Origin of the sequence: Pseudomonas poae (assembly GCF_001439785.1) — a bacterium.
Taxonomy (GTDB): domain Bacteria; phylum Pseudomonadota; class Gammaproteobacteria; order Pseudomonadales; family Pseudomonadaceae; genus Aquipseudomonas; species Aquipseudomonas poae.
In genome coordinates, this window is the sequence record NZ_JYLI01000031.1 from 1 (window position 1) to 49,137 (window position 49,137).

Annotated in this window: 49 protein-coding genes; 28 read left to right on the plus strand and 21 right to left on the minus strand. The window is 61.6% G+C overall.

Annotated features, from left to right (window positions below; all coding sequences use genetic code 11):
* Positions 1-127 precede the first annotated feature (127 nt).
* The 3 genes from TU75_RS27165 to TU75_RS28385 are packed head-to-tail and all read right to left on the minus strand — an operon-like array spanning position 128 to position 1,674.
* Positions 128-421 carry a BPSL0761 family protein gene (locus TU75_RS27165; RefSeq protein WP_082630570.1) on the minus strand — a complete coding sequence of 98 codons (294 nt, stop codon included), beginning with the start codon at positions 419-421 and terminating at the stop codon, positions 128-130.
* Positions 418-1,188, minus strand: a complete 771-nt coding sequence (locus TU75_RS25125) for an SIR2 family NAD-dependent protein deacylase (RefSeq protein ID WP_060550473.1) — start codon at positions 1,186-1,188, stop codon at positions 418-420. The genes TU75_RS27165 and TU75_RS25125 overlap by 4 nt, the downstream gene beginning before the upstream one ends.
* A gap of 51 nt (positions 1,189-1,239) precedes the next feature.
* Positions 1,240-1,674 (minus strand): hypothetical protein, encoded by a 435-nt coding sequence (locus tag TU75_RS28385; protein ID WP_082630572.1) that lies wholly within the window; start codon positions 1,672-1,674, stop codon positions 1,240-1,242.
* Between the two features lie 295 nt (positions 1,675-1,969).
* Between TU75_RS28385 and TU75_RS25130 the strand changes: the two genes are divergently transcribed.
* Positions 1,970-2,425: a helix-turn-helix domain-containing protein gene (locus TU75_RS25130; protein WP_060550474.1), complete on the plus strand. Its 456-nt coding sequence runs from the start codon at positions 1,970-1,972 to the stop codon at positions 2,423-2,425.
* Between the two features lie 65 nt (positions 2,426-2,490).
* Here TU75_RS25130 and TU75_RS25135 read toward each other — a convergent pair whose 3' ends face one another.
* Positions 2,491-2,757, minus strand: coding sequence for a YebG family protein (locus tag TU75_RS25135; protein WP_060550475.1), 267 nt, complete (start codon positions 2,755-2,757; stop codon positions 2,491-2,493).
* A 956-nt stretch (positions 2,758-3,713) separates the two neighbouring features.
* Here TU75_RS25135 and TU75_RS25140 point away from each other — a divergent pair.
* Positions 3,714-4,202, plus strand: a complete 489-nt coding sequence (locus tag TU75_RS25140; protein WP_060550476.1) for a phosphate-starvation-inducible protein PsiE — start codon at positions 3,714-3,716, stop codon at positions 4,200-4,202.
* On the opposite strand, the gene TU75_RS25145 is transcribed toward TU75_RS25140, so the two are convergent.
* Positions 4,199-4,516, minus strand: coding sequence for a DUF3509 domain-containing protein (locus TU75_RS25145; protein ID WP_015371291.1), 318 nt, complete (start codon positions 4,514-4,516; stop codon positions 4,199-4,201). The two genes, TU75_RS25140 and TU75_RS25145, sit on opposite strands and share 4 nt — an antisense overlap.
* A 337-nt stretch (positions 4,517-4,853) precedes the next feature.
* On the minus strand, positions 4,854-6,230 hold the full coding sequence (locus tag TU75_RS25150; RefSeq protein WP_060550477.1) for an L-serine ammonia-lyase: 1,377 nt from the start codon (positions 6,228-6,230) through the stop codon (positions 4,854-4,856).
* Between the two features lie 137 nt (positions 6,231-6,367).
* On the opposite strand from TU75_RS25150, the gene TU75_RS25155 reads away from it, so the two are divergent.
* Together TU75_RS25155 and TU75_RS25160 are read left to right on the plus strand one after the other, a co-directional pair.
* On the plus strand, positions 6,368-7,315 hold the full coding sequence (locus tag TU75_RS25155; protein ID WP_003234157.1) for a LysR substrate-binding domain-containing protein: 948 nt from the start codon (positions 6,368-6,370) through the stop codon (positions 7,313-7,315).
* Positions 7,316-7,528: 213 nt separating this feature from the next.
* On the plus strand, positions 7,529-7,939 hold the full coding sequence (locus TU75_RS25160; protein WP_003234155.1) for an HPF/RaiA family ribosome-associated protein: 411 nt from the start codon (positions 7,529-7,531) through the stop codon (positions 7,937-7,939).
* A gap of 67 nt (positions 7,940-8,006) precedes the next feature.
* Here TU75_RS25160 and fecA read toward each other — a convergent pair whose 3' ends face one another.
* From fecA to TU75_RS25175, 3 genes are all read right to left on the minus strand, one after another.
* Positions 8,007-10,346 carry a TonB-dependent Fe(3+) dicitrate receptor FecA gene (gene fecA / locus TU75_RS25165; RefSeq protein WP_060550478.1) on the minus strand — a complete coding sequence of 780 codons (2,340 nt, stop codon included), beginning with the start codon at positions 10,344-10,346 and terminating at the stop codon, positions 8,007-8,009.
* Between the two features lie 91 nt (positions 10,347-10,437).
* A complete protein-coding gene (locus TU75_RS25170; protein ID WP_060550479.1) occupies positions 10,438-11,379 on the minus strand; it encodes a FecR domain-containing protein in 942 nt (313 codons plus the stop codon).
* Positions 11,376-11,864 carry a sigma-70 family RNA polymerase sigma factor gene (locus TU75_RS25175; protein ID WP_003234150.1) on the minus strand — a complete coding sequence of 163 codons (489 nt, stop codon included), beginning with the start codon at positions 11,862-11,864 and terminating at the stop codon, positions 11,376-11,378. The genes TU75_RS25170 and TU75_RS25175 overlap by 4 nt, the downstream gene beginning before the upstream one ends.
* Positions 11,865-12,034: 170 nt before the next feature.
* Between TU75_RS25175 and TU75_RS25180 the strand changes: the two genes are divergently transcribed.
* The 5 genes from TU75_RS25180 to TU75_RS25200 are packed head-to-tail and all read left to right on the plus strand — an operon-like array spanning position 12,035 to position 15,795.
* On the plus strand, positions 12,035-12,337 hold the full coding sequence (locus tag TU75_RS25180; protein WP_003234148.1) for a DUF3649 domain-containing protein: 303 nt from the start codon (positions 12,035-12,037) through the stop codon (positions 12,335-12,337).
* Positions 12,334-13,908 carry a PepSY-associated TM helix domain-containing protein gene (locus TU75_RS25185; protein ID WP_060550480.1) on the plus strand — a complete coding sequence of 525 codons (1,575 nt, stop codon included), beginning with the start codon at positions 12,334-12,336 and terminating at the stop codon, positions 13,906-13,908. The genes TU75_RS25180 and TU75_RS25185 overlap by 4 nt, the downstream gene beginning before the upstream one ends.
* Before the next feature lies 1 nt (position 13,909).
* Positions 13,910-14,236: a DUF3325 domain-containing protein gene (locus TU75_RS25190; RefSeq protein WP_003234142.1), complete on the plus strand. Its 327-nt coding sequence runs from the start codon at positions 13,910-13,912 to the stop codon at positions 14,234-14,236.
* A 6-nt stretch (positions 14,237-14,242) separates the two neighbouring features.
* Positions 14,243-14,821, plus strand: a complete 579-nt coding sequence (locus TU75_RS25195; RefSeq protein ID WP_060550481.1) for an RNA polymerase sigma factor — start codon at positions 14,243-14,245, stop codon at positions 14,819-14,821.
* Positions 14,818-15,795, plus strand: coding sequence for a FecR family protein (locus TU75_RS25200; RefSeq protein ID WP_060550482.1), 978 nt, complete (start codon positions 14,818-14,820; stop codon positions 15,793-15,795). The genes TU75_RS25195 and TU75_RS25200 overlap by 4 nt, the downstream gene beginning before the upstream one ends.
* Here TU75_RS25200 and TU75_RS25205 read toward each other — a convergent pair whose 3' ends face one another.
* Positions 15,796-16,146: a glutaredoxin family protein gene (locus tag TU75_RS25205; RefSeq protein WP_060550483.1), complete on the minus strand. Its 351-nt coding sequence runs from the start codon at positions 16,144-16,146 to the stop codon at positions 15,796-15,798.
* A complete protein-coding gene (gene yejK / locus TU75_RS25210; RefSeq protein WP_060550484.1) occupies positions 16,146-17,150 on the minus strand; it encodes a nucleoid-associated protein YejK in 1,005 nt (334 codons plus the stop codon). Before yejK ends, TU75_RS25205 begins: the two co-directional genes overlap by 1 nt.
* A gap of 397 nt (positions 17,151-17,547) precedes the next feature.
* Here yejK and TU75_RS25215 point away from each other — a divergent pair, with 397 nt between their 5' ends.
* Positions 17,548-17,829, plus strand: a complete 282-nt coding sequence (locus TU75_RS25215) for an HU family DNA-binding protein (protein WP_003188840.1) — start codon at positions 17,548-17,550, stop codon at positions 17,827-17,829.
* 67 nt (positions 17,830-17,896) lie between these two features.
* On the opposite strand, the gene rlmF is transcribed toward TU75_RS25215, so the two are convergent.
* The 5 genes from rlmF to TU75_RS25240 all read right to left on the minus strand — a co-directional run bounded on the left by rlmF (position 17,897) and on the right by TU75_RS25240 (position 24,330).
* Positions 17,897-18,913, minus strand: coding sequence for a 23S rRNA (adenine(1618)-N(6))-methyltransferase RlmF (rlmF, locus tag TU75_RS25220; RefSeq protein WP_032870637.1), 1,017 nt, complete (start codon positions 18,911-18,913; stop codon positions 17,897-17,899).
* Between the two features lie 128 nt (positions 18,914-19,041).
* Positions 19,042-21,888: a valine--tRNA ligase gene (locus TU75_RS25225; protein ID WP_060550485.1), complete on the minus strand. Its 2,847-nt coding sequence runs from the start codon at positions 21,886-21,888 to the stop codon at positions 19,042-19,044.
* A gap of 113 nt (positions 21,889-22,001) precedes the next feature.
* Complete coding sequence (locus tag TU75_RS25230) at positions 22,002-22,349, minus strand: hypothetical protein (RefSeq protein ID WP_015371303.1); 348 nt, start codon at positions 22,347-22,349, stop codon at positions 22,002-22,004.
* Positions 22,350-22,356: 7 nt separating this feature from the next.
* The gene (locus tag TU75_RS25235; RefSeq protein ID WP_003234125.1) at positions 22,357-22,785 is read right to left on the minus strand and encodes a DNA polymerase III subunit chi; all 429 of its coding nucleotides are present in this window, start codon (positions 22,783-22,785) and stop codon (positions 22,357-22,359) included.
* 54 nt (positions 22,786-22,839) lie between these two features.
* A complete protein-coding gene (locus TU75_RS25240; protein WP_003234123.1) occupies positions 22,840-24,330 on the minus strand; it encodes a leucyl aminopeptidase in 1,491 nt (496 codons plus the stop codon).
* A 283-nt stretch (positions 24,331-24,613) separates the two neighbouring features.
* Here TU75_RS25240 and lptF point away from each other — a divergent pair, with 283 nt between their 5' ends.
* The 10 genes from lptF (at position 24,614) to tadA (ending at position 35,106) form a co-directional block, all read left to right on the plus strand.
* Positions 24,614-25,732: an LPS export ABC transporter permease LptF gene (lptF, locus tag TU75_RS25245; RefSeq protein WP_003234122.1), complete on the plus strand. Its 1,119-nt coding sequence runs from the start codon at positions 24,614-24,616 to the stop codon at positions 25,730-25,732.
* On the plus strand, positions 25,725-26,804 hold the full coding sequence (lptG, locus tag TU75_RS25250) for an LPS export ABC transporter permease LptG (RefSeq protein ID WP_003234120.1): 1,080 nt from the start codon (positions 25,725-25,727) through the stop codon (positions 26,802-26,804). Before lptF ends, lptG begins: the two co-directional genes overlap by 8 nt.
* A 148-nt stretch (positions 26,805-26,952) precedes the next feature.
* The gene (gene lepA / locus TU75_RS25255; protein WP_060550486.1) at positions 26,953-28,752 is read left to right on the plus strand and encodes a translation elongation factor 4; all 1,800 of its coding nucleotides are present in this window, start codon (positions 26,953-26,955) and stop codon (positions 28,750-28,752) included.
* 5 nt (positions 28,753-28,757) lie between these two features.
* Positions 28,758-29,612 carry a signal peptidase I gene (gene lepB, locus TU75_RS25260; RefSeq protein ID WP_003234116.1) on the plus strand — a complete coding sequence of 285 codons (855 nt, stop codon included), beginning with the start codon at positions 28,758-28,760 and terminating at the stop codon, positions 29,610-29,612.
* A 147-nt stretch (positions 29,613-29,759) separates the two neighbouring features.
* Complete coding sequence (gene rnc, locus TU75_RS25265) at positions 29,760-30,449, plus strand: ribonuclease III (RefSeq protein ID WP_003188856.1); 690 nt, start codon at positions 29,760-29,762, stop codon at positions 30,447-30,449.
* On the plus strand, positions 30,442-31,344 hold the full coding sequence (gene era, locus TU75_RS25270) for a GTPase Era (RefSeq protein WP_003234112.1): 903 nt from the start codon (positions 30,442-30,444) through the stop codon (positions 31,342-31,344). The genes rnc and era overlap by 8 nt, the downstream gene beginning before the upstream one ends.
* Positions 31,345-31,574: 230 nt before the next feature.
* A complete protein-coding gene (recO, locus tag TU75_RS25275; protein ID WP_003234110.1) occupies positions 31,575-32,264 on the plus strand; it encodes a DNA repair protein RecO in 690 nt (229 codons plus the stop codon).
* Positions 32,265-32,315: 51 nt separating this feature from the next.
* The gene (gene pdxJ, locus TU75_RS25280; RefSeq protein ID WP_003234108.1) at positions 32,316-33,059 is read left to right on the plus strand and encodes a pyridoxine 5'-phosphate synthase; all 744 of its coding nucleotides are present in this window, start codon (positions 32,316-32,318) and stop codon (positions 33,057-33,059) included.
* Between the two features lie 170 nt (positions 33,060-33,229).
* Positions 33,230-34,606, plus strand: a complete 1,377-nt coding sequence (locus TU75_RS25285) for a multicopper oxidase family protein (RefSeq protein ID WP_060550493.1) — start codon at positions 33,230-33,232, stop codon at positions 34,604-34,606.
* The gene (gene tadA, locus TU75_RS25290) at positions 34,606-35,106 is read left to right on the plus strand and encodes a tRNA adenosine(34) deaminase TadA (protein WP_015371306.1); all 501 of its coding nucleotides are present in this window, start codon (positions 34,606-34,608) and stop codon (positions 35,104-35,106) included. The genes TU75_RS25285 and tadA overlap by 1 nt, the downstream gene beginning before the upstream one ends.
* Before the next feature lie 74 nt (positions 35,107-35,180).
* On the opposite strand, the gene cmoB is transcribed toward tadA, so the two are convergent.
* From cmoB to TU75_RS25315, 5 genes are all read right to left on the minus strand, one after another.
* Positions 35,181-36,137 carry a tRNA 5-methoxyuridine(34)/uridine 5-oxyacetic acid(34) synthase CmoB gene (gene cmoB, locus TU75_RS25295; RefSeq protein ID WP_060550487.1) on the minus strand — a complete coding sequence of 319 codons (957 nt, stop codon included), beginning with the start codon at positions 36,135-36,137 and terminating at the stop codon, positions 35,181-35,183.
* The gene (gene cmoA / locus TU75_RS25300) at positions 36,134-36,877 is read right to left on the minus strand and encodes a carboxy-S-adenosyl-L-methionine synthase CmoA (RefSeq protein WP_060550488.1); all 744 of its coding nucleotides are present in this window, start codon (positions 36,875-36,877) and stop codon (positions 36,134-36,136) included. The genes cmoB and cmoA overlap by 4 nt, the downstream gene beginning before the upstream one ends.
* Positions 36,878-36,958: 81 nt before the next feature.
* Entirely contained in the window at positions 36,959-37,348 is a 390-nt protein-coding gene (locus TU75_RS25305) for a protease inhibitor I42 family protein (protein ID WP_015371308.1), read from the minus strand.
* Positions 37,349-37,531: 183 nt separating this feature from the next.
* On the minus strand, positions 37,532-39,952 hold the full coding sequence (lon, locus tag TU75_RS25310; protein ID WP_003234090.1) for an endopeptidase La: 2,421 nt from the start codon (positions 39,950-39,952) through the stop codon (positions 37,532-37,534).
* Between the two features lie 109 nt (positions 39,953-40,061).
* The gene (locus TU75_RS25315) at positions 40,062-41,051 is read right to left on the minus strand and encodes a GntR family transcriptional regulator (protein WP_015371309.1); all 990 of its coding nucleotides are present in this window, start codon (positions 41,049-41,051) and stop codon (positions 40,062-40,064) included.
* A 313-nt stretch (positions 41,052-41,364) separates the two neighbouring features.
* Between TU75_RS25315 and TU75_RS25320 the strand changes: the two genes are divergently transcribed.
* The 8 genes from TU75_RS25320 to TU75_RS25355 all read left to right on the plus strand — a co-directional run bounded on the left by TU75_RS25320 (position 41,365) and on the right by TU75_RS25355 (position 48,996).
* Entirely contained in the window at positions 41,365-42,687 is a 1,323-nt protein-coding gene (locus tag TU75_RS25320; protein ID WP_060550489.1) for an amidase, read from the plus strand.
* 11 nt (positions 42,688-42,698) lie between these two features.
* Complete coding sequence (locus tag TU75_RS25325) at positions 42,699-43,577, plus strand: polysaccharide deacetylase family protein (protein WP_003234086.1); 879 nt, start codon at positions 42,699-42,701, stop codon at positions 43,575-43,577.
* Positions 43,578-43,604: 27 nt separating this feature from the next.
* Entirely contained in the window at positions 43,605-44,945 is a 1,341-nt protein-coding gene (locus TU75_RS25330; RefSeq protein WP_003234085.1) for an MFS transporter, read from the plus strand.
* A 10-nt stretch (positions 44,946-44,955) separates the two neighbouring features.
* Entirely contained in the window at positions 44,956-45,717 is a 762-nt protein-coding gene (locus TU75_RS25335) for an SDR family NAD(P)-dependent oxidoreductase (protein WP_060550490.1), read from the plus strand.
* A 76-nt stretch (positions 45,718-45,793) separates the two neighbouring features.
* On the plus strand, positions 45,794-46,543 hold the full coding sequence (locus TU75_RS25340) for an SDR family NAD(P)-dependent oxidoreductase (RefSeq protein ID WP_060550491.1): 750 nt from the start codon (positions 45,794-45,796) through the stop codon (positions 46,541-46,543).
* A gap of 13 nt (positions 46,544-46,556) precedes the next feature.
* The gene (locus TU75_RS25345) at positions 46,557-46,853 is read left to right on the plus strand and encodes a hypothetical protein (protein WP_060550492.1); all 297 of its coding nucleotides are present in this window, start codon (positions 46,557-46,559) and stop codon (positions 46,851-46,853) included.
* A complete protein-coding gene (locus TU75_RS25350; protein ID WP_003234082.1) occupies positions 46,850-47,824 on the plus strand; it encodes a CobW family GTP-binding protein in 975 nt (324 codons plus the stop codon). Before TU75_RS25345 ends, TU75_RS25350 begins: the two co-directional genes overlap by 4 nt.
* Positions 47,821-48,996, plus strand: coding sequence for an ABC transporter substrate-binding protein (locus TU75_RS25355; protein ID WP_003234081.1), 1,176 nt, complete (start codon positions 47,821-47,823; stop codon positions 48,994-48,996). Before TU75_RS25350 ends, TU75_RS25355 begins: the two co-directional genes overlap by 4 nt.
* Positions 48,997-49,137: the final 141 nt, after the last annotated feature.

Here is a 49,137-nt window from a genome sequence, read left to right on the forward strand (position 1 = left end):
AGCACGAGGTCGGCAGCCTCGCGTTTGAATTCAGGAGTAAAGGAGCGGCGTTGTTTGGTCATCTGACACCTCGATCTGGCGAGCATTCTCGCCTAAATGGGTGTCCGGTTTCATTAGACCACTACAGTCACGACGCAGGAGTATCTTGGACCGTTGAATCACAAAAAAAAGGATCGAGAAGAGGCCAGGTCGCAAGCGCTGGATGCAGGGCTTTAAGACTGCAGGCAAGCTTCGAGACTTCATCCTGCCTGACGGCTTCGCATCGTCCAGCCAGTCTTACAGCTTCTGGAGTAGGGTAGTGGCGAAGCAACTTCCTGGCTTGCTCACGGACGTTGTCGGGCAAAGATTTATCTTGAGAAATTCTCACTAAGAAACCGTTCGTTTCAATCACGCTGCGTGTCCGTTCGGAGACAGTGGTCACAGTGCTTGCTCCTTGGTCGTTATCAGGCTCCATAGCTTGGTGAGGACCTCGGTCGCTTTCCCCGTGAGCATTAGCTCATTCTGTCCGCCGTGGCTGACATACTCCGTGTTGACGTGTATCACGATCGCGCCAGACGAGAGGGCAAGCCTAGGAATGTCAGCAGCTGGGGTAACAATCCCGGATGTACCCACGGAAATTAGAACGTCGCAGCTCTTAACCAAGGCGATTGCCGACTTCCAAACGTCTGAAGGCAAGTCCTCGCCGTACCAAACTATGCCAGGGCGTAATTTCCCGTTACACCTGACACACCGTGGCGGTTCGACCTCGCTATCGATAAAGGAAGTCATCTGAGGTAGAGGTATTTCTACCGGTCGATGGCACGCAAAGCATTTTGGCGTAGAAAGGCTCCCGTGGAGATGCAGCACATTCGTTGATCCTGCTCGCTCATGCAAGTCATCAATGTTTTGAGTGATCACAGAAACGTTATGCGCCATTTTAGCTAGTCGGCTCACCGCGAGATGTGCTGCATTGGGATCTGCTTTCGCGACCTGTTGGCGCCGCCATAGGTACCATCCCCATATCAACTGAGGATTTTCACGAAAGGCTTTGGCCGTTTCCAAATTACGCGGATCGTATGGAGCCCAAGTGCCAGTCAGGGGATCGGCGTATGTAGGGATGCCACTTTCAGCAGAGATTCCCGCTCCTGTAAAGACGACAATCTTAGGAGCGTTCAGCAGAGCCTTCGCGGCGTATCCGAAATCAGGCACAGGATGTGTCCTCAATACTGCGTCGGTAAGGTCAGGCGAATTTGATTTTCTTCACTGACTATTGGGTCTAAGAATTGGTGCTGGCTTCAGGTATAGGGGAGCGTACATCTGGTGAACTGTGGACTTATGCTCTGGCTCTGACGTTGTGGGACAGTGATTTTCTAGCCTCGTTTTCGAGAACCAGACCCGTGATGTTTTTTTCTTGCGAAGGTCTAGCTCTCCCATTTTGTAGACCCCCTGCGAGGTGCGATATACCACTGCGCTTTCCTCAGTTGCGACACCTTGGAAGCAAGTGATTCGGTCTAGATCTTCTAGGCTCCATTTCCCTGAGCGGGTGATAGCTGGTGGACACAGCATCTGGACGTGACTGATCTCGACGTTGGAGGCGGCAGTCATGTAATACTGAAGCTCATACGCGCAACTAACCATCGCAGCGCGATCACACATCCCGGTCTGGGTAGAGGTGATAGTCAAGAGAAAAACCATGCCCTCAAACTCACAGTGTGTCCTCGTGAAAACGGTCCGTTCTGCAGGGTCAAGTACGTATATCAATTGCTAACCCTTCCCAATTCCGTCGGCGCCGTTTGTCTACCCATAGTGGAAAACAATGGGTATCGGCAGGATGTTTTCTCGATCGCGACGCAAGTTTGCGGGACTGTGGTAACTATGCTGGCGCGATGAGATTTGCAAGTGAGCGCATCATTATAGGATTTTATACCCCCACGATGTAAGGCGTCAAAGCGTGGCTTTATTCTCTCTTTTGTGAGTGTGCGGAAGAGAGATGGATTATTTGGAAGCTTTAGGGCAGGTCCTAAGGGAGGTTCGAGTCGCGGTAGGGCTCAATCGGGAAGGGTGTGCGCAGGTGCTGAATCGAGACAACCTTGCCAAAGTAGAGCAAGGGCGTCAGGCGATTTCTCTACTAAAATTGAATTCGTTATGCCAGTGCCTAGGCATCTCGCAAAGCCTAGTGCTTACTGCAGTGGAGGCTCGACTGGCTGATATTGATTTGAAGGCTTATCGATGTCGGCAGGAGGATGATTTCAACCGTATGGTCAATGATGGTGTGCTAAGCCGCAGCATCAACCACGATGCGATCCGCGGCGCCCGCGGGAAACGGGCTGATGAAAATCGTTCAGCCATCCAGGCGCTGCAGGCTGAGGGGTTAGCGAAGATGGAAGTGGTCCGTCGGTTGGGTCTCAGTCGCGCGACCATCGACCGTCATTGGCTCAAATCATAGTAGCCATCCGAGCGGCGTGAGGTCAGAAATATGAAGCAATCGAGAAGCTCTCAATAAATACCGATTCAGGTAGCCTCACTGTTTAACTGAGTCAGTTCTGCCAAAACCGCTAAGTTGTTTTTAAACGCCGAAGCAAAAACCGATCGATTTTTTGCCATGAAGATACTGGCATCTTCGGCCTGTTTTTCCGTTAAGCCGGCTACGTTTTTGAGCAAAACATCAGTCAATGACTCTGCCAGTTCGAGCATTTGGTCATGTGCGTCAGCTAACTTGCGGTCCACGAATGTAGTCTCCACGTCGCGGGTACTGCGATACAGGGTTTCAACAGCCATTTTTTGGCCTCGTCATCAGGTGCGTTATTAAGGGAAAGCTTCCCCGTTTCGGCTCACAAAATAATCTTGCAACGTAACCAGCCGGTCAAGCCACTGGATGCGTCACCCTTTTCCTACCAAGTTTCCTTCGCCTTTCGTATCTTGATCGCGGCGGAGGTCTTATCTAGGCACGTAAGGAATTTAAAATCTGTACATCCAGAGCTCTTGCGCAGTAGGCGTTCACTGATTTCAACCTTGCCAGATTCTCGGTCTAGAGACGTTGAGAGAGTCTGAGGCTACTGAGGTACTAAGTATCTAGGCAGTTGGTCGGTCCGCAAAATCAAGAACAAACGCTCCAGATCTCGGCTGCTGCGGTATACCACTTCGACGGCCATTCACCACCTCACATGCCTTCACGATAGATGTCTTTTGCGACTACTGTATTTATATACAGCGAAAAGCATAAGCCAAACGCAGCGGTTTGGATAGCAGGTTTTTAATGTAGTGGGGAAATGCGGTTTTGCTACTACGGGTATTGGAGCAAGTCGCGCCAGCCTGATGCCTCTTACAGACTGTTCGCACGCTAGTGGGGCGGCCAAAAAAAAGGTCGCACAAGCCTGGATTTTTTCTGTTACTCACTTCATCGCTTGGAGCACCACAGTAAAAGGGCCAGCGGCTAGACTCCATCCTCATCGACAATGGAGCCTTCAATGGACACTTCCTTTTCCTCTGGTACCCACGCAGACAACGAAGAGCAGGCCGATGGCTAGGATCCTTTCGGTTTACACGCCCGCCAACGGTATCCATGAGCGACTGCTTCTCGGATGAGCGTAATATTCACTTTTCCAATTCCCAGACGTGCCCCGTCGCACCCCGCCGCCCTCTCACTTCCCAGCACTGGCCTTTTTTCTGCATTCAGAATAACCGTCATGTCCATCCCGCATTATCCGGTCGAGTCGACCTAAGGAAGCACCATCGTGAAAATCAACTGGGCCGAAAGGCTGCGCCGGCAGGTACACGGGCTGGCCGAGTCCCTGGGCAATCTGTTTGTCGAAACCTTCCACTATCTGGCGCTGTTCGCCATTGGTGCGGTGACCGCGTGGGCAGCGGTGATGGAGTTTCTGGGGATGCTGGAGAACGGGCACATCAAGATCGATGACATCTTGCTGTTGTTCATCTACCTGGAGCTGGGCGCGATGGTCGGGATTTATTTCAAGACCAACCACATGCCGGTGCGCTTTCTGATCTACGTGGCGATCACCGCGCTGACGCGTCTGTTGATCTCGAACGTGTCCCATCACAACCCGCCGGACCTGGGCATCATCTACCTGTGTGGCGGCATTCTGTTGTTGGCGTTCGCGATTCTGGTGGTGCGCTATGCCTCGTCGGCTTTCCCGTCTGTGAAAATCGAAGGCCCGCGTCGCAAAGGCGAGGCGAGCCTGGAAACCGAGAAGGGCGAACTCTAGAGCCCGGCGCTGAAGGGCTGGTTACGAGGGGGCGGTGGCTGCAGCATTTTGTGGCTGTCGCCATCGGTCATCACCGTCAGGATATCCATGGCGCTGTGGCCCTGCTCGATGGCGATGCCGAACTGGATGCTCTGCACCAGGCGTTTGAGCCTTTGCGGATCGTTGCGCTGTTCGGCGCTGATCATGCGCTTGGCCACCACGCCTTCTTCATTGGAGAGGGTGAGCATGATGCTGCCGTCCAGCCGTTGGATGCTCAGGTTGACGCGGTATTGGGGGCTGAAGGTGTCGGTGATGATCTGAAAAGGATTGTCCATGGTGCGTTACCGCCTGATAAGAACATGCAGTCATTGACGACCGGTGTCGGGATTGGTTCGCATTGCCTGACCACCGGTCACTCCGTCGCTGAGGGTTCACAAGGTCCGTTTTCCTCAATAGCTGTACAGCAAAGGGCGTGCCGTACAACGGTCTCTGTTACAAGCAGATGCAACTGTGGGAGGGGGCTTGCTCCCGATAGCGGTTTATCAGCCAATGGATACTTGGCTGACACGCCGCTATCGGGAGCAAGCCCCTTCCCACATGGATTCGGTGATGGGGTGGAGAGGGGTGACCTGTTTCAGGGCAGCGCCGATAAAACGGTCGCTTGCAGCGCACTCAGCACTCCACCCAGTTGACCGCCAGGCCGCCGCGTGAGGTTTCCTTGTATTTGTCGTGCATGTCGGCACCGGTGTCGCGCATGGTGCGGATCACCCGGTCCAGTGAGATGAAGTGCTTGCCATCACCACGCAAGGCCATTTGCGTGGCGTTGATGGCCTTGACCGCCGCGATGGCATTGCGCTCGATGCACGGCACTTGCACCAGGCCGCCGACCGGGTCGCAGGTGAGGCCGAGGTTGTGTTCCAGGCCGATTTCGGCGGCGTTTTCCAACTGCTCGGGCGTGGCGCCGAGGATGTCGGCCAGGCCTGCGGCGGCCATGGCGCAGGCCGAACCGACTTCGCCCTGGCAGCCGACTTCGGCACCGGAAATCGAGGCGTTTTTCTTGCACAGGATGCCGACGGCGGCAGCAGCCAGGAAGAAATTCACCACATCATCGTCAGACGCATCGGGATTGAACTTCATGTAGTAATGCAGCACCGCGGGGATGATGCCCGCCGCGCCATTGGTCGGCGCGGTGACCATGCGCCCGCCGGCGGCGTTTTCTTCGTTGACGGCGAGGGCGAACAGGTTGACCCATTCCATGGCCGATAACGTCGAGGTAATGACGTTGGGCTTGCCGATCTCCAGCAGGCTGCGATGCAGTTTTGCCGCGCGACGCGGCACGTCCAGGCCGCCGGGCAGAATGCCCTCATCGCGCAGGCCCTGCTCCACGCACTCGCGCATCACCGACCAGATATGCAGCAGGCCGCTGCGGATCTGCTCGTCACTGCGCCAGGCGCGCTCGTTGGCCATCATCAATTCGGAAACCCGCAGGCCGTGTTTGTTGCACAAGGTGAGCAGTTCAACGGCGCTGGAAAAGTCGTAGGGCAATTCAACATTGCTGGTCGGTGCAATGCCCGAGTCTGCTTCAACCGCGTCGATGATGAAGCCGCCGCCGACTGAGTAGTAGGTTTGTTCGCTCAACAACCCGTTGTCACCGTAGGCGTGCAGGGACATGGCGTTGGGGTGGTAGGGCAGGCTTTCGTCCAGCAGCAGGAGGTCGGTGTGCCAGTCGAAGGCGATTTCCTGCCGGCCTGCCAGCAACAGCCGGCCGGACTCGCGCAATTGCTGGATACGCGGGCTGATCGAGGTGGGATCGATCTGATCCGGCCATTCGCCCATCAGGCCCATGACACAGGCGCGGTCGGTGGCATGACCCACACCCGTCGCGGACAGCGAGCCGTATAAGCGCACTTCGACGCGGCGTGTTGCAGCCAGCACTTGCTGGTCGATCAGCGTCTGGGCAAAGGTCGCCGCCGCTCGCATCGGGCCGACGGTATGGGAGCTGGACGGGCCGATGCCCACCTTGAATAGATCAAAAACACTGATAGCCATGCTAAACCCTTACAAGCAATGGAACAGAAATCGCTGCCATCTTTTGTGGGACGAGCGCAATTGGCGTGATACTGAGCCTGTGGATTGGTGCTGACCAACGAATTATCCTAAGACACCCTTTAGCAGGACTAAACCCTATGCCGCGTCCCCTTCATGGCCAGACCTACATGTGGCTGCACGTGTTTTCCTGCGCAGCGAGGCACCTGTCGTTTACCCGCTGCGCTGAGGAATTGCACATCACGCCGGGGGCGGTCAGTCAGCAAATCCGCCAATTGGAGGAGCGCCTGGGCTTTCGTCTGTTTCATCGCCGGGCCCGTGGTGTTGAGCTCAGCGCCGAGGGGCAGCGGCTGGCGGTCACGGTGGGGGAGGCGTACGGCAGCATCGACGCCGAACTGCAGCGGCTGGATGCGGGCATGATCAGCGGCACCCTGCGGCTGCGCTCGATCCCGTCGTTTCTGGGCAAATGGCTAACGCCACGCCTGCCAAGGCTGCAACAGCGTTTTCCGGACATCCAGCTGCGCCTGGTCGCCGAAGACAGCAGCGTCGCCCTGCACGAAGGTGATTTCGACCTGGCCATCGACCTGAATGACGGCAGCTACCCTGGCCTGTTATCCACAGCCCTGCTGGATGAGCAGATTTTTCCGGTGTGCGCCCCCAGCCTGTTGCGTGGCCGCCCACCGCTGCACGGACCGGCGGACCTGGCGCACTTTCCGTTGTTGCACGACATTACCGCCTGGCGTGGGAGTTATGAGTACGCGGAGTGGGAGTTCTACCTGAATGAAATCGGCTATCACCACGCCGATGTACGCCGGGGACACACCTTCAATCGCAACCACCTGACCATCGAGGCCGCCATCGCCGGCATGGGTGTGGCCATCGCGCGGCGCACCTTGCTCAACGATGAGCTGGAACGCGGCACCTTGATCGTGCCATTCGGCTTGGCCGTGCCCAACCATAAACGCTACGTGCTGCTGTACGCGCCGGGGGCGCTGAATCATCCGGGCGTGCGGGCGGTGCATGACTGGCTGGTGGAAGAGGCGGGGATTTTTCGCGCATTGCACCCGTCGGGCGAGGGGCAATCATGAGGAAATGTGGTCGTAAGAAGATGTAACTAACTCCCCACCCTAACAGCGTTTCTGCTTGTCGTCAGGGTAAATTTGTAATGTAGGATTTATCTTTGTTAAGGGGTTGAATTGTTTCGGCGGGTGCTCAATTGTGTAAGCAGGAGGTCATGGTTTCACCACCCCGGTGTTGCAGTTTGTGATCTCTGGCGAGCTAGCTGAAATAAGGGAAGAACTATGCAAATCCAAGTCAATAGCGATAACCATATTGAAAGCAGCATCCGACTGGAGGAGTGGGTACGTACTACCATCGAAAGCACGCTCGAACGTTATGAAGAAGACCTGACCCGCGTTGAGGTTTACCTGCGCGATGAGAACGGCGACAAGCCGGGTCCCCACGATTTAAGTTGCCGCCTGGAAGCACGGCCAAAAGGCCATCAGCCGCTGTCGGTCCTGCACAAGGCCGATACCCTGGAACAGGCAATCGACGGTGCAGCCACCAAGCTCGATCACGCGCTGGAGCACTTGTTCGGCAAACTGCAAGGCAAGCCCCGCGCTGCCACGAAAAACCAGCCGATCAATAAAGTGAATGAAGACGCGCTGGAACAGGAATTCCTGGAAAACGAAAACGCCGCGATCAATAGCTGACGGTTTTTTCACCCCCCCCTGGTAAAACGGGCCTGCAGATGCAGGCCCGTTTTCGTTCAAGTGTCGATCAGAACGCAATAGAGGTCTGCACGTACACCGTGCGTGGCTCGCCGACGTATTTGCCTTTGTTGTTATCGTCAAAGGAGCGGGTGTAGTACTGCTTGTTGAAGAGGTTCTTCACGCCCACCGCGACGTTCAAATCCGACAGTTGCGGGCCGAAATCGTAGGCCGCGCGGCTGCTGAACAGCATGTAGCCGGGGATGCGCCCGTTGGCACCGTCGGCGCTTTCGGCGCGGGTATTGGCGTTGTCGGCGAACTGGCTGCTCTGGTAGCTGCTGTCCAGATTAAGTTTCCAGTGGCCTTCGGTGTAGCCCACGCCCAGGGTGCCTTTGTGTTTGGACGAGAAGGGCACGCGGTTGCCCTTGTTCGGGCCGTCTTCACGAATGATGGCGTCGACGTAGGCGTAGCTGGCGTACACATCAAACCCAGCCAGCGCCGGGCTCAGGCCATCGAGGGCGTAGTTGACGCTCGACTCGATGCCCTGATGACGCGTCTCGCCGCGCGCGATCACCGAGTCGTTGGTCTGGTTGCTTTCGTACTGATTGTCGAAGTTGATCAGGAATGCGCCGATTTCCGCGCGCAGGTTACCGTTGTCATAGCGCGTACCCAGCTCCCAGGTGCGGGCCTTCTCCGGTTTCACTTCGCCGCTGCTCACGCGGTTGGGCATCTGGCTGTATTGCACGCTGCCGAACGAACCTTCGGTGTTGGCGTAGAGGTTCCACTCATCGGTGAGGTGATAGAGCACGTTCAGCGCCGGCAGCGCTGTGTTGTAGTCGCCCTTGTACTTGACGTTGCTGAGGTTGTTGGTCTGCTGCGACTCGATCATCTCGTAGCGAATGCCGGGGGTGATGGTCCATTTGCCGATATCGATGCGGTCATCGATAAAGAACGCATTGGCTTCGGTGCCGCCACGGGTGTCGCGGTCGTTGCGACTGTTGGTGGTGGGTATCTGCTGGTTATTGGCCGAGATCGGTGTGCGGTAGCGCAGTTCGTGACCGGCTTCGTTGATATAGCGGTAGCCCACGCCCACTTCATGGCTGGTGGGGCCGAGGTCGAAGCCCTGGGCGAAGCGGGTCTCGATGCCGCGTACCCAGTATTCGCGTGGCGACAGCGAAAGGAAGCTACCCTGGTCCAGGTAACCGCTGCGCAGGGTCTTGGTGAAGAAACTGTTGACCGTGAATTCGCGGCGGTCCTGCTCGTAGCGGTAGCCGACGTTGAACATCGTGCGGCGGCCCCAGAATTTGTCGTAGGCGCGGGTGGATTGGTACGGATCGGCCTTGTAGTCGGCCACGTTCAAACCGCCGGGCATGTCGGCCTGGCCTTCGTAGTACTGCGCCATGGCGTTGAAGCTGTTGGCGTCGTCCAGTTGGTATTTGCCCTTGAGGATCAAGTCGTCGATGCGCGTGTCGCTGTTTTCGCGCCAGTCGCCGCCACGGGTGCCGGAGTACAGCAGGGCGCCGCCCAGGCCGTTGTCAGCGGTGCCGCCGGCGAGCAGGTTGCCGGTGGTCTTGAAGCCGTCGTGGCTGGAAGATGGGCTGGTTTCGGTCTGCAGGCCGCCCTTGACGGTGGGCGCATCGGGAATTGCGCGGGTCACGAAGTTGACCACGCCGCCCACGTTCTGCGGCCCGTAACGCACCGCACCGCCGCCGCGCACCACGTCGACAGCGTCCATGTTGCCCATGCTGATGGGCGCGAACGACAGCTGCGGCTGGCCATAGGGTGCGAACGGCACCGGAATGCCGTCCATCAGCACGGTGGAGCGCGACGCCAGGCGCGGATTGAGGCCGCGAATGCCGAAGTTCAGCGCCATGTCATGGCTGCCGGTGCCGTTGTTGTCCGGGGCGTTGACGCCGGGGATGCGGTTGAGCACGTCCTTGGCCTGGGTGGCGCCCTGGCGTTCGAATTCCTCGCGGCGGATCACATCGCGGGCGCCGGGGTGTTCGAATACGTTGGTCTGCGCGGCATCGCCGAGCCAGTCGCCGACCACGCTGGACGTGGCCAGCTCCAGCGTGGCCGGCGCTTGTGCCGGTTGCAGACTGAAGGCGTTGTTGCCTTCCGCGCGGGCTTGCAGGCCGGTGCCTTCCAGCAGTTTGCGCAGGCCTTCGGCGGCGCTGTAATTGCCCGTCAAACCACGGCTCTGCATGCCGGCCGTCACCTCGGAACCGAAGGAAATCAGCACGCCGGCTTCACGGCCAAATTGGTTCAGCGCTGTTTCCAGCGAGCTTGGGGCAATGTGAAAGGGCTTGGCGTCGGCCGCCATCAGCGGTGGCAGCAGGGTGAAACTGAGACTGGCGCCCAGTAACAAGTGGCGCAGGGTGCGGGCGAGCAGGGTGGGTTGCTGGGGCATGGGACGCGGTCCTGAGAAGGCGGATCAAGGGGGCTTTCCTTCTCTGTCACGCGAGGTATGGAAAACGGCTCACTCGGTAAGAAAATAGTGTTCAGGCGCGCGCCTGCACGGTGACCCAATAGCGGGTGAACCGCCGAATTTTCACTGGCAGGCTGACTTCCAGCAGGTCGAGAATGCGCTCGCTGTCGTCCAGCGGGTAACTGCCGGAGATCAGCAAATTGGCCACCTGCGGGTCGCAATTGAGCTGGCCGCGTCGATAGCGGCTCAACTCACCGAGGAAATCCTCCAGGCGCATGTGCGCGGCCATCAGCATGCCGTCGGCCCAGGCACCGCTGTTGGCGTCGGTGGGCCGTGACGTGTCCCAACCCTTGCGGGTGAAATTGACCTGACGCGTAGCGTCCACCGTCAATGGCAGGCCGCTGTAGCGGTTGGGCATCACCTCGGCATGGCCGTCGAAGACCGCCAATTGCGTATGGTCATTGAACTGGCGCACATTCAGGCGGGCTGCCTGGCTGCTCAACAGGCCCTGGCCGGTCAGTACGCGCAGCGGTGTGTCGCCGGCGCGGGCGGTCAGCAGGATTTCCCCTTCAAGCAGGCGTATCAGGCGCTGCCGGCCATCGAAATGCACATCCACCGCACTGCCGGTGTTGAGTTTGAGCTGACTGCCGTCCGCCAGCTGCACCGTGCGGCGCTGACCCACGGGGCTTCGGTAATCGGCGCTCAGCGGCGGCAACACATGTTGCTGGCGCAGGCCCCAGGCCGCAGCCGAGCCGGCGCCGAGGATCAACAGTAACTTGAGTGCCTGGCGTCGGCTGCTGGAGGCGGGCGCATTCAACGCGGCATGGGCCAGGGGCGAAGGCATGCCGCGCAGACGCTGGTTGACGCGCTGGATGTGGTCCCAGGCGCGCTGGTGTTCGCTGTGGGCATTCAGCCACTGTTGCCAGGCGGCCTGCTGACGCGGGTTGAGCGCGCCTTGCTGCATTTCCATCAGCCAGTGCACGGCTTGTTCGGCCACCTGGGTCGAGAAATTCATAGGGCGAAGTAGCAGCGCATGGCCGCCTTGTTCAGGTGGCGCTTGACGGTGGCGAGGGAGATGCCCAGTTCGGCACCGATCTGCGCGTAGGTCAGGCCATCGAGCTGGGCCAGCAGGAACGCCCGTTTCACGGCGGTGGGCAGGCCGTCCAGCAACTGGTCAAGTTCCAGCAGGGTTTGCAGGATGATCGCGCGTTCTTCTTCCGATGGCGCGACCTGTTCCGGCATCTGCGCGAGGGCGTCGAGATAGGCGCGCTCCAGGTCCTGGCGGCGGTAGAAGTTGAACAGTACGCGCTTGGCGACGGTAGTGAGGAACGCGCGAGGCTCGATCAGTGCGGGTGTTGGCGGCGCGGTGAGCACGCGCATGAAGGTGTCCTGCGCCAGGTCTGCGGCACTTTCCGCGCAGCCGAGCTTGCGTCGCAACCAGCCGTTGAGCCAGTGGTGATGGTCCTGATACAAGACTTCGACGGTGGTGGACGGGCTCAACGCAAACACTCCGCAAGCATGAGCAAGCTTTAGAGAACAAGAATTGTTCGCATTGTAGGGTGCGCAAGCGGGTTCGGCAATGCGGCAGGGCAGGTGATTCATCCGTTCGGTTTTGCTTATGAGAATATTTATCATTAATATCGCCAGCTGAATAATCTGGCGCCGCCGCAATGAAAAGCAAAACCACACTGCCCGTGTCCTACCGCCTCGCCGTCACCTCGCGCGCGCTGGCGGCTGTTTTCGGCGGTTACCTGATCGCGTCCCTGGCCGCGGTGTGCATGGCGCTGTGGCTGCCCACCTCTCGCGCAGATGCGGTGGTGACCGGCATGATGAGCTCATTCGTGTTCTACCTGCTCGCGGTGCTCTGGTGCTTCGCCTGCCGCACCGCCTGGCGGGCCTGGTTTGGCGTGATGCTGCCGACTGCCGCGTTTGCCACCCTGGCGGGCGTGGGTTTGTGGATGGCGCGCACATGAAAGAGGGCTTTCGTCAGGCCATGGCCTGGTTGCACACCTGGGTCGGACTGATCTTTGGCTGGCTGCTGTTTGCGATTTTTCTGACCGGTACCCTGGCCTATTTCAAGGACGAGATCACCCACTGGATGCAGCCCGAAGTGCAGGCGCATCCGCTGGACGACGCGCGCAGCCTCGCCGTTGCCCAAGCCTATCTGCAGCAGCACGCGCCCGACGCCGCGCGCTGGTTCATCACGTTGCCCAACAGCCGCGATCCCGGCCTGTCGGTGATGTGGCAAGACAAGCTCGACCCCGGCAAGCGCGGTAATTTTGTCCAGAAAGTCGTTGACCCGGTCAGCGGCGAAGCCGTGCTGGCCCGTGACAGCAAGGGCGGCGAGTTCTTCTATCGCTTCCATTTCCAGCTGCAAATGCCCCATCCGTGGGGCCGCTGGCTGTCGACGCTTGCGGCCATGGTGATGTTCGTGGCGCTGATCACCGGCATCGTCACCCACAAGAAAATCTTCAAGGACTTCTTCACCTTCCGCCCGCGCAAGGGCCAGCGTTCCTGGCTCGACGGGCACAACGCAGTGGGGGTGCTGGTGCTGCCGTTCCACTTGATGATCACCTACAGCAGCCTGGTGATTTTCATGAGCATGGTCATGCCGGCGCCCATCATGGCGTCCTACGGCGCTGACACCCGCGCTTTCTTCAGCGAGATGTTCCCCGCCACCGACAACGCACCGGCCCTCGGTCAGCCGGCGCCGTTGCAGTCGCTGGTGCCGATGTACACGCAGGCACGTGCGCAATGGGCGGGCGGGCAGGTCGGACGGCTGGCGGTGAACAACCCGGGCGATGTGAACGCGTCGGTGAATATATTCCGCGCGGGCTCCGATCGCGTGGCGCAGGATTTTGGCAGCATGGTCTCGTTCAACGGTGCCACAGGGGAATTGCTGCGAGTGGGTGGCGGGCAATCGTTGCCGGCGCTGATCGGCGGCACGTTCTACGGCCTGCACATGGGCCATTTCGCCACGCCGGTGCTGCGCTGGCTTTACTTCATCTGTGGCCTGGCCGGCACGGCGATGATCGGCACCGGGCTGGTGATGTGGCTGGGCAAGCGCCAGCTCAAACATGCCAGAACCGGCGTCATGCCATATGAATTGCGCCTGGTGGAGACGCTGAACATCGCCAGCATGTCCGGGCTGTTGATCGCCATCGGCGCGTTTTTCTGGGCCAACCGCCTGCTGCCGGCGAGCTTCGCCGAGCGTTCCGACTGGGAGGTGCAGGCGTTCTTTATTGCCTGGGGCTTGAGCCTGTTGCATGCCGCGCTGCGCCGCGGACGCTGGGGCTGGATCGAGCAACTGAGCTGCGCGGCGCTGTTGCTTGGGGCCGTGCCTCTGTTGAATGCCATCACCACCGAACAACACTTGGGCGTGTCACTGGCCAGGGGCGACTGGGCCATGGCCGGTTTCGACCTCACCTGCCTGGGCAGCGGGGTCTTCCTGGCCTGGGCTGCGTGGAAGATGCGGTGCCGCATGGCGCCGCAGCCCACGGCCGAACGCGCCCTCGGGCTGAACCTTACGCGGGAGGCCCGCTGACATGCTGCTTGCGCTGCTGTTGTGCTATGCCGGATTCACCGCGCTGTGCCTGTCCACCGATCGGCACCACGGCGAGTTGCTACGCAGCAAGCCATCGCCACAGCGCCGCCTCGGCTGGCGTGCGAGCGGCTGGCTGCTGTTGCTCGGCTCGATCTGGCCAGCCGTCGCCGTGGCCGGCTGGAGCCAGGGCCTGGTCGAGTGGTGCGCGGTGCTGATGCTCAGCGCGCTGCTGCTGGTGCTGCTGTTGCCGTACCTGCCAAGGCTGGCCTTGAGCCTGGCGGGTGCCGGGTTGTTGGCCAGCCCCGTTGCGGCGTTTGTGACCCTCTGAGCCGCCATGATGATCAGCACGCCACCAGATTCCGAAGAGCGCCCGCCTACTGATGCGGCGTGCGGGCGTGCGCATTTTCTGCAGGTGTTTTTGTCCCAGCGCTCGCAGATGGAAGCCCTGGTGAGCCGGCGCGTCGGTTGCCGTGCGACAGCGGCCGACCTGGTGCAGGATTTGTTCCTGCGCTTCTGGCGCCGGCCGTTGGTGCAGGTCGAAGAACTCAGCACCTACCTGCTGCGTTGCGCTGGCAATATCGCCATCGACCACCTGCGCAGCGAAGGCGCCCGCTCGCGCAGCAGCGAGGGCTGGCTGCCCAAGCAACAGGACAATCAGGGCTCCGAGCCCCAGGCTGCGCTGGAAGCGGGCAATGACCTGCGCCATGTTGAAGCCGCCCTGCGCAGCCTGCCCGAGCGCACCCGGCAGATCTTCCTGCTCAACCGCATCCACGGGCGCAAGTACGCACAGATCGCCAAGGCCATGGGGCTGTCCCAAAGTGCCGTGGAAAAACATATGATGCGCGCCCTCGAAGCCTGCAAGGCCAGCCTTCGCGAGCCACCGCCTCCACGCACGCCAGGGAAAGCACCGTGAACGCTCAACCCACCCCCGCTCAGCAACAGGCCGCGCTCGTCTGGCTGAGCCTGCTGCACGATCAGCCCGGCAGTAGCGACCAGTTCAGGTTCAGCCACTGGCTGCGGGCCGACCCTGCCCATGCCGAGGCCTACGCCCAGGCTCAGGTTTTGTGGGAATTGAGCGAAGGGCCTGCGCGAACCCTCGCAGATGAAGAGGCGTTTGCGTTGCAGGGCTATTTGAACGCGATGACCACCACGAAGCGCTCGCGAGTGGCGCGCGGGTTCGGCGCCCTGGCGATCGCCGCGTGTCTGCTGGTGATGGTATCGATGGGCGCCGGCTGGCAGCCCTCGCGTTGGGTCGATGACCTGGGCGCCGATTACGTGACCGCGCCAGGGGAGGTGAAGACCTTTACGCTCGCTGACCAATCCAGCGTCGTCCTGGATGCGGACAGCGCGATTGCCGTGGATTTCAGTCACGGTGAACGGCATATCCGGCTGCGTCGCGGTGCCGGCTTTTTCAACGTGAACCACACCGGCGAGCCCTTTGTGGTCGAGGCGGGCAGTGGAGAGGCGCGGGTGCTGGGCACGCAGTTTGAAGTGCGTCTGCAACCGGCGGGGGCCGAGGTGACGGTGTTGTCCGGGCGGGTCGGTGTCACCGCGTCGAAGCAGGGCCCGCAGCAGATCCTGACGGCCGGCCAGCAAGTGGCTTATGCCGATGGCCGGACCGAACCCTTGCACGCGGTCGACAGCGAATCACGCCTGGCCTGGCGCGAGGGTTGGCTTAACTACTACCAGGCGCCATTGGCCGATGTGATCAACGACCTGGGCCGCTATTACCCCGGGCGCATCCTGCTGCTCAACGAGAAGATGGGCGCCAGGCGCGTGAGCGGCAGCTTTCCAAGCAAGGACCCGGCGGCCGTGCTGACGGCTTTGCAGGCCGTGCTGGGGTTTGAGCAACACAGCCTGCTGGGCCGGGTGATCGTGGTGCGCTGATTATTTCAGTGCCGCGATGATCGCGTCAGGGTTGTAATCCCGGATCAATGTCCCGTTCACGTCCACAAACGGAATTCCGCCGCCGCCCAGCGTTTCGTACGCTGCGCGGGCCTTGGCGTCTTTCTCTATATCGAAGGCCTGGTATGGAATGCCTTTCTTGTCCAGGAAGCGGCGGATCTGCTTGCAGTAGCCACACCATTGGGTCGCATAAAGCACCACGCGTGCCGACGTGCGCACCTGCTCAGGCACCACCTGGGACGGGTTGAACACCCGCTCGATCTTGCCCCAGTTCTGGATCACCACCACGACCAGCAACACCAGCAGGACTTTTTTAAAGACCCCGCCGAGCATCAGTTGCGGCGCTTGAGCTGGTCGGTCAGTTGGGTCGGCAGGCCTCTGATGATCAGCGTGCCTGCGGCTTCGTCGTACTCGATCTTGTCGCCCAGCAGGTGCGCTTCAAAGCTGATCGAGAGGCCTTCGGCGCGGCCGGTAAAGCGGCGGAACTGGTTGAGGGTGCGCTTATCGGCCGGAATTTCCGGCGACAGGCCGTAGTCCTTGTTGCGGATGTGGTCGTAGAACGCCTTGGGCCGATCCTCGTCGATCAGGCCCGACAGTTCCTCCAGGCCCATGGGCTCGCCGAGCTTGGCCTGGCTGCTGGCGTAGTCCACCAGGGTTTTGGTCTTTTCGCGGGCGGACTCGTCCGGCAGGTCTTCGCTCTCCACGAAGTCGCTGAACGCCTTGAGCAGCGTGCGGGTTTCGCCGGGGCCGTCGACGCCTTCCTGGCAGCCGATAAAGTCGCGGAAATACTCCGAAACCTTCTTGCCGTTCTTGCCCTTGATAAACGAGATGTACTGCTTGGACTGCTTGTTGTTCTGCCACTCGGACACGTTGATCCGCGCCGCCAAGTGCAACTGGCCAAGGTCCAGATGGCGCGACGGGGTCACGTCCAGCTCGTCGGTCACCGCCACGCCTTCACTGTGGTGCAGCAGGGCGATCGCCAGGTAGTCGGTCATGCCTTGCTGATAATGGGCAAACAGCACGTGGCCGCCGGTAGAGAGGTTGGACTCCTCCATCAGCTTTTGCAGGTGCTCGACCGCTGTGCGGCTGAAGGTGGTGAAGTCCTGGCCACCGTCGAAATACTCTTTCAACCAGCCGCTGAACGGGTGCGCGCCGGACTCGGCATGGAAAAACCCCCAGGCCTTGCCTTGTTTGGCGTTGTAGCTCTCGTTGAGGTCGGCCAGCATGTTCTCGATGGCGGCCGATTCGGACAGCTCCGAGTCGCGCGCATGAAGAACTGCAGGTGTGCCGTCGGGTTTTTTGTCGATCAGGTGGACGATGCAATGACGGATCGGCATAGGCTTCTCGGCTGGTTGAGGGGGAGCGGTGGGCCTCCCCAAAAAGTCGTCCAGTGTACCGCACCCATTGGCCGGGGCGCGCCTGGAAGCTGTTTTGCACGCCCGCTTACAGGCCATATGCCTTTTTTTCACGGTTTAGAGCGATAAAGCTGACCAAATGGGTAGGTAGAGGCGGATATTTCCCCGTCGCTGTGCTAGTTTTGCCCGGTCTTGCGCCAAGTCTCGGCGTTAAGCGTGCATTCAGCATCTGTCAGGTCGAACCAATCCCTGTTTAGAGCATCTATAACCCCGATCTCCGACGGTTATAAGCCAGGGGTGCCAGGCCTAGATGGCCGGGCTCGATGGCTGACACTGCACTCTGCAATCCATATGAATTTGATAGGGAAGGAACACCACAATGGCTATTACTAAAGACCAACTGATCGCTGACCTGGCTGAAGCAGTAGACGCACCGAAAACCACCGTGCGCGCTCTGCTGGACCAACTGAGCCAGGTTGTTGCCGATCAGCTGGAAAACGGCGGCGAAATCACTCTGCCAGGCGTTGGCAAACTGAAAGTGACCGAGCGTCCTGCCCGTACTGGCCGTAACCCTTCGACTGGCGCTGCCATCGAAATCGCTGCCAAAAAAGTTATCAAGCTGGTTGTGGCCAAAGGCCTGACCGACGCTGTTAACAAGTAAGACGCAGCAAAAAAAACCGTGCTCCGGAGCGATCCGGGCACGGTTTTTTCTTGCCTGCGATTTGGTTCTAGCGCACCCAGCGCTGGCGCCAGATCTGCTGCTCGTTTTTGGTCTGGAATGTCCAGGCCACGAACCGGCTCTGCTTTTGCCCCTGGGACATCTCCACCACCTGGCTTTCCAGCACACCGGCTTTTTTCAGGGCGGTTTCGATGGCCGGCAGGTTGGAGGCTTTTGACACCAGGGTGCTGAACCACAGCACCTTGTGCGCAAAATGCGCGCTCTCGGCGATCAACTGCGTCACGAAGCGCGCTTCGCCGCCCTCACACCACAGTTCGGCCGACTGGCCGCCGAAGTTCAGCACCGGCAGCTTGCGCTTCGGATCGGCCTTGCCCAAGGCCCGCCATTTGCGCTCACTGCCCTTGGTGGCTTCATCCATGGACGCATGGAAGGGCGGGTTGCACAGGGTCAGGTCAAAACGCTCGCCCGGCTCCAGCAGACCCAGCAGGATCTGCTTCGGGTTGGGTTGCAGGCGCAACTGGATGACCTTGCTCAGGTCGTTGGACTGCACGATGGCCTTGGCAGCGGCGACGGCGGTAGGGTCGACCTCGGAGCCGAGGAAATTCCAGCGGTATTCCATGTAGCCAATCAGCGGGTAGACGCAGTTGGCGCCCATGCCGATATCCAGCACCTTGACGATCGAGCCACGCGGGATCTTGCCGTCATTGCCGCTGGCCAGCAGGTCGGCGAGGAAGTGCACGTAGTCGGCGCGTCCCGGTACCGGTGGGCACAGGTAATCAGCCGGAATGTCCCAATGCTGGATGCCATAGAACGACTTGAGCAACGCCCGGTTGAAGACGCGCACCGCATCGGGGCTGGCGAAGTCGATGCTTTCCTTGCCATAGGGATTGATGATCACGAATTGCGCCAGTTCCGGCGTGGTCTTGATCAGCGCCGGGAAGTCGTAACGGCCCGTGTGGCGGTTGCGTGGGTGCAGGGTAGCCTCTTTGCGCGGTGCGACGGGTTTGGCCGTGGCGGCGGTTTTGGGCTTCTTGCGCGGAGGTTTGGGCGTAGTGGGAGCGGTCATGTTGATTCGGTGTTGGCTCAAAGTGGTGGGCATTGTCACACATTCCCTCTGCCTGCCTGGGTTAAATGTGGGCGTTTGCAGGGCAAAAAAAGAGACCCGAAGGTCTCTTTTCTCACACGGTTCAAGCCTTACAGGCTGGAAATCCGCGCATGCTGCTCCGCCAGTTTGCCCAGGGCTTGCTCAGCCTCGGCCAGTTTGGCGCGTTCCTTGTCGATCACTTCGGCCGGCGCCTTGTCGACGAATGCGGCGTTGGACAGCTTGCCGCCCACCCGTTGCACTTCGCCTTGCAAGCGCAGCATTTCCTTGTCGAGACGGGCCAATTCCGCGCCCTTGTCGATCAGCCCGGCCATCGGCACCAGCACTTCCATGTCGCCCACCAGTGCGGTGGCGGACAAAGGTGCCTCTGCGCCATCGGCCAGCACGGTGATCGATTCCAGCTTCGCCAGCTTCTTGAGCAGCGCATCGTTCTCATTGAGACGACGCTGATCCTCGGCACTGGCGTTCTTCACAAACACCGCCAATGGCTTGCCCGGCCCGATGTTCATTTCGGCGCGAATGTTGCGCGTGCCGAGCATCAGGGTCTTGAGCCATTCGATATCGCTTTCGGCGGCCTCATCGATGCGGGCCTCATTGGCCACCGGCCACGGCTGCAGCATGATGGTCTTGCCGTCGATACCGGCCAGCGGCGCGAGGCGCTGCCAGATTTCTTCGGTGATGAACGGCATGAACGGATGCGCCAGGCGCAGCGCCACTTCCAGCACGCGCACCAGGGTGCGTCGGGTGCCGCGCTGGCGTTCGACCGGCGCATTTTCGTCCCACAGCACTGGCTTGGACAGCTCCAGGTACCAGTCGCAATACTGGTTCCAGATGAACTCGTACAGGGCTTGTGCCGCCAGGTCGAAACGGAACTGGTCGAGCTGGCGGGTCACTTCGGCTTCGGTGCGTTGCAGTTGCGAGATGATCCAGCGATCGGCCAGGCTCAGCTCATAGGCTTCGCCGTTCTGACCGCAGTCCTCGCCCTTGTCCAGCACGTAGCGTGCGGCGTTCCAGATCTTGTTGCAGAAGTTGCGATAACCTTCGACGCGGCCCATGTCGAACTTGATGTCGCGACCGGTGGAGGCCAGTGAGCAGAAGGTAAAGCGCAGGGCGTCGGTGCCATAGCTGGCAATGCCACCTTCGAATTCGTCGCGGGTCTGCTTCTCGATCTTTTTCGCCAGTTTGGGCTGCATCAGGCCTGAGGTGCGTTTTTGCACCAGGGTTTCCAGGTCGATGCCGTCGATGATGTCCAGCGGGTCCAGAACGTTGCCCTTGGACTTGGACATCTTCTGGCCTTGGCCATCACGTACCAGCCCATGCACATAAACGGTCTTGAACGGCACCTGTGGCGTGCCGTCCTCGTTTTTCACCAGGTGCATGGTGAGCATGATCATCCGGGCAACCCAGAAGAAAATGATGTCGAAGCCAGTGACCAGCACGTCGGTGGAGTGGAATTTCTTGAGGAATTCGGTCTGCTGCGGCCAGCCGAGGGTCGAGAACGTCCACAGGCCCGCGCTGAACCAGGTGTCCAGTACGTCGTTGTCCTGCTGCAACGCCACGTCCGCGCCCAGGTTGTGTTTGGCCCGCACTTCGGCTTCGTCGCGGCCTACGTAGACCTTGCCCGACTCGTCGTACCAGGCCGGAATGCGATGGCCCCACCACAGTTGACGGCTGATGCACCAATCCTGGATGTCACGCATCCACGAGAAGTACATGTTTTCGTACTGCTTGGGCACGAACTGGATGCGGCCGTCTTCGACAGCGGCAATCGCAGGCTCGGCCAGCGGCTTGGTGGACACATACCACTGGTCGGTCAACCACGGTTCGATCACGGTGCCGGAGCGGTCGCCCTTCGGCACTTTCAGACCGTGGTCGTCCACGCTCACCAGCAGGCCGGCGGCATCGAACGCGGCAACAATCTGCTTGCGCGCTTCAAAGCGGTCTAGGCCTGCGTATTCGGCCGGGATCTTGCCGTCGATGCTGTCGTTGAGCGTGCCGTCCAGGTTGAACACCTGGCAGGCCGGCAAGACGGCGGCGTTTTTATCGAAGATGTTCAGCAGCGGCAGGTTGTGGCGCTTGCCGACTTCATAGTCGTTAAAATCGTGGGCCGGGGTGATCTTCACGCAGCCGGTGCCGAATTCGGGATCGCAGTAGTCGTCCGCGATGATCGGGATACGGCGACCGACCAGCGGCAGCTCGACGAATTTGCCAATCAGCGCCTGGTAGCGTTCATCGTTCGGGTTAACCGCGACGGCGGCATCGCCGAGCATGGTTTCCGGGCGGGTGGTGGCGACGATCAGGTAGTCATTGCCTTCGGCGGTTTTGGCACCGTCGGCCAGTGGATACTTGAGGTTCCACAGAAAGCCTTTCTCGTCGTGGTTTTCCACTTCGAGGTCGGAGATTGCCGTGTGCAGCTTGGTGTCCCAGTTGACCAGGCGCTTGCCGCGGTAGATCAGGCCGTCTTCATGCAGGCGCACGAAGGCTTCTTTCACGGCATCCGACAGGCCGTCGTCCATGGTGAAGCGCTCGCGGCTCCAGTCGACGGACGAACCCAGGCGGCGGATCTGACGGCTGATATTGCCGCCGGACTGGTCTTTCCACTCCCAGATCTTTTCCAGGAATTTCTCGCGGCCCAGGTCATGACGGCTTTGCCCGGTGGCTTCGAGTTGGCGCTCCACCAGCATCTGCGTGGCGATGCCAGCGTGGTCGGTACCGGGCTGCCACAGGGTGTCTCGGCCCTGCATGCGGCGGAAACGGATCAACGCGTCCATGATGGCATTGTTGAAGCCATGGCCCATGTGCAGGCTGCCGGTGACGTTCGGCGGCGGGATCATGATGGTGTAGGAGTCGCCTGCACCTTGTGGGGCGAAATAGTTCTCGGACTCCCAGGTGTTGTACCAGGAAGTTTCAATAGCGTGGGGCTGATAGGTCTTATCCATGCGCGGCGGGACCCTAGTTGGCATTTATTCAGGAAAGCCGGCAAGTATAACGGGGGATATGGCGCAGGGCGAGGTGAGCCTGCGCTGAATCAAATGTGAGAACGGTGCAGGGTTCAGTTCTGGTATTGGCTGAGCAGCCGCTCCATCCGCGCATCCAGCCGGCGCTTGATTTCGGTTTCGATGTGCGGGGCGAAGTCGTCGATCACGTCCTGCATGATCAATTGCGCGGCGGCGCGCAGTTCGTTGTCCAGGTGCAGCAACAGGGCGTCCTGTGGTTTTTCCACTGGCGCGGCAGCCGGTTGCGGGGCTGCCGTGTCGAAGGCCATGGCAATCTGTGCCTCGTCCATGACCGCCTCGGTCAGCAACGGTGGCTGCAGATCATCATCACCCAGCAGCTGACGGATCGACTCAAGGTCATCCAGCAAATGGTCGTCTTTTTTAATCGGGTTTGGTGTGTCCATCATCTACTCAAAGTCGTTGTAGCCGGTGATCCTGCAGAGGATAGCCCTGTTCACGATAGAAACGAAAACTCTCCCGCGCGGCCTGACGAATAGCCGGGTCTTCCACCACCACTTCCGCCACGCGGGCGAAAGCCTTGGCAAATGCCGGGACTTTCAGATCCAGGTTGATCAGCAGGTCCTGATGATCGCCGCAGCTCTCTGCCAGGCCCAATACCACCTGGCCCTCGGGTTCGGATTCGGCGGGGCCGTGGGGCACGAAGCTTTCGCCCTTGAACCGCCACAGGCGTGCGTCCAGCTCGTCGCGCTGGCCGGCATCGCTGCAATGCAGGTAGATGCGGTGGCCCATGCGCCAGGCTTTTTCGGTGAGTTTGCAGGCAAAGTCCAGGCGCGCGAGCGGGTCGGCGCTGGGCAATATATAGAAGTCGACTTGGGTCATTGCGGTTCCTGAGGCCGGGGCGGAGAAATGATCACCGCCCCGGCGTCTTCAGTTTCAGGCCTTGGCGCGATCCAGCAGGTACTGGGTCAGCAGGGGCACCGGACGACCGGTGGCGCCTTTGTCCTTGCCGCCGCTGGTCCAGGCGGTGCCAGCGATATCCAGGTGGGCCCAGTTGAAGTTCTTGGCAAAGCGCGACAGGAAGCAGGCCGCGGTGATGGTGCCTGCTTTCGGGCCACCGATGTTGGCGATGTCGGCGAACGGGCTGTCCAGCTGTTCCTGGTACTCATCGAACAGCGGCAATTGCCAGGCGCGGTCGTCGGCGGCTTTACCGGCGCTCAGCAGTTGCTCGATCAGTTCGTCGTTGTTGCCCAAAAGGCCCGAAGTATGGGCGCCCAGGGCCACCACGCAGGCACCGGTCAGGGTGGCGATGTCGATCACGGCCTGTGGCTTGAAGCGCTCGGCATAGGTGAGGGCGTCGCACAGCACCAGGCGGCCTTCGGCGTCGGTGTTGAGGATCTCGACGGTCTGGCCGCTCAGGGTCGTGACGATGTCGCCCGGACGGGTCGCGCCGCCGCTCGGCATGTTCTCGGCGCAGGCCAGGATGCACACCAGATTGATCGGCAGCTTGAGTTCCAGCACCGCACGCAGGGTGCCGAACACACTGGCGGCGCCGCCCATGTCGTACTTCATCTCATCCATGCCGGCACCTGGCTTGAGGCTGATGCCGCCGGTGTCGAAGGTGATGCCTTTACCCACAAGGGCGTAAGGTTTCTCGGACTTCTTGCCGCCGTTGTAGTGCATCACGATCAGGCGCGGAGGCTGGTCGCTGCCCTGGCCCACGGCGTAGAACGAGCCCATGCCCAGTTCCTTGATCTTCTTCTCATCCAGCACTTCAACCTTCAGCCCCTTGAACTCCTTGCCCAGCGCCTTGGCCTGTTCGCCAAGGTACGTCGGGTGGCAGATGTTCGGCGGCAGGTTGCCCAGGTCGCGGGTGAACGACATGCCGTTGGCGATCGCGGTGGCGTGGGTCACGGCGCGCTGCACCTCGGCCTGGGCGGCCTTGATGGTCAGCAGAGTGATTTTCTTGAGCGCGCGCGGTTCGGCCTTCTGGCTCTTGAACTGATCGAACACATAACCGCCGTCCACCAGGCTTTCGGCCAGCAGGCGGGTCTTGCCGTAGCTGTCACGGCCCTTGACGACGATTTCATCGAGTGCCAGCACGGCATCGGTGCCGCCCAGGCCCTTGAGGGTGGCGAGCAGGGTGCTGATGATCTTGCGGAACGGGCGGTCGCCCAGTTCGGCGTCCTTGCCCACGCCCACCAGCAATACGCGGTCGGCCTTGAGGTTGGGCAGGCTTTGCAGCAGCAGGCTTTGGCCCACTTTGCCGGCCAGGTCGCCGCGCTTGAGGATCGCGCTGATCGCGCCGCCGCTCAATTCGTCGAGTTGGCTGGCGGCGACGCCCAGCGTGCGGCCTTCGCCAATGGCGACCACGAGGGTGGCGGTCTTCAACGTTTCGGGGCTAACGCTTTTTACAACCAGTTCCATGTTCGGGTCCCTTATAAAGGTCGGTGAGCCTGGCGTCTGTGTGGCCAGGCTTAAAGCGAGGCAGTTGTGTAAACCGCCCGCGACAAGGGCCGCAGTTTGAACCTCGCAGGCGAAGCCTGACAACCCTCGGTGCACGCTTTGTGCTCGCGCATGAGGTTGCTCCGTGACAGGCGCTGTCAATCACAGGATAATGCGCCATCTTTTTAGCCGGCCCGTGCAAACGGGTCGCTCGGTATGCTTGCTTGTTTGGCCGCCTTAGCCTGACAACCCTGGAGTGTCTGGTTTGATCGTCTTCCGTTATCTATCCCGCGAAGTCCTGTTGACCCTGAGTGCCGTGAGTGCGGTATTGCTGGTCATCATCATGAGTGGTCGTTTCGTCAAATACCTGGCCCAGGCGGCTTCCGGCGCCCTCGACCCCGGCTCGCTGTTCCTGATCATGGGCTTTCGCCTGCCGGGTTTTTTGCAGTTGATCCTGCCGTTGGGCCTGTTCCTCGGGATCCTGCTGGCTTATGGCCGGCTGTACCTTGAGAGCGAAATGACCGTGCTGTCGGCGACCGGCATGAGCCAGCAGCGTCTGCTGGCCATGACCATGATCCCGGCGGCCGGCGTCGCGCTGATCGTGGCCTGGCTGAGCCTCAGCCTGGCGCCTCAGGGCGCCATGCAATTTCAGCTGGTGCTGAACAAGCAGGACGCCATGACCGAGTTCGACACCCTCGAACCGGGCCGCTTCCAGGCGCTCAACGACGGCACCCGGGTGACCTACACCGAAACCCTGACCGACGACCGCGCCAACCTCGGCGGGGTGTTCATCTCCGAAAAACGCCTGGGCCAGGACAAAAAGGACCGTGGCATCTCCGTGCTGGTCGCCGATGCCGGGCGACAGGAAGTCCGTCCCGACGGCAGCCGCTACCTGATCCTGGAAAACGGCTATCGCTATGACGGCAGCCCCGGCCAGGCCGACTACCGCGCCATCAAGTACGACACCTACGGTGTGATGCTCGCGCGGCCGGACGTCAGCGACGAAGTCACCGACCGCGACGCAATCCCCACTCAGGAGCTGTTCGGCAGCACCGAGCTGCGCTCCATCGCCGAGCTGCAATGGCGTATTTCCCTGCCGCTGCTGGTATTTATCGTCACCCTGATGGCCGTGCCGCTGTCGCGCGTCAACCCGCGCCAGGGCCGCTTCCTCAAGCTGCTGCCGGCGATCCTGCTGTACATGGCCTACCTCACCATCCTGATTTCCGCGCGCGGCTCCCTGGAGAAGGGCAAGCTGTCGCCGACCCTTGGCCTGTGGTGGGTGCACGGGATCTTCCTGGTGATCGGCCTGGGGCTGCTGTACTGGGAACCTATCCGCTTGAAAATGAAGAGCCGTCGTGGCCAGAAGGAGATGGCGCGTGGTTAAGCTCGATCGCTACATTGGCAAAAGTGTACTGGTCGCCATCCTGGCGGTATTGGGCATCATCCTCGGCCTGGCTTCGCTGTTCGCCTTTATCGATGAGGTCAGCAACGTCAGCGACACCTACACGGTGACCGACGTGCTGAGCTATGTGGCCCTCACCGCGCCGCGCCGTCTCTACGACATGATGCCCATGGCCGCGCTGATCGGTTGCCTGATCGGCCTGGGTAGCCTGGCCAGCAACAGCGAACTGACCATCATGCGCGCCGCCGGGGTTTCTGTCGGTCGTATCGTGTGGGCGGTGATGAAGCCCATGTTGCTGCTGATGGCCTGCAGCGTGCTGATCGGCGAGTACGTCGCGCCGCCGGCCGAAACCACCGCCCAGGCCAATCGCGCCCTGGCCCAGGGTTCGGGCGATGCGCAAAGCGCCAAGCACGGTCTGTGGCACCGCCAGGGTGAGGAGTTCATCCACATCAACGCCGTGCAGCCGGGCGGCCTGCTGATCGGGGTGACGCGCTACACCTTCGATAAAGAGCGTCACATGTTGTCGTCCAGTTTCGCCAAACGCGCGCAGTACAGCGCCGATCAATGGCAATTGACCGATGTCACCACCACTTTCTTCCGCAACGCGGGGCAGGGCACCAAGGCCAGCACCGAAGTGATCAACGTGCCGACCGAGCAATGGGACATCGCCCTGAAGCCGGAACTGCTCAATACCGTGGTGATGATCCCGGAAAGCCTGCCCATCTCCGGGTTGTGGAGCTATATCCACTACCTCAAGGACCAGGGCCTGAATAACGGCCGTTACTGGTTGGCATTTTGGGTCAAGGTATTGCAACCGGTGGTTACCGCCGCGCTGGTGTTGATGGCTATTTCGTTCATCTTCGGCCCGCTGCGCTCGGTTACCCTCGGCCAGCGCGTATTCACCGGTGTGCTGGTGGGCTTCACCTTCCGCATTGCTCAGGACCTGCTTGGGCCGTCGAGCCTGGTGTTCGGTTTCTCGCCGCTGTTTGCGGTGCTGGTGCCGACCGCCATCTGCGCCCTCGCCGGGTTCTGGCTGCTGCGCCGCGCCGGGTAGGGGATGCCCCTGCAGTTGAAAAGGCCCCGTATTGACGGGGCCTTTTGCGTTCTGGACAGCAAAGATGACGTCTGGCCCGAGCATCAGGTACAATTCCCGGCTATTTTTCAGCGGGCAATCTGCCTGCAGCCTTTTTGAGTGTTGATCCGTGAGTGATTTGAGTCATATCCGCAATTTCTCCATCATCGCCCACATTGACCATGGTAAGTCGACGCTGGCCGATCGATTCATCCAGATGTGCGGCGGCCTTGCCGAGCGTGAAATGGAAGCCCAGGTACTGGATTCCATGGAGCTCGAACGCGAGCGCGGGATCACCATCAAGGCCCACAGCGTCACCCTGTACTACACCGCCAAAGACGGTATCCGGTACCAGCTCAACTTCATTGACACCCCTGGCCACGTTGACTTCACCTACGAAGTCAGCCGTTCGCTGGCGGCCTGCGAAGGCGCTTTGCTGGTAGTGGACGCAGGCCAGGGCGTCGAAGCTCAGTCCGTAGCCAACTGCTACACCGCCATCGAGCAAGGCCTGGAAGTAATGCCGGTGCTGAACAAGATCGACCTGCCCCAGGCCGATCCGGACCGGGTCAAGGAAGAAATCGAGAAGATCATCGGCATCGACGCCACCGACGCCGTCGAATGCAGCGCCAAGACCGGCCTGGGCGTGGACGAAGTGCTCGAGCGGCTGGTCCACACCATCCCGGCGCCCACCGGCAACTACGAAGATCCGCTGCAAGCGCTGATCATCGACTCCTGGTTCGACAACTACCTGGGCGTTGTCTCCCTGGTGCGCGTGCGCCACGGCCGTGTGAAGAAGGGCGACAAGATCCTGGTCAAGTCCACCGGCAAGATCCACCTGGTGGACAGCGTCGGCGTGTTCAACCCCAAGCACACTGCGACCACCGACCTGAAAGCCGGTGAAGTAGGCTTCATCATCGCCGGTATCAAGGACATCCACGGTGCGCCGGTGGGTGACACCCTGACCCTCAGTTCCACGCCGGATGTCGACGTGCTGCCGGGCTTCAAGCGCATCCAGCCGCAGGTCTACGCCGGCCTGTTCCCGGTCAGCTCCGACGACTTCGAAGACTTCCGCGAGGCCCTGCAAAAGCTGACCCTCAACGATTCTTCGTTGCAGTACACCCCGGAAAGCTCAGACGCCCTGGGCTTCGGCTTCCGCTGCGGGTTCCTTGGCATGCTGCACATGGAAATCATCCAGGAGCGCCTGGAGCGTGAATACGACCTGGACCTGATCACCACCGCGCCGACCGTTATTTTTGAGCTGGCGCTGAAAACCGGTGAAACGATTTACGTCGACAACCCCTCCAAGCTTCCAGACCTGTCTTCCATCGAAGACATGCGCGAACCCATCGTGCGCGCCAATATCCTGGTGCCCCAGGAACACCTGGGCAACGTGATTACCCTGTGTATCGAAAAGCGTGGCGTGCAGCACGACATGCTGTTCCTCGGCACCCAGGTGCAAGTGACCTACGATTTGCCGATGAACGAAGTGGTCCTGGACTTCTTCGACCGTCTCAAATCCACCAGTCGCGGCTATGCTTCGCTGGATTACCATTTCGACCGCTACCAATCGGCCAATCTGGTGAAACTGGATGTACTGATCAACGGCGACAAAGTGGATGCCCTTGCGCTGATCGTGCACAAGGACAACGCGCACTACAAAGGTCGCCAGTTGACCGAAAAAATGAAAGAACTGATTCCGCGTCAGATGTTCGACGTCGCGATCCAGGCCGCCATCGGTGGGCAGATCATTGCGCGAACCTCCGTCAAGGCTCTCAGAAAGAACGTATTGGCCAAATGCTACGGCGGTGACGTAAGCCGTAAGCGCAAGCTGCTTGAGAAGCAAAAGGCCGGTAAAAAACGCATGAAGCAAGTGGGCAACGTGGAAATTCCACAAGAAGCCTTCCTTGCGGTGCTCAGGTTGGATAGTTAGGTCCTATGTCACTAAATTTCCCGCTGTTGCTGGTCATTGCCGTTGCCGTCTGCGGCCTCCTGGCGTTGCTCGATCTGGTGTTCTTCGCACCACGTCGGCGCGCGGCTATCGCGTCGTATCAGGGCAGCGTCAGCCAGCCCGATGCGGTCGTGATCGAGAAGCTGAACAAGGAACCGTTGCTGGTTGAATACGGCAAGTCGTTCTTCCCGGTGCTGTTCATCGTGCTGGTGCTGCGTTCGTTTCTGGTGGAGCCGTTCCAGATCCCGTCGGGGTCGATGAAACCTACCCTGGACGTGGGCGACTTCATTCTGGTGAACAAGTTTTCCTACGGGATTCGCCTGCCGGTGGTCGACAAGAAGGTCATCGAAGTCGGTGACCCGCAGCGCGGCGACGTGATGGTGTTCCGCTACCCGAGCGATCCGAACGTCAACTACATCAAGCGTGTGGTCGGCCTGCCGGGTGACGTGATTCGCTACACCAGCGACAAGCGCCTGTTCATCAACGGTGAATCGGTGGCCGAGAAGCTGCTGGGCGCCGAGCCGAACACCCTGGGCAGCGCCGAGCTGTATCAGGAAAAACTCGGTGCGGTAGAGCACCAGATCCGCAAGGAAATGAGCCGTTACCGCGCAACGCCCGATGGCGAGTGGAAAGTGCCGGCCGGGCACTACTTCATGATGGGCGACAACCGCGACAACTCCAATGACAGCCGCTACTGGGATGATCCCAGCATTCCCAAAGAGCTGCTGGGCATGGTCCCCGACCAGAATATCGTCGGCAAGGCCTTCGCGGTCTGGATGAGCTGGCCGGAACCCAAGCTCAGCCACTTGCCGAACTTCTCGCGGGTCGGGCTGATCAAGTAATACAGGCGGCGCTGTGAACACAGCGCCGAATGCTTTTCTGGGGCCTGGACAATGTCCGGTCTCACGCGGCAACTATCAGGATTTGAATTTGAACACTGCGTCAATCGTCGATGGCCGCCGGTGCCACCAACTAGATATGGATAAACCGTGACCGTTTCTCTGAGTCGTCTCGAGCGCCAGCTCGGCTACACCTTCAAGGATCAGGAATTGATGGTCCTTGCCCTCACACACCGCAGCTTTGCAGGGCGCAATAACGAGCGCCTGGAATTCCTCGGTGATGCCATCCTCAATTTCGCCGCCGGTGAGGCGTTGTTCGAGCGCTTCCCCCAGGCGCGCGAAGGCCAGCTTTCACGCCTGCGTGCGCGGCTGGTGAAAGGCGAGACCCTGGCCGTGCTGGCCCGTGGTTTTGGCCTGGGCGAATACCTGCGCCTGGGGTCCGGCGAATTGAAGAGCGGCGGTTTTCGTCGCGAGTCGATCCTGGCCGATGCCCTGGAAGCCTTGATCGGCGCAATCTACCTGGATGCGGGCATGGAGACGGCCAAAGAGCGTGTGGTCGCCTGGCTGGCATCGGAGATCGAAAGCCTGACCCTGGTCGACACCAACAAGGATCCCAAGACCCGCCTGCAGGAATACCTGCAGTCGCGCGGGTGCGAACTGCCACGCTACGAAGTGGTGGATATTCAGGGTGAGCCCCATTGCCGCGTGTTCTTCGTGGAATGTGAAATCACTTTATTGAACGAAAAAAGCCGAGGTCAGGGTGTGAGCCGTCGTATTGCCGAACAGGTAGCGGCCGCTGCAGCACTGATTGCCCTGGGCGTGGAGAATGGCCATGACTGATTCAACCGCAACACGCTGTGGCTATGTTGCCATCGTCGGCCGCCCCAACGTGGGCAAGTCCACGCTGCTCAACCACATCCTCGGCCAGAAGCTTGCGATCACCTCGCGCAAGCCGCAGACCACCCGGCACAACATGCTTGGCATCAAGACCGAAGGCAGTGTGCAGGCGGTGTACGTCGACACTCCTGGCATGCACAAGGGGGGCGAAAAAGCCCTCAACCGCTACATGAACAAGACCGCCTCGGCGGCGTTGAAAGACGTCGACGTGGTGATCTTCGTGGTCGACCGCACCAAGTGGACCGACGAAGACCAGATGGTCCTGGAGCGCGTGCAGTACGTCACCGGCCCGCTGATAGTGGCACTGAACAAGACCGACCGCATCGAAGACAAAGCCGAGCTGATGCCGCACCTGACCTGGCTGCAGGAGCAACTGCCGAACGCGCAGATCATGCCGATCTCGGCGCAGCACGGCCACAACCTTGAAGCCCTCGAGCGCGTGATCGCCGGCTACCTGCCGGAAAACGAACACTTCTTCCCGGAAGATCAGATCACCGACCGCAGCAGCCGCTTTCTCGCCGCTGAACTGGTGCGCGAGAAAATCATGCGCCAGATGGGCGCCGAGCTGCCGTACCAGATCACCGTGGAAATCGAAGAATTCAAGCAGCAGGGCAAGACCTTGCACATCCATGCGCTGATCCTCGTCGAACGTGATGGCCAGAAAAAAATCATCATTGGCGACAAGGGCGAGCGCATCAAGCGCATCGGCACCGAGGCGCGCAAGGACATGGAGCTGCTGTTCGACTCCAAGATCATGCTCAACCTGTGGGTGAAGGTGAAGGGTGGCTGGTCCGATGACGAGCGCGCACTGCGCTCGCTGGGCTACGGCGACCTGTAACAGGCCCGCAGAACAGCGCGGGGCAAAAATATGGGAGGGGGCTTGCTGTGGCGAGCGGGCTTGCCCCGCGTTGGGGCGCGAAGCGCCCCCAATCCAGCAAAACGCGGTGTACCTGATACGGCTCAGCGCCTGGTTTTGGGGCTGCTGCGCAGCCCAACGCAGGACAAGCCTGCTCGCCACAGCAAGTGTTTACTTAGCACATTGATTGCTCCTTAGAGATTCTGCGTCTCATGTCCCAATCCCCACCCCCCAGCCAACTCGCCTACGTGCTGCACAGCCGCGCCTATCGCGAGACCAGCGCGCTGGTGGACTTCCTCACGCCCCAGGGCCGGCTGCGCGCGGTATTGCGCAGCGCGCGCGGCAAGGCCGGTACGTTGGCGCGGCCATTCGTGGCGCTGGACGTCGAGTTTCGGGGCAAGGGCGAGTTGAAGAACGTCGGCCGCCTGGAAAGCGTCGGCACCTCCGCCTGGCTCAATGGCGATGCGCTGTTCAGCGGCCTCTACCTCAATGAACTGCTGATCCGCCTGCTGCCCGCCGAAGACCCGCACCCCGGCGTGTTCGATCACTACGCTGCCACCTTGCTCGCCCTCGCCGAAGGCCGCCCGCTGGAGCCGTTGTTGCGCGCGTTCGAATGGCGTCTGCTGGACGACCTGGGATACGGCTTCGAACTGAGCAACGACGTGCACGGCGAGCCCGTCGCCGCCGACGGCATGTACCGCCTGCAGGTCGACGCCGGCCTTGAGCGCGTCTACCTGCTGCAACCGGGGCTGTTCCAGGGCGCCGAGTTGCTGGCCATGAGCGAGGCGGACTGGACCGCGCCCGGCGCGCTGTCGGCCGCCAAACGCCTGATGCGCCAGGCTCTCGCGGTGCACTTGGGTGGCAAGCCGCTGGTCAGTCGCGAGTTGTTTCGAAAGCCCTGACATCCCCGTGTATGCTGTGCACCGATTCTTTCCCCTTTCAGGAGCGCTTCCGTGAGCACCAGCAATCGTATTCTTCTTGGCGTCAACATCGACCACGTTGCCACCCTGCGTCAGGCCCGGGGCACTCGCTACCCGGACCCGGTCAAGGCCGCGCTGGACGCCGAAGAAGCGGGCGCCGATGGCATCACCGTGCACCTGCGCGAAGACCGTCGCCATATTCAGGAACGTGACGTGCTGCTGCTTAAGGACGTTCTTCAAACCCGCATGAATTTCGAAATGGGCGTCACCGAAGCCATGATGGCCTTCGCCGAGCGCATCCGCCCGGCGCACATCTGCCTGGTGCCGGAAACCCGCCAGGAACTCACCACCGAAGGCGGCCTCGACGTGGCCGGCCAGGAAGCGCGGATCAAGGCCGCCGTGGAGCGCCTGTCGCAGATCGGCAGCGAAGTCTCGCTGTTCATCGACGCCGACGAGCGCCAGATCGAAGCCTCGCGCCGTGTCGGTGCGCCGGCCATCGAGCTGCACACCGGCCGTTACGCTGACGCCACCACGCCTGGCGAAGTCGCCGATGAGCTGCAACGGGTTATCGACGGCGTGACGTTCGGTCTCCAGCAAGGCTTGATCGTCAATGCCGGCCATGGTCTGCACTACCACAACGTGCAGGCCGTGGCCGCGATCAAGGGCATCAACGAGTTGAACATCGGCCACGCGCTGGTGGCCCACGCACTGTTCGTCGGCTTCAAAGGCGCGGTGGCCGAAATGAAAGCCCTGATCCTCGCCGCCGCCAAAGCCTGAAGAACGCAGAAAATCCAGTGTGAGAGGGGGGCTTGCTCCCACATTTTGATCCCCATCAGGCTCCAGCAATCAACCGTGCGGCAATGCGAAGCCTTACTGTTTAGCCGATGGCGGTGTATCGTATCCGCCCTTTGCAGGTCCCGTGCCTGCGGCTGATACGTGAGGTTGTTGTGTCCCGATCCTTTTCCCGTCGACAGATCCTGGGTGGTCTTGCAGGCCTGGCCGTTGTAGGCGTCGGCGCCGGGGGCGGCTATCGCTACTGGCTGGGGAAAGTCGCCGAGTCCGAGGCGGGGCACGATTACGAGTTGATCGCGGCGCCCCTGGATGTGGAACTGGTGCCCGGCCACATCACCCAGGCCTGGGCATTCGGCCCCTCGGCGCCCGGCACCGAGCTTCGCGTGCGCCAGGGCGAATGGCTGCGGGTACGTTTCATCAATCACTTGCCGGTGGCCACCACCATCCACTGGCACGGCATCCGCCTGCCGCTGGAAATGGACGGCGTGCCCTACGTCTCGCAACTGCCGGTATTGCCCGGCGAATACTTCGACTACAAATTCCGCGTGCCCGACGCTGGCAGCTACTGGTACCACCCCCATGTGAACAGCAGCGAAGAACTCGGCCGTGGCCTGGTCGGCCCGCTGATCATCGAAGAGCGCGAACCCACCGGCTTCAAGCACGAACGCACCCTCAGCCTCAAAAGCTGGCATGTGGACGAAGACGGCGCGTTCGTCGCGTTCAGCATCCCACGCGAAGCGGCGCGCGGCGGTACGGCGGGGCGCCTGTCCACCATCAATGGCGTGTCCCAGGCAGTGATTGACCTGCCGGCCGGGCAGATCACCCGCGTGCGCCTGCTCAACCTCGATAACACCCTGACCTATCGCATCAACATTCCGGACGTCGAAGCGCAGATCTACGCACTGGACGGCAACCCCATCGAACCGCGCCCGCTGGGCAAGGAATACTGGCTGGGGCCCGGCATGCGCATTTGTCTGGCGATCAAGGCCCCGCCGGCGGGTGCAGAACTGTCGATCCGCAACGGGCCGGTGCGCCTGGGCACCTTCCGCTCGGTAGCCAACACCGATGCGCCCAGCCAATGGCCGCCCGCGTTGCCGGCCAACCCGATCAGCGAGCCGGACCTGGCCAATGCCGAGAAACTCAACTTCAACTTTGAATGGGTGGGCACGGTGTCGGTGGATGACGGCAAGCCGCCGAGCCTGTGGCAGATCAACGGCAAGGCCTGGGACATCACCGACAAGACCTGCGCCGACCGCCCGATTGCCAAACTGGAAAAGGGCAAGAGCTACATTTTCGAACTGAAGAACATGACCCAGTACCAGCACCCAATCCATTTGCACGGCATGAGCTTCAAGGTCATTGCCTCGAACCGCCACAAGGTGGTGCCGTACTTCACCGACACTTACCTGCTGGGCAAGAACGAACGCGCCCGCGTGGCCTTGGTGGCGGATAATCCCGGGGTGTGGATGTTCCATTGCCATGTGATCGACCACATGGAAACCGGCCTGATGGCCTCCATCGAGGTGGCGTGATGCGCCAGATTCGCCCCGCCGCAATCATCGATCGCAGCCGCGACCAGCACTTCATGCGCGAAGCCCTGGCCCTCGCTGCACAAGGTGCGACACTCGGCGAAGTGCCGGTGGGCGCGGTACTGGTGCAGAACGGCGAAATCATCGGCCGAGGCTTCAACTGCCCCATCAGCGGCAACGACCCCAGCGCCCATGCCGAGATGGTCGCGATTCGCGCTGCAGCCCAGGCCATCAGCAACTATCGACTGGTGGGCAGCACTCTATACGTGACCCTGGAGCCGTGCAGCATGTGCGCGGGGTTGATCGTGCATTCGCGGGTTGCGCGGGTGGTGTATGGCGCGCTGGAGCCCAAGGCCGGGATTGTGCAGAGCCAGGGGCAGTTTTTTACCCAGGACTTTCTCAACCACCGTGTGCTGTTTGAAGGGGGGGTGCTGGCCGAGGAATGCGGCGCCGTTCTGAGCGAATTCTTCAAAGCCCGCCGAGCCAAACCCTCTTCCAGCTGACACCGGGAAACCAATGTGGGAGCAGGCAAGCCAGCTCCCACAGGTGATCTTCATGTAGTCAGGGGCGTTGTGAGCTACTTCCTGGCAATGATCACCGCCCGCATCGGCGCCGGCAGCCCTTCGATAGTCTTGCTGTGATCTTGCGGATCAAGAAAGTCACTCAACGACTGATACTTCATCCACTCGGTCCCGCGTTGTTCCTCCACCGTGGTCACGCTCACATCCACGCAGCGCACTTCACTGAACCCGGCGCGGCGCAGCCATAGCATCAGGGCCGGTACCGAGGGCAGGAACCACACGTTGCGCATCTGCGCGTAGCGGTCTTCCGGCACCAGCACCTGTTGCTGATCGCCTTCCACCACCAGGGTTTCCAGCACCAGTTCGCCGCCCTTGACCAGGGTGTCTTTCAACGCCAGCAGGTGCTCGATGGGCGAACGGCGGTGATAGAACACGCCCATGGAAAACACCGTATCGAAGCCTTCAAGGTTTGCCGGCAAGTCTTCGAACGGGAACGGCAGGTGCCAGGCCCGTGGCTCGGACAGGTAGCGTTGCACCGCCTGGAACTGGCAGAAAAACAGCCAGTTGGGGTCCACGCCGATCACGCTGTCGGCACCCGCGCCGAGCATGCGCCACATGTAGTAGCCGTTGCCGCAGCCCACATCGAGGATGCGTTTACCCTTCAAGTTCAGGTGTGGCGCTACCCGTGACCACTTCCAGTCCGAGCGCCATTCGGTGTCCACGTGCACGCCGAACAGGTGGAACGGTCCTTTGCGCCACGGGCTCAGGCCCATCAGCGCGGTGTGCATCTGCGCGCGCGTTTGGTCGTCGCAATCGGTGTCCAGCGTCAGGCCATTGAGCAGGTCGACGGTGCTTGGCAGGATGGCCGGCAGCGCATCCAGCGCGCTTTGCCAGCGCTCCAGGTCGCCGTGGCCTTTTTCCATCTTGCTATCGAGCTGCGCTTGCAGGCCCTGGGCCCACACAGCCAGGGGAGTGTCGACCAAGTGGCGGGCGAGGGGAGACAGATCAATCATGGCAAGGCAATCAACGAGGCAAAGTTAAGACACTGGAACCACGGCACCACGCTCGAGAACCCGGCCGCCAGCAGGCGTTCGCGGTGTTCTTCGAGGCTGTCGGGCTTCATGACGTTTTCGATGGCGCTGCGCTTCTGGGCGATTTCCAGCTCGCTGTAGCCGTTGGCGCGTTTGAACGCGATATGCAGGTCGGTGAGTAACGCATGTTCCTGGGCATCATTGAAGCGCAGCTTTTCCGAGAGGATCAGCGCACCGCCTGGCACCAGTGCCTGGCGGATACGCGCGAGCAAGGCCAGGCGCTCGTCCGGGGCGATAAATTGCAGGGTGAAGTTCAGGGCAACCACCGACGCCGGCTGGAACTGCAAAGCAAGGATATCGCCGTCGATCACCTCAACCGGCAGCAACTCCTGGAACATCGAGTCCTGGCCATTGAGGTATTCACGGCAACGCTCGACCATCGCCGCCGAGTTATCCACCGCGATCACCCGGCAACCGTCCGTGCGCACATGACGACGCAGGGCCTGGGTGACGGCACCGAGGGACGAGCCCAGGTCATACAGGACGCTATCAGGCTGGGCGAACTGCGCCGCGAGCACGCCGAGGTTTTCGACGATGGTCGGATAACCCGGCACCGAGCGCTTGATCATGTCCGGGAACACCCGCACCACGTCCTCGTTAAAGGCGAAGTCCGGCACCTGGGGCAAGGGCTGGGCGAATAGGCGATCGGGTTCTTTGCTCACGGTTGTTCCGGCGACGAAAGGGAAGGGCCGGCATTTTAGCCAACTTGGCCCTCGGGTGCGCGGGTTGTCTGATGGGGTGCTCTAGTTCACCGTAATGGCGCAGTCGAAGGTGTCGACGGGCTCGGCTTCCGGCTCCCACGGTTGCTGGGAGGTCAGGCGCAAACGGCCCTGCCCGGCAGTGAATGCCTGGAACCGCCAGGTGGACTGGCCGCCGCCGCCGATCACGCCGGACTCGGTGCTGCTGTAGACCTCCGGGCTCAGCGCACGCAATACGCCGCCGGCCGAATCCTGGATGGCCCAGCGGTAGCCGGTGGTGGGATTGCTCGGCAGGGTGAGGATCAGGTTCTGACCGGATTTGAGCTGCAGCGGGCAAGCGCTCTGGTCGTCCACGGTGATGTTTTGCTTCGGCGCGCTGGCGCACGCGGACAACAAGGCAAGGCTCAGGGGAAGAAACAGACGGGCAACGGTCATGGGGGCTCCGGTTGTACACGACGAAGGGCGAGCATAACCGAAGATGGAGTATCAGGGATTTTTGCGGTCACTGGGCCGGCGCTTTCGCGGGCAAGCCCGCTCCCACCTTTTGAGTTGTGAATACTTTCAAAATGTGGGAGCGGGCTTGCCCGCGAAGAGGCCTGAATGGGTACTACATAAATCTCAGAACAACACTTTGGCCACATCCGCAAAGCGCTTGGCAAAGTGCACCGTCATGCCTTCCTTCAGGTACTCCGGCAATTCTTCAAAACTGCCACGGTTGGGCTCGGGCAGGATCAGTTCGTGGATCTTCTGGCGCCGCGCCGCGATCACTTTCTCGCGTACGCCACCAATCGGCAGCACGTGCCCGGTCAGCGTCAGCTCGCCAGTCATGGCTACGCCTTTTTTCGGCGCCTGGTTGCGCGCCAGCGACAGCAGCGCACTGGCCATGGTCACGCCCGCGCTTGGGCCGTCTTTCGGCGTGGCACCTTCCGGCACGTGCAAGTGCACGAAGGCTTCGTCGAAGAACTTCGGGTCACCGCCAAACGACTTCAGGTTGGAGCTGATGTAGCTGTAGGCAATTTCGGCAGACTCCTTCATCACCTCGCCCAACTGCCCGGTGAGCTTGAAGCCGCGATTGAGCGTGTGGATGCGCGTGGCCTCGATGGGCAGTGTGGCGCCGCCCATGCTGGTCCAGGCCAGGCCGGTAATCACGCCGGTACCGGACAGCACTTGCTCATTGCGAAACACCGGCATGCCCAGTGAACTTTCGAGGTCCTTGTTGCCGATCTTGATCACCGAGTCCGGCGCATCCAGCAACTTGACCACCGCCTTGCGCACCAGTTTGCCCAGTTGCTTTTCCAACTGGCGCACCCCGGCTTCCCGGGCGTAGCCGTCGATCAACGCGCGCAGGGCGCCGTCGCTGATGGTCAGGCTGTTTTTCGCCACGCCGGCTTTTTCCAGCTGTTTGGGCCACAGGTGGCGCTTGGCGATGGCGACTTTTTCTTCGGTGATATAGCCCGACAGGCGAATCACTTCCATGCGGTCCAGCAACGGGCCGGGGATGGAGTCCAGAGTATTGGCGGTGCACACGAACAGCACCTTGGACAGGTCCAGGCGCAGGTCGAGATAATGGTCGAGGAATTCGACGTTCTGCTCCGGGTCGAGGGTTTCCAGCAGTGCCGAGGCCGGGTCGCCCTGGAAGCTCTGGCCCATCTTGTCGATCTCGTCGAGCATGATCACCGGGTTCATCACTTCCACATCCTTGAGCGCCTGCACCAGCTTGCCCGGCAGGGCACCGATGTAGGTGCGGCGATGGCCCTTGATCTCGGCCTCGTCGCGCATGCCGCCGACGCTGAAGCGATAGAACGGCCGGCCCAGGGACTCGGCGATGGACTTGCCGACGCTGGTCTTGCCCACACCCGGCGGGCCCACCAGCAGCACGATGGAGCCGGCGACCTCGCCTTTATAGGCGCCCACCGCCAGGAATTCGAGGATGCGGCTCTTGATGTCATCAAGCCCGGCGTGGTGTTTGTCCAGCACCTTGCGCGCGTGCTTGAGGTCGAGCTTGTCCTTGCCGTACACGCCCCACGGCACCGCAGTGGCCCAGTCGAGGTAGTTGCGTGTGACCGCGTATTCCGGCGAGCCGGTTTCCAGGATCGACAGTTTGTTCAGTTCTTCATCGATGCGTTTTTTGGCCTGGGTGGGCAACACCTTGCCTTCCAGGCGCTGCTCGAACTGCTCGACGTCCGCGCTGCGGTCGTCCTTGGTCAGGCCCAGCTCCTGCTGGATGACCTTGAGCTGTTCCTTGAGGAAGAATTCGCGCTGGTGCTCGCCGATCTTGCGGTTCACCTCGGCGGACAGCTCTTTCTGCAGGCGCGCCACTTCTACCTCTTTGCGCAGCATCGGCAGCACTTTTTCCATGCGCTTGAGCATGGGCACGCAGTCCAGCACTTCCTGCAACTCATTACCGGTGGCCGAGGTGAGCGCGGCGGCAAAGTCGGTGAGCGGCGATGGGTCGTTGGGGCTGAAGCGGTTGAGGTAGTTCTTCAATTCTTCGCTGTACAGCGGGTTGAGCGGCAGCAGTTCCTTGATCGCATTGATCAGCGCCATGCCGTAGGCCTTGACCTCATCGGTCGGCTCGCTCGGCTGGTGCGGGTATTCGACCTCCACCAGATAGGGCGGACGATGGTGTTTGAGCCAGGTCTTGATGCGTACGCGGGTCAGGCCCTGGGCGACGAACTGCAGCTTGCCGTTCTCGCGGCTGGCGTGGTGCACCTTGACCAGCGTGCCGTACAGCGGCAGCGCCGAGGTGTCGAAGTGGCGCGGATCTTCCGGCGGGGTCTCCATGAAGAAAAGTGCCAGGGAGTGGTGATCGGATTTGCTCACCAGCTCCAGGGTTTCGGCCCATGGCTCTTCGTTGACGATCACCGGCAGTACTTGCGCCGGGAAGAACGGGCGGTTGTGAATCGGGATGATGTAGACCTTGTCCGGCAGGTTTTGCCCAGGCAGCGCCAGCCCGGTGTTGGACGAAGCGGATTCAGCGTTTTCGGGGTCGGCGTAATCGTTGATGTCGTAATCGGGGAAATCTTGCTGGTCGCTCATGGGGCACCTGCATAAGGAAGTATGGTGCTTAGATGGGGCGGGGCAGCGAGGGTTTCAATGGCGGGGGGGCGATAGCAACATATTGCATAAAATAACCAGCGTGACGCCGTCAGCTGATTTTGTGCAGATAGGCCGGAATCGGCTGTTCCGGCAGTACCGACAACACTTTCAAGCGCTGCAACATCCGCTGGCTGGCCCGTTGCAGGTGCTCGCGCAGGTTCAGCGCCGCCGCATCCACGGCGCCGTGCAGCAACAATTCCAAAATCAGACGATGCTCGGCCAGCATCGCCGGGTCGGCGCCGATGCCGAGCAGGCGATGGAAAATCCGGCTGATGATCATCGGGCTCTGGCCCTGGCGAATCAACGCGGCCATCTTTCGGTTCTGCAGACCGGCCAGGCAGCGCTGGTGCAAGTCCTCCTCGATCTGCTCGATGGCCTGCAGGCTGCACTGTGGGTTGTCCTGGGCCGTCAGCACCCGTTGCAACATCGCCTGCAGTTCCTCGCGGTCGAGGTTCGGCGCGCTCTGTCGCAGGGCTTCGGGTTCGAGGCACGCGCGCAGTTCGTAGTCTTCGGTGACTTCGCGCGCGGTCAGCGGGCCGGCCAGCCACTGGGAGTAGGGCTCCTTTTCCACCAGACCACGGTCGCGCAGGCGCATCAGCGCTTCGCGCACCACCGCGCGGCTGACCTTGAAGTGGTCGGCGGCGGCCTGTTCATCCAGGCGATAGTGGCCGAAGGCGATGCAGGTGGACAGCGCCGCGCCGATGTCCTCGACGATGCGCTCACCCAGCGGACGTGTGTCCACCAGCTCAGTCTCGCCGTTGAGACCCAGATGCGCATGGCTCAGGGGCAGGCGTAGCGGCTCAATCGCGAGGTTATCGGGGTTGATCAGGTAACCCCGGCCGTTGAAGCGGCAGATCAACCCTTCGGCGTGCAGCAGGTCCAGCGCCTTGCGCACCGGCACGCGGCTGGTGCCGAACAGTTCGGCCAGCGGCGCTTCGAGCAATACCAGGCCATGACGCGCGGTGCCGTTGACGATCGAGTCACGCAATACCTGGTGAATCATCGCGTAACGGGAGGCCGGGGCGGACACTGCTTTCATCGGTTTCTCAGGACCTTGTAGGACGGGGGGCGGCGGATTCTCTCACAGATGCAGCTGTCACTCTGCGCCACGTCGGCGGCGCTGTTTTGGGGCTGATGTTACCTTTCTGCACCAAAATGTATTTTTTACTAAAAGATACATTATTTCATTGAAGACCTTGATGGCGCTCACCGCCAGTATTTTTTGACGATGCAACGCATCTAGCCCGTGGTTATGCGTGAAAAGCGCAAGACCCGGTGCAGAGACTGGCACGAAAGCTGCCTCTGTAAAATGTACATTTTATTAATATGTACGTTTTATGAGGTTGATCCCGATGTCAGACGCCACCTCAATGGCCGAGGATTTCGCCAGCGGCCGTAACGACCCGGTGCAAGCCCTCGAACAGGCGCTCGAAAAAGCCGCCCACTCGCCCTCGGTGTTTATCAGCCTGAGCGCAGAGCGCGCCCGCCGCGAGGCCGAAGCCGCCGCCGCGCGCTGGCGTGCCGGGCAGCCCTTGAGCCGGCTCGATGGTGTGCCGCTGGCCTGGAAAGACCTGTTCGACGTTGCCGGCAGCGTCACCACGGCGGGCGCCGCCTACCGCCGCCATGCGCCGGCCGCTTTGCTCGATGCGCCGATGGTCGGCCTGTTATGCCGCGCCGGCATGGTCAGTCTAGGCAAGACCAACCTCAGCGAACTGGCGTATTCGGGCCTGGGCCTGAACCCGCATTTCGGCACCCCTCATAACCCCCATGGTCTTGATCAGGCGCGCATTCCCGGCGGTTCCTCGTCCGGTTCGGGAGCGGCCGTCGCCGCCGGTATCGTGCCCATCGCCATGGGCACCGACACCGCCGGCTCGATTCGCATTCCCGCCGCTCTCAACGGTGTGGTGGGTTACCGCAGCAGCAGCCGGCGCTACAGCCGCGACGGCGTGTTCCCGCTGGCACATACCCTCGACAGCCTCGGCCCGCTCACCCGCAGCGTGCGCGATGCGCTGACCCTCGACGACATACTGCATGGCCGCACTCAGCAGCACGATGCCCGCAGCCTCAAGGGCCAGCGCTTTGTGTTGGCGCAACAGGACGTTGAACCGGCCGTGGGCAATAACCTGCTGCGTGCGGTGGCGCAACTCAAGGCTCGCGGCGCGCTGATCGAAGAGCGCGAATGCCCGACCTTCCAGGCCGCGCTGAACCTGATCAAACACCATGGCTGGCTCGGCGCCTTCGAAGCCTTCGCACTGCACCAGGCGCTGCTCGACAGCCCCGACGCCGAACAGCTCGACCCCCGCGTACGCCGTCGCCTGGAAGCTGCGCGTGCATTGCCCGCCAGCCAATTGATCCACCTGACCGACGCGCGCCGCCAACTGCAACAGCAACTGCTCGACGACCTCGACGGCGCCATCCTCATCACCCCCACCGTGGCCCACGTCGCGCCGCCGTTGGCAGCGCTGGAAGCCGACGACGCGTTGTTCGTCAACACCAACCTCGCCACCTTGCGCCTGACCATGCCCGGCAGCCTGCTCGACATGCCAGGCGTCAATTTGCCCAGCGGCCGCGATGCCCGGGGCCTGCCCACCGGGCTGCTGCTCAGCGCCCCCAGCGGCGAAGACGCGCGGCTGCTGCGCGCAGCGTTATCCGTTGAATCCGTACTGAACGTTTAAGGAGACACACCATGGCTAAAGACATCCTCTGTGCATTTGGCGTCGACGTGGATGCCGTCGCCGGCTGGCTCGGGTCCTACGGCGGTGAAGACTCGCCGGACGACATCTCCCGCGGCCTGTTCGCCGGCGAAATCGGCGCGCCGCGCCTGCTCAAGCTGTTCGAGCGCTACGGCCTGCGCACCACCTGGTTCATTCCCGGCCACTCGATGGAAACCTTTCCCGAGCAGATGAAAGCCGTGGCCGACGCCGGCCATGAAATCGGCGTGCACGGCTACAGCCACGAAAACCCCATCGCGATGACCGCCGAGCAGGAAGAAATCGTGCTGGATAAATCCATCGAGCTGATCACCCAGGTCACCGGCAAACGCCCGACCGGTTACGTGGCGCCGTGGTGGGAATTCAGCAAGGTGACCAACGAGCTGCTGCTGAAAAAAGGCATCAAGTACGACCACAGCCTGATGCACAACGACTTCCATCCCTACTACGTGCGCAAGGGCGACAGCTGGACCAAGATCGACTACAGCCAGCACCCCGACACCTGGATGAAGCCTTTGGTACGCGGCGAGGAAACCGACCTGGTGGAAATTCCCGCCAACTGGTACCTCGACGACCTGCCGCCAATGATGTTCATCAAGAAAGCCCCCAACAGCCACGGTTTCGTCAACCCGCGTCACCTCGAAGAAATGTGGCGTGACCAGTTCGACTGGGTCTACCGCGAACATGAACACGCCGTGTTCACCATGACCATCCACCCCGACGTGTCCGGCCGCCCGCAGGTGCTGTTGATGCTCGAGCGCCTGATCGAACACATCCAGAGCCATGCCGGCGTGCGCTTCGTCACCTTCGACGAAATCGCCGACGACTTTATCCGCCGCCAACCCCGAACCTGATTTCACCCCACCCTTGAGGCGTGACCCATGTCCATCTACAACAAGCTTGACCTGACTGGCTGGAAACCCCGGCAACTGTCGTCCCAGGAAGTACGTTTCGCCACCTGGATTGCGTTTTTCGCCTGGGTGTTTGCGGTGTATGACTTCATCCTGTTCGGCACCTTGTTGCCGGAGATCGGCCGGCACTTTGGCTGGAGTGAAGTGGAGCAAGCGCGAATCGCGACCTGGGTGGCGGTGGGCACGGCGGTGGTGGCCTTTGCCGTCGGCCCGGTGGTCGACAAGTTGGGGCGGCGCAAAGGCATCATCCTCACCGTCGCCGGCTCCGCCTTGTGCTCGGCGCTCACCGCCATCGGCGGGGCGTGGGGCAAGTCGCCGCTGATCCTGATCCGTTCGCTGGCGGGCCTGGGCTATGCCGAGGAAACCGTCAACGCCACCTACCTGAGCGAACTGTATGGCGCCTCTCAGGATCCGAAGCTGACCAAACGCCGTGGCTTTATCTACAGCCTGGTACAGGGTGGCTGGCCGGTCGGGGCGTTGATCGCGGCGGGTTTGACCGCACTGCTGCTGCCGATCATCGGCTGGCAGGGCTGCTTCATTTTTGCCGCGATCCCGGCGGTGGTGATCGCGATCATGGCGCGCAAGCTCAAGGAGAGCCCGCAGTTCCAGATTCACCAGCGCATCAGCCAGTTGCGCAAAAGCGGCCAGGTGACCGAGGCGCAAAATGTCGCCGTCACCTACGGCGTGGACTACGACGAACACAGCAAGGCCGGTCTCAAAGCTGCCTTCCGGGGGCCGGCCCGTCGCGCCACGCTGGTGATTGGCGCTGCGCTGCTGCTCAACTGGGCCGCGATCCAGGTGTTCAGCGTGCTGGGGACCTCGGTCATTGTCAGCGTGCACAAGGTGTCGTTCGAGAACTCGCTGATCATCCTCGTGCTGTCGAATCTGGTGGGTTACTGCGGCTACCTGACTCACGGTTGGATGGGCGACAAAATTGGCCGGCGCAACGTGATCGGCCTCGGCTGGATGCTCGGCGGTCTGTCGTTCGCCGGCATGCTGTACGGCCCGAGCAATATGCCGACCGTGGTGGGGCTGTACAGCCTGGGCCTGTTCTTCCTGATCGGTCCATATTCGGCGGCGCTGTTCTTTATCAGTGAAAGTTTTCCCACCAGCATCCGCGCCACCGGCGGCGCGATCATCCACGCGATGGGCCCCATTGGTGCAGTGGTCGCGGGGTTCGGCGCCACGCAGGTGTTGTCCGCCGGCAGCGACTGGCAGACCGCCGCGCTGTGGTTCGGCGCCGTGCCGTGCTTTTTGTCCGGTGTGCTGATGTTTGCCGCACGCCATGTGCGCCCGGAAACCGTTCAGTAAGGAGTGATCAATGAGTCGCAAAGTGGCTGTGATTACCGGTGCCGCCAGCGGCATCGGCCAAGCGCTCGCGGTGGCCTATGCGCGCCACGGCGTTGCGGTGGTCGGCGGGTATTACCCGGCCGATCCGCACGACCCGCGCATCACCGTGTCGCAGGTGGAAGAGGCGGGCGGCGAGTGCCTGATGCTGCCGCTGGACGTGGGTGACACCGCTTCGGTCGACGCCCTGGCCGAGCAGGCGGTGCAGCATTTCGGCAGCCTCGACTACGCGGTGGCCAATGCCGGTTTGCTGCGTCGCGCACCCTTGTTGGAGATGACCGATGCGCTGTGGGACGAGATGCTCAATGTCGACCTGACCGGGGTGATGCGCACCTTTCGCGCGGCCACCCGCCACATGAAGGAAGGCGGCGCGCTGGTGGCGATTTCCTCGATTGCCGGCGGTGTGTATGGCTGGCAGGAACACAGCCATTACGCCGCGGCCAAGGCGGGTGTGCCGGGGTTGTGTCGGTCGCTGGCGGTGGAGTTGGCGCCGCTGGGCATTCGCTGCAATGCGGTGATTCCGGGGTTGATCGAAACACCGCAGTCGCTGGATGCGCAGAACTCGCTGGGGCCGGAAGGTCTGGCCAGGGCGGCGCGGGCAATTCCGTTGGGGCGAGTCGGTCGCGCGGATGAGGTGGCGTCGCTGGTGCAGTTTCTCACCAGTGAAGCGTCGAGCTATTTGACCGGGCAAAGCATCGTCATCGACGGCGGTTTAACCGTACGCTGGCCCGACTGACTGTAATAGGGTCTGAAAAATGTGGGAGCAGGCAAGCCAGCTCCCACAGGGGCCCGTGTTCAACAGGAGTGTTTGTATGACCCAACTCACCCACCGCCGCGCCGTCATCACGGGCGCCGGCAGCGGCATCGGTGCCGCCATCGCGCGCGCTTTTGCCGCCGAGGGCGCACATCTGCTGCTGGCCGATCGTAACGCCGCCAGCCTCGCTGAAACCGCGATCACCTGCCGCAACCTCGGCGCCGAAGTGGTCGAGTGCCTGGCCGATGTGGGCACCGTCGAAGGTGCCCAGGCCAGCGTTGATCGCTGCGTCGAGCACTTCGGCGGCATCGATGTGCTGGTCAACAACGCCGGCATGCTCACCCAGGCGCGCTGCGTCGACCTGTCCATCGAGCAGTGGAACGACATGCTGCGCGTCGACCTCACCAGCGTGTTCATCGCCAGCCAGCGCGCCTTGCCGCACATGCTCGCGCAGCGTTGGGGACGGATTATCAACATCGCCTCGCAGCTGGGCATCAAGGGCGGCGCCGAGTTGACCCACTACGCGGCGGCCAAGGCTGGGGTGATCGGCTTCACCAAGTCCCTGGCGCTGGAAGTGGCCAAGGACAACGTGCTGGTCAACGCCATCGCTCCGGGGCCGATTGAAACGCCGCTGGTGGGCGGCATCAGCGCCGACTGGAAGCGCGCCAAGGCTGCCGAACTGCCATTGGGGCGCTTCGGCCTGGCCGACGAAGTGGCGCCCACCGCCGTGCTCCTGGCCAGCGAGCCGGGTGGCAATCTGTTCGTCGGCCAGACCCTCGGGCCGAACTCCGGCGACGTCATGCCATGAGCGGTGTATAGCCATGTGCGGACTCTGCGGACTGCTCGGCGAAGACCTGCACTGGAGCGACCCCTTGGGTGATGAACTGCCCCGGCGCCGCGAACGCCTGCGCCGGATCGCGGCGATCAACCAGGTGCTGGCGGTGTTCCGGCTCAAGGTCGAAGACTTCCAGGGCGCGTCGTACCTGCTGCTGGGGGCCACCGGCAAACAGGCATTGGCCAGCGGTCTGGATCAATTGTGGCAAGCGGCCGAGGCCATGCTCGGACGATCGCTGGATCCGCTTGATCCGCGTTTGCTCGACCATCTGGAGTCAGCATGAGCATCGCCCTTAACGTCATCACCGGCTTTCTCGGCAGCGGCAAGACCACCTTGCTCACGCGCCTGCTGCAAGGTGAAAGCCTGGGCGATACCGCGTTGCTGATCAACGAATTCGGCGATGTGGGCATCGACCACCTGTTGGTGGAAGAAGTCGCGCCGGACACCGTGCTGCTGCCCAGTGGCTGCGTGTGCTGCTCGATTCGTGGCGAGTTGAAAGACGCACTGCTCGGCCTGCTGCAACGTCGCGAGCGCGGGGACATTCCGCCTTTCAAACGGGTGATCCTGGAAACCACGGGCCTGGCCGACCCGGCGCCCATCCTCGCCACCCTGAACAACGACGTGCAACTGCGCGGGCGTTTTCATATTGGTCTGGTGATCACCCTGGTCGACGCCAGCCACGCCGCGCTGCAGGAACGCCTGCACCCGGAATGGCTGGCCCAGGTGGCGGCGGCCGATCGCCTGCTGCTGAGCAAGACCGACCTGATGGACGACTGCACAGCGCTGCGCGCGCACCTGCAGGCGCTCAATGCCGGCACGCCGATCCTCGACACCCACGCGATCCACAGCGGCGACCAGTTGCTGCTCGGCGAAGGCCTGCGCAGCGCTGAACCAGCGGTGGAAGTGCGCCGCTGGCAACTGCATCAAGCCACCACTGTCACCCACGGGGACGCGCAAGTGTGCTGCCTCACGTTTGAGCAGCCGCTCGACTGGGTCGGCTTCGGGGTGTGGTTATCGATGCTGCTAAGATGCCACGGCGAACGAATCCTTCGCGTCAAAGGACTGCTCAACGTGAACGCAAGCTCGGCCCCCATCGTCATTCATGGCGTGCAGCATTGCCTGCATGCCCCGGTGCACCTGCCCGCGTGGCCGGGCACCGACCGCCAGTCACGGCTGGTGTTCATCCTGCGCGGCCTGGACCCCGCGCAACTGCGGCGCTCCTTCGACGTGTTCTCGCGGCGCTTCGCGGCATGATCACGCTACGCGTGCTCGGCACGTCCGTGACCCTGCTCGAATGCCTGCGGGTGAGGGCAGAGCAAGAGCTGGGTATTCGCCTGGTGTACCAGGTGCACGACGTTGCCCAGGCCCAGCGCATCGCGGTGATGCAACCCGACAGCTACGACCTGTATGACCAGTGGTTTCACAACGTCGACTTTGTGTGGCCGGCGCGGGCGATCCAGCCCATCGACACGCGGCGCATTGCGCTGTGGCACGAGATCAATGACCTGCCCAAGCGCGGTCGCCTGTCGCCCAATGATCGTCTGGGCAGCGGCAGCGTACCCAGCGAGCGCCTGTTCGTGCAGCACGACGGCAGCTTGGGCAGCAGCGTGACCGAGCGCATCAGCATGCTGCCCCTGACCCACAATGCCGACAGTTTCGCCTACCGCCCCGAGCGCGTGCCCGAAGGGTTCAGTCACGGCAATGAAAGCTGGGGCTGGCTGCTCGACCCGGCCTGGGGCGCGCGTACCGCGCTGCAAAGCGATGCCGCCATCGGTGCGCTGGACGCGGCGCTGGCGGTGCAGGGCGCGGGCTTGGCGCGCTTCAAGGACATCGGCAATATGAGCATCGAAGAGATCGATGTGCTGGCTGACATCCTGGTGGGCAAGCAGAAGGCAGGGCACTTTGCGGCGTTTTGGTCGGACGACGAAGAAGCGGCGCAACTGATGCTCAGCCCTAACGTGGATATCCAGAGCCTGTGGTCGCCGACCCTGATGCGCCTGCACCGCGCCGGCGTGAAATACCGGCTGGCGGTGCCGCGCGAAGGCTATCGCGGATGGTTTGGCGGCTTGTCCCTGTCGCGCCACGCCCAGGGGCCGGTGCTGGATGCGGCGTATGCGTACCTCAATTGGTGGTTGTCCGGCTGGCCGGGGGCGGTGATGGCGCGGCAGGGGTATTACATTGGCAATCCGGCGCGCAGTCGTGATCATTTGAGCGCGGCGGAGTGGGACTACTGGTACGCCGGCAAGCCTGCGCGGGAAGAGTTGTTGGGGAGCGACGGGTTACCCCTGATCGAGGTGGGGGAAGTGCGTGATGGGGGAGGGTACGAGCAGCGCATGGGGCATATTGCGGTGTGGAATTCGGTGATGGATGAGCATAATTATCTGGTGCGGCGGTGGGGGGACGTGATGCGGGCTCGGTTGGCTTGAAAGCAACCCCAGAAGGGACTGTCATAAATTTTGTGTTCGGGCATAACATGTTGATAGAGGTGCATGTATGCCGACCAAAAAGAAACCGGCCCGTGAGGCCCCGCGAGACCTTCCATCCATTCCCCAAGAGCTGATCGACCA

Coding starts and splice junctions, on each gene's coding strand:
- TU75_RS25190 (WP_003234142.1), top strand. CDS start 13,910: ATGCTGCTTGCGCTGCTGTTGTGCTATGCCGGATTCACCGCGCTGTGC.
- TU75_RS25340 (WP_060550491.1), top strand. CDS start 45,794: ATGACCCAACTCACCCACCGCCGCGCCGTCATCACGGGCGCCGGCAGC.
- TU75_RS25350 (WP_003234082.1), top strand. CDS start 46,850: ATGAGCATCGCCCTTAACGTCATCACCGGCTTTCTCGGCAGCGGCAAG.
- TU75_RS25325 (WP_003234086.1), top strand. CDS start 42,699: ATGGCTAAAGACATCCTCTGTGCATTTGGCGTCGACGTGGATGCCGTC.
- TU75_RS25345 (WP_060550492.1), top strand. CDS start 46,557: ATGTGCGGACTCTGCGGACTGCTCGGCGAAGACCTGCACTGGAGCGAC.
- TU75_RS25145 (WP_015371291.1), bottom strand. CDS start 4,516: ATGGACAATCCTTTTCAGATCATCACCGACACCTTCAGCCCCCAATAC.
- cmoB (WP_060550487.1), bottom strand. CDS start 36,137: ATGATTGATCTGTCTCCCCTCGCCCGCCACTTGGTCGACACTCCCCTG.
- TU75_RS28385 (WP_082630572.1), bottom strand. CDS start 1,674: ATGGTTTTTCTCTTGACTATCACCTCTACCCAGACCGGGATGTGTGAT.
- TU75_RS25205 (WP_060550483.1), bottom strand. CDS start 16,146: ATGCTCGGCGGGGTCTTTAAAAAAGTCCTGCTGGTGTTGCTGGTCGTG.
- TU75_RS25185 (WP_060550480.1), top strand. CDS start 12,334: ATGAAAGAGGGCTTTCGTCAGGCCATGGCCTGGTTGCACACCTGGGTC.
- TU75_RS25130 (WP_060550474.1), top strand. CDS start 1,970: ATGGATTATTTGGAAGCTTTAGGGCAGGTCCTAAGGGAGGTTCGAGTC.
- lepB (WP_003234116.1), top strand. CDS start 28,758: ATGTCACTAAATTTCCCGCTGTTGCTGGTCATTGCCGTTGCCGTCTGC.
- TU75_RS25160 (WP_003234155.1), top strand. CDS start 7,529: ATGCAAATCCAAGTCAATAGCGATAACCATATTGAAAGCAGCATCCGA.
- TU75_RS25195 (WP_060550481.1), top strand. CDS start 14,243: ATGATGATCAGCACGCCACCAGATTCCGAAGAGCGCCCGCCTACTGAT.
- TU75_RS25240 (WP_003234123.1), bottom strand. CDS start 24,330: ATGGAACTGGTTGTAAAAAGCGTTAGCCCCGAAACGTTGAAGACCGCC.
- TU75_RS25320 (WP_060550489.1), top strand. CDS start 41,365: ATGTCAGACGCCACCTCAATGGCCGAGGATTTCGCCAGCGGCCGTAAC.
- TU75_RS25215 (WP_003188840.1), top strand. CDS start 17,548: ATGGCTATTACTAAAGACCAACTGATCGCTGACCTGGCTGAAGCAGTA.
- rlmF (WP_032870637.1), bottom strand. CDS start 18,913: ATGACCGCTCCCACTACGCCCAAACCTCCGCGCAAGAAGCCCAAAACC.
- TU75_RS25305 (WP_015371308.1), bottom strand. CDS start 37,348: ATGACCGTTGCCCGTCTGTTTCTTCCCCTGAGCCTTGCCTTGTTGTCC.
- tadA (WP_015371306.1), top strand. CDS start 34,606: ATGCGCCAGATTCGCCCCGCCGCAATCATCGATCGCAGCCGCGACCAG.
- yejK (WP_060550484.1), bottom strand. CDS start 17,150: ATGCCGATCCGTCATTGCATCGTCCACCTGATCGACAAAAAACCCGAC.
- era (WP_003234112.1), top strand. CDS start 30,442: ATGACTGATTCAACCGCAACACGCTGTGGCTATGTTGCCATCGTCGGC.
- TU75_RS25150 (WP_060550477.1), bottom strand. CDS start 6,230: ATGGCTATCAGTGTTTTTGATCTATTCAAGGTGGGCATCGGCCCGTCC.
- TU75_RS25230 (WP_015371303.1), bottom strand. CDS start 22,349: ATGGACACACCAAACCCGATTAAAAAAGACGACCATTTGCTGGATGAC.
- TU75_RS25235 (WP_003234125.1), bottom strand. CDS start 22,785: ATGACCCAAGTCGACTTCTATATATTGCCCAGCGCCGACCCGCTCGCG.
- recO (WP_003234110.1), top strand. CDS start 31,575: ATGTCCCAATCCCCACCCCCCAGCCAACTCGCCTACGTGCTGCACAGC.
- TU75_RS25335 (WP_060550490.1), top strand. CDS start 44,956: ATGAGTCGCAAAGTGGCTGTGATTACCGGTGCCGCCAGCGGCATCGGC.
- TU75_RS25330 (WP_003234085.1), top strand. CDS start 43,605: ATGTCCATCTACAACAAGCTTGACCTGACTGGCTGGAAACCCCGGCAA.
- TU75_RS25225 (WP_060550485.1), bottom strand. CDS start 21,888: ATGGATAAGACCTATCAGCCCCACGCTATTGAAACTTCCTGGTACAAC.
- TU75_RS25180 (WP_003234148.1), top strand. CDS start 12,035: ATGAAAAGCAAAACCACACTGCCCGTGTCCTACCGCCTCGCCGTCACC.
- TU75_RS25155 (WP_003234157.1), top strand. CDS start 6,368: ATGCCGCGTCCCCTTCATGGCCAGACCTACATGTGGCTGCACGTGTTT.
- lon (WP_003234090.1), bottom strand. CDS start 39,952: ATGAGCGACCAGCAAGATTTCCCCGATTACGACATCAACGATTACGCC.
- fecA (WP_060550478.1), bottom strand. CDS start 10,346: ATGCCCCAGCAACCCACCCTGCTCGCCCGCACCCTGCGCCACTTGTTA.
- TU75_RS25170 (WP_060550479.1), bottom strand. CDS start 11,379: ATGAATTTCTCGACCCAGGTGGCCGAACAAGCCGTGCACTGGCTGATG.
- TU75_RS25135 (WP_060550475.1), bottom strand. CDS start 2,757: ATGGCTGTTGAAACCCTGTATCGCAGTACCCGCGACGTGGAGACTACA.
- TU75_RS25315 (WP_015371309.1), bottom strand. CDS start 41,051: ATGAAAGCAGTGTCCGCCCCGGCCTCCCGTTACGCGATGATTCACCAG.
- TU75_RS25355 (WP_003234081.1), top strand. CDS start 47,821: ATGATCACGCTACGCGTGCTCGGCACGTCCGTGACCCTGCTCGAATGC.